This window comes from Streptomyces sp. NPDC001204 (genome assembly GCF_053598035.1).
The window spans coordinates 336,373-392,041 of the sequence record NZ_JBSFJL010000003.1; the positions used below are offsets into that span (position 1 = coordinate 336,373).

Annotated in this window: 53 protein-coding genes, 1 pseudogene and 1 riboswitch (1 of these 55 cut by a window edge); of the genes and pseudogenes, 37 read left to right on the forward strand and 17 right to left on the reverse strand. The window is 72.7% G+C overall.

Annotated elements, in window-relative coordinates:
* The first annotated feature begins 333 nt into the window (after window positions 1-333).
* The 8 genes from fmt (at window position 334) to ACWC91_RS07035 (ending at window position 7,589) form a co-directional block, all read left to right on the forward strand.
* Window positions 334-1,266 (forward strand): methionyl-tRNA formyltransferase, encoded by a 933-nt coding sequence (gene fmt, locus ACWC91_RS07000; protein WP_376503677.1) that lies wholly within the window; start codon window positions 334-336, stop codon window positions 1,264-1,266.
* Window positions 1,267-1,348: 82 nt separating this feature from the next.
* Window positions 1,349-2,764 (forward strand): RsmB/NOP family class I SAM-dependent RNA methyltransferase, encoded by a 1,416-nt coding sequence (locus tag ACWC91_RS07005; RefSeq protein WP_225076262.1) that lies wholly within the window; start codon window positions 1,349-1,351, stop codon window positions 2,762-2,764.
* Between the two features lie 191 nt (window positions 2,765-2,955).
* Window positions 2,956-3,642, forward strand: coding sequence for a ribulose-phosphate 3-epimerase (gene rpe, locus ACWC91_RS07010; protein WP_281156462.1), 687 nt, complete (start codon window positions 2,956-2,958; stop codon window positions 3,640-3,642).
* A gap of 79 nt (window positions 3,643-3,721) precedes the next feature.
* On the forward strand, window positions 3,722-4,765 hold the full coding sequence (locus tag ACWC91_RS07015) for a sugar-binding transcriptional regulator (protein ID WP_225076264.1): 1,044 nt from the start codon (window positions 3,722-3,724) through the stop codon (window positions 4,763-4,765).
* 37 nt (window positions 4,766-4,802) lie between these two features.
* A complete protein-coding gene (locus ACWC91_RS07020; protein ID WP_388476598.1) occupies window positions 4,803-5,204 on the forward strand; it encodes a ribonuclease domain-containing protein in 402 nt (133 codons plus the stop codon).
* Window positions 5,201-5,530, forward strand: coding sequence for a barstar family protein (locus tag ACWC91_RS07025; protein WP_225076266.1), 330 nt, complete (start codon window positions 5,201-5,203; stop codon window positions 5,528-5,530). Before ACWC91_RS07020 ends, ACWC91_RS07025 begins: the two co-directional genes overlap by 4 nt.
* A gap of 132 nt (window positions 5,531-5,662) precedes the next feature.
* Entirely contained in the window at window positions 5,663-7,105 is a 1,443-nt protein-coding gene (locus tag ACWC91_RS07030; RefSeq protein WP_225076267.1) for a GuaB1 family IMP dehydrogenase-related protein, read from the forward strand.
* Between the two features lie 31 nt (window positions 7,106-7,136).
* Window positions 7,137-7,589, forward strand: coding sequence for an Lrp/AsnC family transcriptional regulator (locus ACWC91_RS07035; protein WP_141362818.1), 453 nt, complete (start codon window positions 7,137-7,139; stop codon window positions 7,587-7,589).
* A gap of 7 nt (window positions 7,590-7,596) precedes the next feature.
* Here ACWC91_RS07035 and ACWC91_RS07040 read toward each other — a convergent pair whose 3' ends face one another.
* On the reverse strand, window positions 7,597-8,055 hold the full coding sequence (locus tag ACWC91_RS07040; protein ID WP_225076268.1) for a hypothetical protein: 459 nt from the start codon (window positions 8,053-8,055) through the stop codon (window positions 7,597-7,599).
* Window positions 8,056-8,066: 11 nt separating this feature from the next.
* The gene (locus ACWC91_RS07045; RefSeq protein ID WP_281156464.1) at window positions 8,067-8,807 is read right to left on the reverse strand and encodes a GntR family transcriptional regulator; all 741 of its coding nucleotides are present in this window, start codon (window positions 8,805-8,807) and stop codon (window positions 8,067-8,069) included.
* Between the two features lie 211 nt (window positions 8,808-9,018).
* Here ACWC91_RS07045 and ACWC91_RS07050 point away from each other — a divergent pair, with 211 nt between their 5' ends.
* The 7 genes from ACWC91_RS07050 to ACWC91_RS07080 all read left to right on the forward strand — a co-directional run bounded on the left by ACWC91_RS07050 (window position 9,019) and on the right by ACWC91_RS07080 (window position 17,297).
* Entirely contained in the window at window positions 9,019-10,176 is a 1,158-nt protein-coding gene (locus ACWC91_RS07050) for an ABC transporter substrate-binding protein (RefSeq protein WP_225076270.1), read from the forward strand.
* Window positions 10,173-11,069, forward strand: coding sequence for an ABC transporter permease (locus ACWC91_RS07055; RefSeq protein ID WP_225076271.1), 897 nt, complete (start codon window positions 10,173-10,175; stop codon window positions 11,067-11,069). The genes ACWC91_RS07050 and ACWC91_RS07055 overlap by 4 nt, the downstream gene beginning before the upstream one ends.
* Entirely contained in the window at window positions 11,057-11,872 is an 816-nt protein-coding gene (locus ACWC91_RS07060; protein ID WP_141362828.1) for an ABC transporter permease, read from the forward strand. Before ACWC91_RS07055 ends, ACWC91_RS07060 begins: the two co-directional genes overlap by 13 nt.
* Before the next feature lie 3 nt (window positions 11,873-11,875).
* Window positions 11,876-12,958, forward strand: a complete 1,083-nt coding sequence (locus ACWC91_RS07065; protein WP_450641955.1) for an ABC transporter ATP-binding protein — start codon at window positions 11,876-11,878, stop codon at window positions 12,956-12,958.
* A 112-nt stretch (window positions 12,959-13,070) separates the two neighbouring features.
* The gene (locus tag ACWC91_RS07070) at window positions 13,071-14,510 is read left to right on the forward strand and encodes an HAD-IA family hydrolase (protein ID WP_450641973.1); all 1,440 of its coding nucleotides are present in this window, start codon (window positions 13,071-13,073) and stop codon (window positions 14,508-14,510) included.
* 226 nt (window positions 14,511-14,736) lie between these two features.
* Complete coding sequence (locus ACWC91_RS07075) at window positions 14,737-15,525, forward strand: carbon-nitrogen hydrolase family protein (RefSeq protein WP_225076274.1); 789 nt, start codon at window positions 14,737-14,739, stop codon at window positions 15,523-15,525.
* 59 nt (window positions 15,526-15,584) lie between these two features.
* A complete protein-coding gene (locus tag ACWC91_RS07080; protein ID WP_450641957.1) occupies window positions 15,585-17,297 on the forward strand; it encodes a flavin monoamine oxidase family protein in 1,713 nt (570 codons plus the stop codon).
* 16 nt (window positions 17,298-17,313) lie between these two features.
* Here the strand turns inward: ACWC91_RS07080 and ACWC91_RS07085 are convergent, their stop codons facing one another.
* The 4 genes from ACWC91_RS07085 to ACWC91_RS07100 all read right to left on the reverse strand — a co-directional run bounded on the left by ACWC91_RS07085 (window position 17,314) and on the right by ACWC91_RS07100 (window position 21,872).
* The gene (locus ACWC91_RS07085) at window positions 17,314-18,243 is read right to left on the reverse strand and encodes an LLM class F420-dependent oxidoreductase (RefSeq protein ID WP_225076276.1); all 930 of its coding nucleotides are present in this window, start codon (window positions 18,241-18,243) and stop codon (window positions 17,314-17,316) included.
* Window positions 18,244-18,335: 92 nt separating this feature from the next.
* Window positions 18,336-19,001 (reverse strand): DUF5995 family protein, encoded by a 666-nt coding sequence (locus ACWC91_RS07090; protein WP_225076277.1) that lies wholly within the window; start codon window positions 18,999-19,001, stop codon window positions 18,336-18,338.
* Window positions 19,002-19,155: 154 nt separating this feature from the next.
* Window positions 19,156-20,553, reverse strand: a complete 1,398-nt coding sequence (locus tag ACWC91_RS07095) for a uracil-xanthine permease family protein (RefSeq protein WP_281156470.1) — start codon at window positions 20,551-20,553, stop codon at window positions 19,156-19,158.
* A 107-nt stretch (window positions 20,554-20,660) separates the two neighbouring features.
* Window positions 20,661-21,872 (reverse strand): MFS transporter, encoded by a 1,212-nt coding sequence (locus ACWC91_RS07100; protein WP_450641960.1) that lies wholly within the window; start codon window positions 21,870-21,872, stop codon window positions 20,661-20,663.
* Window positions 21,873-22,005: 133 nt separating this feature from the next.
* Between ACWC91_RS07100 and ACWC91_RS07105 the strand changes: the two genes are divergently transcribed.
* The 12 genes and pseudogenes from ACWC91_RS07105 to ACWC91_RS07160 all read left to right on the forward strand — a co-directional run bounded on the left by ACWC91_RS07105 (window position 22,006) and on the right by ACWC91_RS07160 (window position 32,625).
* Complete coding sequence (locus ACWC91_RS07105; RefSeq protein ID WP_281156472.1) at window positions 22,006-23,253, forward strand: ROK family transcriptional regulator; 1,248 nt, start codon at window positions 22,006-22,008, stop codon at window positions 23,251-23,253.
* A gap of 531 nt (window positions 23,254-23,784) precedes the next feature.
* Window positions 23,785-23,915: riboswitch (FMN riboswitch) on the forward strand.
* Window positions 23,916-24,067: 152 nt separating this feature from the next.
* Window positions 24,068-24,676: a riboflavin synthase gene (locus tag ACWC91_RS07110; RefSeq protein WP_225076281.1), complete on the forward strand. Its 609-nt coding sequence runs from the start codon at window positions 24,068-24,070 to the stop codon at window positions 24,674-24,676.
* Window positions 24,673-25,317, forward strand: a complete 645-nt coding sequence (locus ACWC91_RS07115; protein ID WP_141362851.1) for a nicotinamide mononucleotide transporter family protein — start codon at window positions 24,673-24,675, stop codon at window positions 25,315-25,317. Before ACWC91_RS07110 ends, ACWC91_RS07115 begins: the two co-directional genes overlap by 4 nt.
* Window positions 25,314-26,642, forward strand: a complete 1,329-nt coding sequence (locus tag ACWC91_RS07120; RefSeq protein WP_225076282.1) for a bifunctional 3,4-dihydroxy-2-butanone-4-phosphate synthase/GTP cyclohydrolase II — start codon at window positions 25,314-25,316, stop codon at window positions 26,640-26,642. The genes ACWC91_RS07115 and ACWC91_RS07120 overlap by 4 nt, the downstream gene beginning before the upstream one ends.
* Window positions 26,643-26,664: 22 nt before the next feature.
* On the forward strand, window positions 26,665-27,150 hold the full coding sequence (ribH, locus tag ACWC91_RS07125) for a 6,7-dimethyl-8-ribityllumazine synthase (RefSeq protein ID WP_225076283.1): 486 nt from the start codon (window positions 26,665-26,667) through the stop codon (window positions 27,148-27,150).
* Window positions 27,151-27,184: 34 nt separating this feature from the next.
* Window positions 27,185-27,457, forward strand: coding sequence for a phosphoribosyl-ATP diphosphatase (locus ACWC91_RS07130; protein ID WP_031486114.1), 273 nt, complete (start codon window positions 27,185-27,187; stop codon window positions 27,455-27,457).
* Window positions 27,458-27,519: 62 nt separating this feature from the next.
* Window positions 27,520-28,368, forward strand: coding sequence for an ATP phosphoribosyltransferase (gene hisG / locus ACWC91_RS07135; RefSeq protein WP_225076284.1), 849 nt, complete (start codon window positions 27,520-27,522; stop codon window positions 28,366-28,368).
* Between the two features lie 21 nt (window positions 28,369-28,389).
* Entirely contained in the window at window positions 28,390-28,857 is a 468-nt protein-coding gene (locus ACWC91_RS07140) for a PH domain-containing protein (RefSeq protein WP_225076285.1), read from the forward strand.
* A 225-nt stretch (window positions 28,858-29,082) separates the two neighbouring features.
* The gene (locus ACWC91_RS07145) at window positions 29,083-30,429 is read left to right on the forward strand and encodes a hemolysin family protein (RefSeq protein WP_450641964.1); all 1,347 of its coding nucleotides are present in this window, start codon (window positions 29,083-29,085) and stop codon (window positions 30,427-30,429) included.
* Window positions 30,426-31,499: a hemolysin family protein gene (locus tag ACWC91_RS07150; RefSeq protein WP_225076287.1), complete on the forward strand. Its 1,074-nt coding sequence runs from the start codon at window positions 30,426-30,428 to the stop codon at window positions 31,497-31,499. The genes ACWC91_RS07145 and ACWC91_RS07150 overlap by 4 nt, the downstream gene beginning before the upstream one ends.
* 463 nt (window positions 31,500-31,962) lie before the next feature.
* Window positions 31,963-32,214 (forward strand): annotated as a pseudogene (locus tag ACWC91_RS07155) (WD40 domain-containing protein); the annotation flags it as partial.
* The gene (locus tag ACWC91_RS07160; protein ID WP_450641975.1) at window positions 32,215-32,625 is read left to right on the forward strand and encodes a hypothetical protein; all 411 of its coding nucleotides are present in this window, start codon (window positions 32,215-32,217) and stop codon (window positions 32,623-32,625) included.
* A 26-nt stretch (window positions 32,626-32,651) separates the two neighbouring features.
* Here the strand turns inward: ACWC91_RS07160 and ACWC91_RS07165 are convergent, their stop codons facing one another.
* Together ACWC91_RS07165 and ACWC91_RS07170 are read right to left on the reverse strand one after the other, a co-directional pair.
* Window positions 32,652-34,517, reverse strand: coding sequence for an AAA family ATPase (locus ACWC91_RS07165; protein ID WP_225076288.1), 1,866 nt, complete (start codon window positions 34,515-34,517; stop codon window positions 32,652-32,654).
* A 431-nt stretch (window positions 34,518-34,948) separates the two neighbouring features.
* Entirely contained in the window at window positions 34,949-35,569 is a 621-nt protein-coding gene (locus ACWC91_RS07170; protein ID WP_450641977.1) for a uridine kinase family protein, read from the reverse strand.
* 272 nt (window positions 35,570-35,841) lie between these two features.
* Between ACWC91_RS07170 and ACWC91_RS07175 the strand changes: the two genes are divergently transcribed.
* Window positions 35,842-37,227: a peptidase C39 family protein gene (locus tag ACWC91_RS07175; protein WP_450641967.1), complete on the forward strand. Its 1,386-nt coding sequence runs from the start codon at window positions 35,842-35,844 to the stop codon at window positions 37,225-37,227.
* 197 nt (window positions 37,228-37,424) lie between these two features.
* The gene (locus tag ACWC91_RS07180; RefSeq protein WP_281156785.1) at window positions 37,425-38,045 is read left to right on the forward strand and encodes a TetR/AcrR family transcriptional regulator; all 621 of its coding nucleotides are present in this window, start codon (window positions 37,425-37,427) and stop codon (window positions 38,043-38,045) included.
* A 67-nt stretch (window positions 38,046-38,112) separates the two neighbouring features.
* On the opposite strand, the gene ACWC91_RS07185 is transcribed toward ACWC91_RS07180, so the two are convergent.
* Window positions 38,113-39,345, reverse strand: a complete 1,233-nt coding sequence (locus ACWC91_RS07185) for a glycoside hydrolase family 18 protein (protein ID WP_450641969.1) — start codon at window positions 39,343-39,345, stop codon at window positions 38,113-38,115.
* A gap of 322 nt (window positions 39,346-39,667) precedes the next feature.
* Between ACWC91_RS07185 and ACWC91_RS07190 the strand changes: the two genes are divergently transcribed.
* A complete protein-coding gene (locus ACWC91_RS07190; protein ID WP_225075985.1) occupies window positions 39,668-40,840 on the forward strand; it encodes an acyl-CoA dehydrogenase family protein in 1,173 nt (390 codons plus the stop codon).
* Here ACWC91_RS07190 and ACWC91_RS07195 read toward each other — a convergent pair.
* On the reverse strand, window positions 40,803-41,054 hold the full coding sequence (locus ACWC91_RS07195) for a hypothetical protein (protein WP_225075986.1): 252 nt from the start codon (window positions 41,052-41,054) through the stop codon (window positions 40,803-40,805). The genes ACWC91_RS07190 and ACWC91_RS07195 overlap by 38 nt on opposite strands.
* 179 nt (window positions 41,055-41,233) lie before the next feature.
* Complete coding sequence (locus ACWC91_RS07200; protein WP_225075987.1) at window positions 41,234-41,680, reverse strand: uroporphyrinogen-III synthase; 447 nt, start codon at window positions 41,678-41,680, stop codon at window positions 41,234-41,236.
* A gap of 234 nt (window positions 41,681-41,914) precedes the next feature.
* On the opposite strand from ACWC91_RS07200, the gene ACWC91_RS07205 reads away from it, so the two are divergent.
* The 4 genes from ACWC91_RS07205 to fxsA all read left to right on the forward strand — a co-directional run bounded on the left by ACWC91_RS07205 (window position 41,915) and on the right by fxsA (window position 46,058).
* The gene (locus ACWC91_RS07205; protein WP_141362887.1) at window positions 41,915-42,355 is read left to right on the forward strand and encodes an Lrp/AsnC family transcriptional regulator; all 441 of its coding nucleotides are present in this window, start codon (window positions 41,915-41,917) and stop codon (window positions 42,353-42,355) included.
* Window positions 42,356-42,483: 128 nt separating this feature from the next.
* Window positions 42,484-44,088 carry an amidohydrolase gene (locus ACWC91_RS07210; protein ID WP_225075988.1) on the forward strand — a complete coding sequence of 535 codons (1,605 nt, stop codon included), beginning with the start codon at window positions 42,484-42,486 and terminating at the stop codon, window positions 44,086-44,088.
* A 546-nt stretch (window positions 44,089-44,634) separates the two neighbouring features.
* Complete coding sequence (locus ACWC91_RS07215; protein ID WP_225075989.1) at window positions 44,635-45,441, forward strand: polyprenol monophosphomannose synthase; 807 nt, start codon at window positions 44,635-44,637, stop codon at window positions 45,439-45,441.
* Window positions 45,442-45,482: 41 nt separating this feature from the next.
* Window positions 45,483-46,058 carry an FxsA family membrane protein gene (gene fxsA, locus ACWC91_RS07220; RefSeq protein WP_281156782.1) on the forward strand — a complete coding sequence of 192 codons (576 nt, stop codon included), beginning with the start codon at window positions 45,483-45,485 and terminating at the stop codon, window positions 46,056-46,058.
* Between the two features lie 130 nt (window positions 46,059-46,188).
* Here fxsA and ACWC91_RS07225 read toward each other — a convergent pair whose 3' ends face one another.
* From ACWC91_RS07225 to yczE, 4 genes are all read right to left on the reverse strand, one after another.
* A complete protein-coding gene (locus ACWC91_RS07225; RefSeq protein ID WP_003977404.1) occupies window positions 46,189-46,563 on the reverse strand; it encodes an RNA polymerase-binding protein RbpA in 375 nt (124 codons plus the stop codon).
* Between the two features lie 279 nt (window positions 46,564-46,842).
* A complete protein-coding gene (locus tag ACWC91_RS07230; protein WP_450643759.1) occupies window positions 46,843-48,192 on the reverse strand; it encodes an MFS transporter in 1,350 nt (449 codons plus the stop codon).
* Window positions 48,193-48,265: 73 nt separating this feature from the next.
* Window positions 48,266-49,033, reverse strand: a complete 768-nt coding sequence (locus ACWC91_RS07235) for a glycerophosphodiester phosphodiesterase (protein WP_281156780.1) — start codon at window positions 49,031-49,033, stop codon at window positions 48,266-48,268.
* Window positions 49,030-49,680, reverse strand: a complete 651-nt coding sequence (yczE, locus tag ACWC91_RS07240) for a membrane protein YczE (protein ID WP_281156779.1) — start codon at window positions 49,678-49,680, stop codon at window positions 49,030-49,032. Before yczE ends, ACWC91_RS07235 begins: the two co-directional genes overlap by 4 nt.
* 100 nt (window positions 49,681-49,780) lie before the next feature.
* Between yczE and ACWC91_RS07245 the strand changes: the two genes are divergently transcribed.
* Entirely contained in the window at window positions 49,781-51,280 is a 1,500-nt protein-coding gene (locus tag ACWC91_RS07245; RefSeq protein WP_225075994.1) for an SCO1417 family MocR-like transcription factor, read from the forward strand.
* Between the two features lie 426 nt (window positions 51,281-51,706).
* On the opposite strand, the gene ACWC91_RS07250 is transcribed toward ACWC91_RS07245, so the two are convergent.
* Entirely contained in the window at window positions 51,707-53,317 is a 1,611-nt protein-coding gene (locus tag ACWC91_RS07250) for a P-loop NTPase family protein (RefSeq protein ID WP_281156778.1), read from the reverse strand.
* Between the two features lie 36 nt (window positions 53,318-53,353).
* Window positions 53,354-53,548, reverse strand: coding sequence for a hypothetical protein (locus ACWC91_RS07255; protein ID WP_141362905.1), 195 nt, complete (start codon window positions 53,546-53,548; stop codon window positions 53,354-53,356).
* Window positions 53,549-53,856: 308 nt separating this feature from the next.
* Between ACWC91_RS07255 and ACWC91_RS07260 the strand changes: the two genes are divergently transcribed.
* Together ACWC91_RS07260 and ACWC91_RS07265 are read left to right on the forward strand one after the other, a co-directional pair.
* Entirely contained in the window at window positions 53,857-54,249 is a 393-nt protein-coding gene (locus tag ACWC91_RS07260; RefSeq protein ID WP_225075996.1) for an ankyrin repeat domain-containing protein, read from the forward strand.
* A 323-nt stretch (window positions 54,250-54,572) separates the two neighbouring features.
* Window positions 54,573-55,669: the 5' portion of a HEAT repeat domain-containing protein gene (locus ACWC91_RS07265; RefSeq protein ID WP_450643758.1), read on the forward strand. It continues 322 nt past the right edge of the window; 1,097 of the gene's 1,419 nt are visible here — the first part of the coding sequence; the start codon lies at window positions 54,573-54,575; its stop codon lies off the right edge, out of view.

Consider the following 55,669-nt stretch of genomic DNA (forward strand, 5'->3'; position numbering starts at 1 on the left):
CGTGGCCTGCTGCCTGCTGCCTGCTGCCTGCTGCCTGCTGCCTGCCGCGTGCCGCGTGCCGCCCCCGCTCCGTGGCCTGCTGCCTGCCGCCTGCTGCCTGCCGCCTCCGGCTCCATGGCTCGCTGCCCGGCGTGCCGCTCGTCGCCCTCTCCGTCACTTGCTGCCCAGTCACCAGTCACTTGGCCCTGTCACCTGTGTTGCCCGGCCCCGTCATCTGCCGCCCGGCCCGACGCCCGCGGCCTCGTCGCGCCCGTCAGCCACGGCTTTTCGCCCGTGGTCATAGACTGGTGCGCTGCCCGCCGTCCAACCCGCCCGAGAGGCCCAAGCCACCCCATGAAGCTCGTCTTCGCCGGTACCCCCGAGGTCGCCGTTCCCGCTCTGGACGCCCTGCTCGCCTCCGGGCGGCACGAGGTGGCCGCCGTCGTCACCCGGCCCGACGCGCCGGCCGGGCGCGGGCGCAGGCTGGTCGCGAGCCCGGTCGCCGAGCGGGCGGAGGAGGCCGGGATCGAGGTGCTCAAGCCCCTCAAGCCGCGCGACCCGGAGTTCCTGGAGCGGCTGAAGGAGATCGCCCCGGACTGCTGCCCGGTCGTCGCCTACGGTGCCCTGCTGCCCAGGGCGGCCCTCGACATCCCCGCCCGCGGCTGGGTCAACCTGCACTTCTCCCTGCTGCCCGCCTGGCGCGGCGCCGCCCCCGCGCAGCACTCCCTCATGGCCGGGGACGAGATCACCGGCGCGTCCACCTTCCTCATCGAGGAAGGGCTCGACTCCGGCCCGGTCTACGGCACCGTCACCGAGCGGATCCGGCCCACCGACACCAGCGGCGACCTGCTCACCCGGCTCGCCCTCGCCGGGGCCGGACTGCTCGCCGCGACCATGGACGGCATCGAGGACGGCACCCTGGCGGCCGTGCCGCAGCCGGCCGAGGGCGTCACCCTCGCCCCCAAGATCACCGTCGAGGACGCCCGGGTCGACTGGACGGCGCCCGCCCTGCGCGTGGACCGCGTGGTACGCGGCTGCACCCCGGCGCCCGGCGCCTGGACCACGTTCCGCGGTGAGCGGCTCAAGCTGATCCAGGCCGCCCCGGCGCCGCAGCGCACCGACCTCGCGCCGGGCGCGCTCGCCGTCGGCAAGAACGACGTCCACGTCGGCACCGGTTCGTACGCCGTCGAGCTGCTGTGGGTGCAGGCGCAGGGCAAGAAGCCGATGCGGGCGGCGGACTGGGCGCGCGGAGCGCGCATCGCCGAGGGCGAGACGCTCGGCGGCTGACCGGGCGGCCCGGACCTGGACGTAGGCTGGGTGCACCGCGCGTACGAGCGCGGCGCACCCAGACAACCGGAGCACCTTTTTCGTGAGCGACACCCGTCGGCCCCGCAAGCCCGCCAAGCCCTACCGCCGACCCCAGAAGGACCCCGTCCGCATCCTCGCCTTCGAGGCGCTGCGCGCCGTGGACGAGCGGGACGCCTACGCCAACCTGGTCCTGCCCCCGCTGCTGCGCAAGGCACGCGAGAAGGGCGACTTCGACGGCCGGGACGCGGCGCTCGCCACCGAGCTGGTGTACGGAACGCTGCGCCGCCAGGGAACGTACGACGCGATCCTCGCGGACTGTGTCGACCGCCCGCTGCGGGAGGTCGACCCGGCCGTCCTGGACGTGCTGACCCTCGGCGCCCACCAGCTGCTCGGGACGCGCATCCCCAGCCACGCCGCCGTGTCCGCCACCGTCGAGCTCGCCCGGGTCGTCCTCGGCGACGGGCGGGCCAAGTTCGTCAACGCCGTGCTGCGCAAGGTCGCGCAGAACGACCTCGACGGATGGCTGGAGAAGGTCGCCCCGCCCTACGACGAGGACCCCGAGGACCACCTCGCCGTCGTCCACTCCCACCCCCGCTGGGTCGTCTCCGCCCTGTGGGACTCCCTCGGCGGCGGGCGCGCCGGGATCGAGGACCTGCTGGAGGCCGACAACGAGCGGCCGGAGGTGACCCTGGTCGCCCGGCCCGGACGGGCCGGCACCGAGGAGCTGCTGCGCGAGGAGGCCGCGGTGCCGGGCCGCTGGTCGCCGTACGCCGTACGGCTGACCGAGGGCGGCGAACCGGGCGCCGTGGACGCCGTACGGGAGGGCCGGGCCGGCGTCCAGGACGAGGGCAGCCAGCTCGTCGCGCTCGCCCTGGCGAACGCGCCCCTCGACGGCCCCGACCGGAAGTGGCTCGACGGATGCGCGGGCCCCGGCGGCAAGGCGGCCCTGCTGGCCGCGCTCGCCGCCGAGCGCGGAGCCGTCCTGCTCGCCTCCGAGAAGCAGCCCCACCGCGCCGGGCTGGTGGCGAAGGCGCTGGCCGGCAACCCCGGTCCGTACCAGGTGATCGCCGCCGACGGCACGCGTCCCCCCTGGCGGCCGGGCAGCTTCGACCGTGTCCTCGTCGACGTCCCCTGCACCGGGCTCGGCGCCCTGCGCAGGCGCCCCGAGGCCCGGTGGCGGCGCCGTCCGGAGGACCTGGACGGCTTCGCCCCGCTCCAGCGCGGCCTGCTGCGCACGGCCCTGGAGTCGGTGCGCGTCGGCGGCGTGGTCGGCTACGCGACCTGCTCCCCCCACCTCGCCGAGACCCGCGCCGTGGTCTCCGACGTGCTCAAGCAGTTCCCCGAGGCCGAACTGATCGACGCCCGCCCGCTGCTGCCTGGCGTCGGGATCCTCGGCGACGGCCCCGACGTACAGCTGTGGCCGCATCTGCACGGGACCGACGCGATGTACCTGGCCCTGATCCGCCGCACCGGCTGACCGGCCCCTTCCCGGGTCCGGCCCGCGCCGTCCCGCGAAGCGTCCGTGGAGCGGGCCGGCGGGTGCGGCCCCGCCCGCACCCGCACACGGCGGCCCCGCCCGCGCGCCATGACCGCCGGCTTCCCCCGGTACCAGGCCTCCAGCCGGGTGCCGGGGGGAGCCGGCGGGCCCGGGCATGGCACGCTTGGGTCATGGCCGTGCAGATCAACCCCAGCATCCTGTCCGCCGACTTCGCGCGTCTCGCCGAGGAGGCGAAGGCGGTCGAAGGGGCCGACTGGCTCCACGTCGACGTCATGGACAACCACTTCGTCCCGAACCTCACGCTCGGCGTGCCCGTCGTGGAGTCCCTGGCCCGGGCGACGGACACCCCGCTGGACTGCCACCTGATGATCGAGCAGCCCGACCGCTGGGCGCCGCAGTACGTCGAGGCGGGTGCCTCCTCCGTGACCTTCCACGTCGAGGCGGCCGCCGCCCCCGTCCGGCTGGCCCGCGAGATCCGCGCCAAGGGCGCCCGGGCCTCGATGGCCCTCAAGCCCGCCACCCCCATCGAGCCGTACGAGGACCTGCTCCCCGAGCTCGACATGCTCCTGATCATGACGGTGGAGCCGGGCTTCGGCGGCCAGGCCTTCCTCGACATCATGCTGCCCAAGATCCGCCGCACCCGGGAGCTGATCGGCAAGCACGGCCTCCAGCTGTGGCTCCAGGTCGACGGAGGGGTGTCCGCCTCGACGATCGAGCGGTGCGCGGAGGCGGGCGCGGACGTGTTCGTCGCCGGCTCGGCGGTCTACGGCGCGCAGGACCCCGCCGAAGCGGTGCGAGCCCTGCGCGGTCAGGCGGAAACGGCCACCACCAAGGCGTCCTGGGCGTGCGGCCACTGAACAACGGCTAAGTGAACGGCTCCCCAGCAGGGCTGATCAAGCGCGCCGGATCTGCAAGGATGAACGGTGAATCCAGAATGTGAACAGCAGTGAGGAGATCGCCGTGTCGGGTATGTCGGCGGGCCGGTCAGCCATGCGGATGGGACCCGCTGAGCTGGTGCAGGCGGCGGCCATGGCCCGCCGTTTCTACCTCGAGGGCAAATCGAAGATCCAGATCGCCGAGGAGTTCGGCGTCAGCCGCTTCAAGGTGGCCCGGGTCCTGGAGACCGCTCTCGAACGGGATCTCGTGCGCATCGAGATCCGCGTGCCGGCCGAGCTGGACGCCGAGCGCTCCGACGCGCTCCGCGCCCGCTACGGCCTCAGGCACGCCGTCGTGGTCGAGTCCCCGGCCGAGGCAGAGGAGACGCCCGACCCCGAGAACCTCGGCGAAGTAGCCGCCGATCTGCTCGGCGAGCTCGTCGACGAGGGAGACGTGCTGGGTCTGGCCTGGGGTCGCTCCACCATCCACATGGCGGCGGCCCTGAACCGGCTGCCACCCTGCACGGTGGTGCAGCTGACGGGGGTGTACGACGCCGGGACCTCCGAGCGCGGCTCGGTGGAGGCCGTGCGCCGCGCCGCCCAGGTCTCGGGGGGCGACGCCCACCCCATCTACGCGCCGATGCTGCTGCCGGACGCGGCCACCGCTGCGGCGCTGCGGCACCAGACCGGGATCGCGCGCGCCTTCGAGTACTTCGACAAGGTCACGGTCGCCTGCGTGTCCATCGGTTCCTGGGAACCGGGCATCTCGACGGTGCACGACATGCTCAGCGACGAGGAGCGGGCCCACTACGCCTCGCTCGGCGTCGCCGCCGAGATGGCCGCGCACCTGTTCGACGCCGAGGGCCGCCGGATCGGACGGGACCTGGGGGAGCGGTGCATCACGGTCAAGGCCGACCAGCTGCGCCGCATCCCCGAGGTCGTCGCGATCGCGGGCGGGCAGCGCAAGGCGGCGGCGATCGACGCGGTGCTGCGGTCCGGCCTGGTCACCAGCCTGGTCACGGACACCTCGGCCGCGGACTACCTGATGACGGCGGGGCCCGCCCCCAGGCCGGCTCTCAACAGGGCGGACCCGGACGGCCCCTGACGAGTCCGCGCGGGACGGCCGTGGGAGCATCGACGCCATGCTGCTGCGGTTCGTCCCCCGTGTGCTCGCGGGGCTCCTCGTCACGCTCGCCGTCCTTCTGACGGGCTGCTCGCCCTCCGGGCCGGGCGGTTCCGACCCCTCAGCCCCGTCGTGGGCCCACGGGATGGCCACGATCAGCCAGTCCCGGCTGCCGGCCGAGGCCCGGCAGACCCTGGCCCTCGTCGACAAGGGCGGCCCCTACCCCTACCGGCAGGACAACACCGTGTTCGGCAATTTCGAGGGACGGCTGCCCAAGGAGCCGCGCGGCTACTACCACGAGTACACGGTGCGGACCCCGGGGTCGCGCGACCGCGGGGCCAGGCGCATCGTCGCCGGCCGGGGCGGGGAGTTCTACTACACGGATGATCACTACAACACGTTCCGGGCGGTGCTGAGATGAGCGGAGACCTGGCGGGCCGGGTCGTGGTCACGCTGGACCTCGACGGTGTCACGGACAAGGCGGGGCTGATGGACCGCGCCGCCCGTGCCCTCGAACTGCCCGGCTGGTTCGGACGGAACTGGGACGCGCTGGCCGACAGCCTCGGCGACGAGACCCTCTGGCCGGCGGAGGCCGTGGAGCGCGGGATGCTGATCGTGGTACGGGGCTGGCAGGCGTACGCGCAGGCCAGGCCGGAGGAGTGGGAGATCGCCGAGGAGGTCTTCGCCGCCTCGGTGGCCGGCCGGCCGGCCCTGGACGTCGCCCTCGCGCTTGGAGGTTCCTCCTAGGGGGCGGGCGGTCGGTCTGGACGTTCCGTCCGGGCATGGCACGGCCCGCGCCATGGGAGAATGAAGTACGTGCTCTTTCCCCCTGACGGACCTGTCCGGGGGTCACCTCTGATCGACTGGGATGTGCGGCACGTGCGTTTCCTCAATGACATCCAGCCCGCGTACGACCTGACGTACGACGACGTCTTCATGGTGCCGAGCCGCAGCGCGGTCGGTTCGCGTCAGGGCGTGGACCTCGGCTCCCCGGACGGCACGGGCACCACCATCCCGCTCGTCGTCGCCAACATGACCGCCATCGCCGGGCGCCGCATGGCCGAGACCGTGGCCCGCCGCGGCGGACTGGTGGTCATTCCGCAGGACATCCCGAACGACGTCGTCACCGACGTGATCTCCTGGGTCAAGAGCCGCCATCTGGTCCTGGACACCCCGATCGTGCTCGCCCCGCACCAGACCGTCGCCGACGCCCTGGCCCTGCTGCCCAAGCGCGCGCACAACGCCGGCGTGGTCGTCGACGAGCAGCACCGGCCGGTCGGCGTGGTCACCGACCGGGACCTGACCGGTGTCGACCGCTTCACCCAGCTCGAAGTGGTCATGAGCAAGGATCTGCTCCTGCTGGACGCGGACATCGACCCGCGCGAGGCCTTCAACACCCTGGACGCGGCCAACCGCCGCTACGCGCCCGCCGTGGACAAGGACGGCAGGCTCGCCGGCATCCTCACCCGCAAGGGCGCCCTGCGCGCCACGCTGTACACCCCGGCCACCGACGCCCGGGGCAAGCTGCGCATCGCCGCCGCCGTGGGCATCAACGGCGACGTGGCCGGCAAGGCCGAGCAGCTGCTCGACGCGGGCGTCGACACCCTCGTCATCGACACCGCGCACGGCCACCAGGAGTCGATGATCAACGCCGTCAAGCTGGTGCGGGACCTCGACCCGCGGGTGCCGGTCGTCGCCGGCAACATCGTCTCCGCCGAGGGCGTCAAGGACCTCATCGAGGCGGGCGCCGACATCGTCAAGGTCGGTGTGGGACCGGGCGCCATGTGCACCACCCGCATGATGACCGGCGTGGGCCGCCCGCAGTTCTCCGCGGTCCTGGAGTGCGCGGCCGAGGCGAAGAAGTACGGCAAGCACGTGTGGGCCGACGGCGGTGTCCGCCACCCGCGCGACGTGGCGATGGCACTCGCGGCCGGCGCGTCCAACGTGATGATCGGCTCCTGGTTCGCGGGCACCTACGAGTCGCCCGGCGACCTCCAGCACGACGCCAACGGCCGCCCCTACAAGGAGTCGTTCGGCATGGCCTCCGCGCGCGCGGTGCGCAACCGCACCTCCGAGGAGTCCGCGTACGACCGCGCCCGCAAGGCGCTGTTCGAGGAGGGCATCTCGACCTCCCGGATGTTCCTCGACCCGGCCATGCCGGGCGTCGAGGACCTGATCGACTCGATCATCGCGGGCGTCCGCTCCTCGTGCACCTACGCCGGGGCCGGCTCACTGGAGGAGTTCGCCGACAAGGCCGTCGTCGGCATTCAGAGCGCGGCAGGCTACGCCGAGGGCAAGCCGCTGCACGCCAGCTGGAACTGAGCCGCCGAGTCCGAGAAGTGATCCACCGACAGTGCTGAACGATCTCGACGAACGCATCGTGCACGCCCTCGCCGAGGACGCCCGCCGCTCCTACGCGGACATCGGGCAGCTGGTCGGCCTGTCCGCGCCCGCCGTGAAGCGGCGCGTGGACCGGCTGCGCGCCACCGGGGCCATCACCGGTTTCACCGTCCGGGTCGACCCGGCGGCACTCGGCTGGGAGACCGAGGGGTTCGTCGAGATCTACTGCCGGCGCCACACCTCGCCGGAGACGATCCAGCGCGGCCTCGAGCGCTACCAGGAGGTCGTGTCCGCCTCCACCGTCACCGGTGAGGCGGACGCGATCGTCCAGGTCTTCGCCGCCGACATGCGGCACTTCGAGCGGGTCCTGGAGCGGATCGCCGGCGAGCCGTTCGTGGAACGGACGAAGTCCGTGCTGGTGCTCTCGCCCCTGCTGCGCCGCTTCTCCTCCGGCGCGCCGGGCTGATCCGCCGTCAGGCGGACCGGCGGCCGACCGCCGACAGCAGGCGCCGCATGCCCGTCGCATGCCCGCCCGTGGCGATCACCAGCCGCCGGTAGAGGCGGCCGGCCGGTCCGGGGAAGGCGGCCCGGGTCTCGGCGCGCAGCCGCGAACGCCCGGGACCGGCCGGTTCGAGGCGGAACGTCAGCGCGTACGACGAGAAGCGATGGCGTCCGGTGAGCACCAGCTCCCGGCCCGTCTCGGCGGCGACCACCCGGAACCCGGGGAGAGCCGAGCCCTCCGCGAGGGGACGCGGTCCGGACGCCGCACGGTCGGCGCATCCGACCAGCCGGGCGTAACGGGCCGCGCCGGGACCGCAGAACGCTTCCTCCAGCGCGGCGCCGAGCCCGCGCCACACGGCGCCGGTGTCCGCCGCGACGACGGTCGTGTGCTCGTCGACGTACGGCAGCGCGGTGATTCCGGCGACATCCATGAAGGCCCCCTTCAGCCGGCCGTCTTGCGTGCCAGGGCGTTGTTCCCTATCGAATTGTGCACGCTGAAGCTCACCGCGTCCGGACGGTAGCGGTCGTCCGACCACTCCACGGGGCGCCCCTCGCGGGTCGTCGTCACCCGGCGGACCCGCAGCAGCGGGCTCGTGCGGCGGATGCCGAGCAGTTCGGCGTCCTGGGCGCCCGCCGCGACCGCGTCGATGAGGTGTTCGCCATAGGCGAAGACCAGGCCGGTGTCCTCGTAGAGCCGCTGGGTGACGGACGCGCAGCCGGGCTCGATCGCCTCGACGGCGGGGGCGACCCAGTCGGCGTACACGGTCCGCTCCACCAGGACCGGCTCGCCGTCCAGTCCGCGTACCCGCAGAACGTGCAACACCGCTGTGCCCTCGTCCAGTTGCAGCCGGACGGCGTCCTCCTGGGTCGCCGGGCGGTACTCCTGGGCCACCACGCGCCCCGTCGCGTCCCGCCCCATGGCGCGTGCCCACTGGGCGAAGCTGCGCAGTTCGGCGAAGCTCTGGCTGCGGCGGCTGGCCAGCACGACCCGGCGGGCGCCCTGCCGGGAGCCGATCAGCCCCTCGGCGGTGAGGGACGCGACGGCCTGGCGGACCGTACCGCGTGCGACGCCGTACTGGGCGGCCAGGGCCGTCTCGGTCGGCAGCCGGCTGCCGACCGTGTACTCCTCGCGGTCGATGGCACGCCGCAGGGCGTCGGCGATCTCCTCGTGTCGTGCCGTCATGCTTCCCCTCTGAGTCGACAGCTGTGCACAGCGTTGGCAGCCTAATCGAGTTTCAGCGTCGATCCGGCCGGACGGAACTGTGCAGGCGAAGGGCCTTGAAGGTTTCGCCAGCGTTCACGTTCAGGACATCATCGACGGGCGTACTGAGGTCAACTTGTTCAGACAAGTTCTCCGCTCTGCCTCACCCCTCGTGCGCACCCCTGGAGAGACCGTGACCGTGTCCTTGCCGAGAACAGCCCTCCTGGGCGGCTCCCTCGCAGTCGTCGCCGCGCTCGCCCTGAGCGCCTGCGGCGCCGCCCCCGACAAGGCGTCGGCCACCGCCGACGGCAAGAGCGCCGCCACCGCCACCTCCGCCGCCGACTTCGGCGGGATGGACGCGCTGGTCGCGGCGGCCAAGAAGGAGGGCAAGCTGCACGCCATCGCGCTGCCCCGCGACTGGGCCAACTACGGCGCCCTGATCGACGGCTTCGAGAAGAAGTACGGCATCAAGATCGAGGTCGAGAACCCGGACGGCTCCAGCCAGGACGAGATCAACGCCGTCACCTCCCGCAAGGGCCAGGACCGGGCCCCGGACGTACTGGACCTCGGCAGCTCCTTCGCACTCAGCGCCGCCGAGCAGGGCCTGCTCGCCGGGTACGAGGTGGCCGCGTTCGACGACATCCCCGCCGGCCAGAAGGACCCGCAGGCCCGCTGGTACAACGACTACGGCGGCTACGTCTCCATCGGCTGCGACGCCAAGCGGGTCAAGGAGTGCCCGACCACCTTCAAGGACCTGCTCAAGCCGGAGTACAAGGGGCAGGTCGCCCTCAACGGCAACCCGACCAAGGCCGGCGCGGCCTTCGGCGGCGTCTACGCGGCCGCCCTCGCCGCCGGCGGCTCCTTCGACGACATCCAGCCCGGCATCGACTTCTTCGCCAAGCTGAAGAAGAACGGCAACTTCACCCCCGTCGAGTCCACCCCCGCCACCGTCGAGCAGGGCGAGACGCCGATCAGCATCGACTGGGACTACCTCAACGCCGGGTACGCCGACGAGTTCAAGTCCAAGGGCGTGGACTGGAAGGTGGCCGTCCCCGCCGACGGCCGGTACGCCCAGTACTACTCCCAGGCCATCAACAAGGACGCCCCGCACCCGGCCGCCGCGCGGCTGTGGCAGGAGTACCTCTACAGCGCCGAGGGCCAGAACCTGTGGCTCAAGGGCTACGCCCGCCCGGCCCTGATGCCCGCCATGGAGAAGGCCGGCACCCTCGACCAGGACGCCGCCGCCAGGCTGCCGGAGGTCGACGGCACACCCGCCTTCCCGTCCGAGGCCCAGCAGAGCAAGGCCAAGGACGTCCTCGCGCAGGGCTGGGGGAAGGCCGTCTCCGGATGACCACCGCCCTCACGCGGGCGGACGTGGCGCCCGCCGCTTCGGTGAAGCGGCGGCGCCGCGCCCCGGGATGGCTCGCCGTCGTCCCCCTGCTCGCCTTCACCGCACTCGCCTTCGGGCTGCCCGCCCTGGCGATGCTGAACGGCGCGTTCACCGTCCAGGACCCGGCGACGGGCGCCGAGTCCCACACCACGGACAACCTGACGACCTCCCTGCACGGCGCCTACCTGACCGCCCTGCTCGGCAGCGTCAAGCTGTCCGCCGTCGCCGCCGGGCTCGCGGCCCTGCTCGGACTGCCGCTCGCGCAGGCGGTCGTGACCTCCCGCTCCCGGGTGCTGCGCGAGGCCGTGCTCACCGCCTCCGGAGTGCTCGCCAACTTCGGCGGCGTCCCGCTGGCGTTCGCCTTCGTCGCCACCCTCGGCAACGCCGGTGTGCTGACCCGGCACCTGGGCCTGACCGAGAAGGGCTGGGACCTGTACAGCTTCTGGGGCCTGGTGATCGTCTACCTGTACTTCCTGATCCCGCTGATGGTGCTCACCATCACCCCCGCGCTGGACGGCCTGCGCTCCCAGTGGCGGGAGGCGGCGCGGAACAACGGCGCCACGGCCGTGCAGTACTGGCGGCACGTCGCCCTGCCCGTCCTCGCGCCGTCCCTGCTCGGCGGGCTGGTCCTGCTCTTCGGCAGCGCCTTCGCCGCCTACGCCACCGCCGCCGCCATGGTCGGCAGCTCGGTGCCGCTGGTCACCCTGCAGATCGCCGACGCCCTCTCCGGCAACGTGCTGGTCGGCCAGGAGCACGTGGCCCTCGCCCTCAGCCTCGACATGGTCCTGGTGGCGGGCCTGGTCATGGCCGTGTACCTGCCCCTGCAACGCCGGAGCGCCCGATGGCTCGCCTGAACCCATGGCGGTGGGCCGTCCTCGGTCTCGCCGCGCTGTACTTTCTGATCCCGCTGGCCGCGTCCGTGGTGTTCACGGTCGACGTGCCGGGCCGTGGCGTCACCTTCGACGCCTACACGCGGATCGTCTCCACCGAGGGCTTCGTCCCCAGCCTGCTGCTGTCGCTGCAACTGGCCGCCGCGACCATCGCCGTCGTGCTGCTGCTGATGGTCCCCGCCATGGTCGCGCTCCGGCTCGGCGCGCCCCGGCTGCGGCCCGTCGTCGAAGTGGTGTGCCTGCTGCCGCTGGTCGTGCCGCCGATCGCGTACGTCGCGGGGATCGCGACCGTGCTGAAGTGGGGACCCGAGCACCTGTCCCGCACCCCGCTGTTCCAGACGTTCGTGGCCCTGCAGGATCCGGACTTCCCCGTCGTGCTCGTCCTCGCCTACGTCGTGCTGGCGCTGCCCTTCGTGTACCGGGCCCTGGACTCCGGGCTCCGCGCGATCGACGTGCGGACCCTCGTCGAGGCCGCCCGCAGCTGTGGCGCCTCCTGGCCGCAGGCACTGATCCGGTCCGTGCTGCCCAATCTGCGCGGGGCGCTGCTGAACGCCGCCTTCCTCACCCTGGCGCTGGTCCTCGGCGAGTTCACCGTGGCCCAGCTGCTGGGCTTCCGGCCCTTCGCCGTGTGGATCTTCAGCATCGGCGGCTCGCAGGCTCAGATGTCCGTCGCCGTCTCCGTGCTCAGTCTCCTCGTGACCTGGGCACTGCTTCTCGCGCTCGCCGGTGCCGGCGGACGCACCCGAACCGCTTCGTCCCGGGGATGAACCATGACCGCCACCACCCTTGAGAAGGCCGCCACGACGCAGGCCGCCACCATCGAATTCCGTGGGCTGCGCCGGGAGTTCGGCGCCACGGTCGCCCTCGGCGGACTCGACCTGACCGTGCGGCCGGGGGAGTTCCTGGCGCTGCTCGGGCCCTCCGGCTGCGGCAAGACCACCGCGCTGCGCATGCTCGCCGGCTTCGAACACCCCGACTCCGGTGAGGTGCTGGTGGACGGCGCCGACGTCACCCGGGTCCCGGCCCATCGCCGCGACGCCGGGATGGTCTTCCAGTCGTACAGTCTCTTCCCGCACCTGAGCGCCCGCGACAACGTCGCCTTCGGACTGCGGATGCGCAAGGTGCGGACGGCCGAACGCCGGTCCCGTGCAGCCGAGTTGCTGGAGCTGGTCGGCCTCGCCGACAAGGGCGACCGATTCCCGCACCAGCTCTCCGGCGGTCAGCAGCAGCGGATCGCGCTGGCCCGCGCGCTCGCCCTGCGACCCCGGGTCCTGCTCCTCGACGAGCCGCTGTCGGCCCTCGACGCCAAGGTCCGGCTGACCCTGCGCGAGGAGATCCGCAGGCTCCAGCAGGAGCTCGGCATCACCACCCTGTTCGTGACGCACGACCAGGAGGAGGCCCTGTCGATCGCCGACCGGGTCGCCGTGATGCGCGTCGGGCGGCTCGAACAGTGCGCGCCTCCGGCCGAGTTGTACGGCCGCCCCGCGACCGCCTTCGTCGCCGAGTTCGTCGGCACGATGAGCCGGATCCCGGGCCGGCTGTCCGACGGCGGCGTCGAGGTGCTCGGACAGCGGCTGCCGGCCGACGGCCCGGTGCCCGCCGCGAGCGAGGTGGACGTGCTCGTGCGGCCCGAGGCCGTCCAGGTGCGGGCGACCGAGGACGGCGGCGCGCGGGTGGTCGCCACCGCCTTCCTCGGCGCGACCGTCCGGATCACCGTCCGGCTGGCGGACGCCACCGAGGTGAAGGCCGACCTGCCCGCGCACGAAGCCGCCGGGCTCGCGGCAGGCACCGCCGTGAGCGTGTCGCTGCCCGAGCGGCCCGTCCTCGTGGCAGAACGCCCGAAGAGGTCGTGAGGCGCCGGCCGTGAGCCGCCAGTCCTGAAGAACCGGTCCCGAAGAACCCGCTGTGAAAGAGAATCACGTGACCCCCCACCCCCGGCTCCCCCTCCAGGCCGTCCTCTTCGACATGGACGGCACGCTCGTCGACACCGAGCGGCTGTGGTGGGAGGCGGTGGAACACGTCGCCGGCAGACCCCTGACCGAGGCGGACCAGCCCGAGGTGCTCGGCCGCCCCGTCGAGCACACGGCGGGCTGGCTGGCCGCGACCTCCGGCGCACCGGCCGCGGACGTGGCCCGGGAACTGCACCGGGAGTTCACCGGCCGTGTCCGTACCGGCACCGTGCCCCGCCCCGGCGCCCTCGACCTGCTCGACGCCCTCGCCCGGGAGGGCGTACCCACCGCCCTGGTGACCGCGTCGCCCCGCGCCGTCGCCGACATCGTGCTCGACGTCCTCGGCCCCGGGCGCCTGACGGTCTCCGTCACCGCCGACGACACCGACCGCACCAAGCCCGCCCCCGACCCCTACCTCGCCGCCTGCCGCGCCCTGGGTGTCGACCCCGCCGCCTGCGTGGCCGTCGAGGACACGCAGACCGGCGTCAGCTCCGCCGAGGCGGCCGGGTGCGCGGTGCTCGCCGTGCCGTCGCTCGCCCCCATCGACGCGGCACCCGGACGCAGGCTGCGCGAGAGCCTGACCGGGGTCACCTCCGGGGAACTGTCCGCCATGGTGAGCGGCGAACTGCGGGTGATGAGCTGGAACCTCTGGCTCGGCGGGAGCAAGGTCGACGACCACCGGGCCAAGCAGGTCGAGGCGATCCTGGAGTGCGGTGCGGACGTCGTGGGCCTGCAGGAGACCGGGGGCACCGCGGCTCAGGAGCTCGCCGGGGAACTCGGCTGGTACCACCACCGGGCGGGCGAGAACCTCGGCGTCATCAGCCGCCACCCGATCACCGCGCGCCTCGGCGACCCGGACGTCGGCTTCTACGGCGCCGCCGGGGTCCGTATCGGGCTCGCGCCGGGCCGCGAGGTCGACGTCTGGACGGCCCACCTGCACTACACGCCCTACGGCCCGTACGAGTCGGCCTACGACGGGCTCGCGGCGGACCTGCTGATCACCCACGAGGAGGTGCGGCTTGCGCAGATGCGGGAAGCCCTGCGCCGGATCGACGAGGAGGGCGACCCCTCCGTACCGGTCGTCCTGGTCGGCGACTTCAACTGTCCCTCCCACCTGGACCGGCGAGACGTCGCCTGGCCGGTGACGATGGCGGCCGAGGAGGCGGGCCTGCGCGACTCCTACCGCGAGGCGCGTCCGGACCCGGCCGCCGACCCCGGGCACACCTGGTCACCGATCCACCCGGTGCACGAGGACGGCAGCGGGCGGCCCGAGCCGCAGGACCGCATCGACTACGTGCTGCACCGGGGGCTGCGGGTCCTCGACTCCTGGACGTACGTCAGGGGCACCCCGCGTCCCTGGCCGGAGGTCGCCGGCAACGACTGGCCCTCGGACCACGCGGCGGTGGTGACCGCCTTCCGCGTGCCAGGGGGCCACCGGGGCCGGCCCGGCGCGTAGCGAGCGCCCGGGCGGTCGGCCCGCAGCCGCCGCGGAGCCCGCGGGGCGGCTGCGGACCTGTGCTGAGACCCCGTCTCCCGCGGCGGCGCAACGAATCGCCGCCCATCCCCGGTTGTACGCAACGATTCGCTCACCGGCGCGCAACGGCTCCGGCTTGTCCGCCCGAGACGGCCGAACGTACGGTCTAACCGACCCCCGAACCCCCCCGTACCGGTGAGGAACACCCATGCGCACCGCCCTGCTCCAGAGCTCCGGCCATCCCGGCTCCGTCGTCGAGAACCTCAAGGTCCTCGACGACGCCGCCGGCCGGGCCGCCGCCGCGGGAGCCGGGCTGCTGGCGACGTCGGAGCTGTTCCTGACCGGGTACGCGATCGGCGACGACATCGGCCGCCTGGCCGAGCCCGCCGACGGCGACCGGGCGGACGCGGTCGCGGAGCTGGCCCGCCGGCACGGGCTGGCCGTCGCCTACGGCTACCCGGAGCGGGACGGCGAGACGGTCTACAACTCCGTGCAGCTGATCTCCGCAGACGGCACCCGCCTCGCCAACTACCGCAAGACCCATCTGTTCGGCGACTTCGAGCACGACCAGTTCACGCCGGGCGAGCAGCCGGTCGTCCAGGCGGAGCTGAACGGACTGACCGTCGGTCTGATCATCTGCTACGACGTGGAGTTCCCGGAGAACGTGCGCGCCCACGCGCTGGCCGGCACCGACCTCCTCGTCGTCCCGACGGCGCTCATGCACCCGTTCCAGTTCGTCGCCGAGTCCCTGGTCCCGGTGCGCGCCTTCGAGAACCAGATGTACGTCGCCTACGTCAACCGGGTCGGTGCGGAAGGCGAGTTCGAGTTCGTCGGGCTCTCCACCCTGGCCGGCCCCGACGGGGTGGCCCGCACCCGCGCCGGCCGGTCCGAGGAACTGGTCCTCGCGGACGCCGACCCCGCCGCCCTCGCCGCCTCCCGCGAGGCCAACCCGTATCTGGAAGGCCGCCGCCCCGGCCTCTACGGGTCCCTCGTCTGACCCCCGGACCTTCCCTCTCTCCCCACCCCCGGTTCTTTCGCGCAAGGAGTCCGCACCCCATGACGTCCACGGTGCCCAACGCCGTCGAGCACGCCGACGAGCAGCAGCCGCCGATCACCATGTTCGGCCCGGACTTCCCGTACGCGTACGACGACTTCCTTGCCCACCCGGCGGGCCTCGGCCAGGTCCCCGCGACCGAGCACGGCACCGAGGTCGCGATCATCGGCGGCGGACTGTCCGGCATCATCGCCGCCTACGAGCTGATGAAGATGGGCCTCAAGCCCGTCGTCTACGAGGCCGACCGGATCGGCGGCCGGCTGCGCACCGTCGGCTTCGAGGGCTGCGACGAGTCGCTGACCGCCGAGATGGGCGCCATGCGCTTCCCGCCGTCCTCCACCGCCCTCCAGCACTACATCGACCTGGTGGGCCTCGAGACCCGTCCGTTCCCCAACCCCCTGGCCGAGGCGACCCCGTCGACCGTCGTCGACCTCAAGGGCGAGTCGCACTACGCCGAGACCATCGACGACCTGCCACAGGTCTACCGGGACGTGGCGGAGGCCTGGAACAGGTGCCTGGAGGAGGGCGCCGACTTCTCCGACATGAACCGCGCCCTGCGCGAGCGCGACGTGCCGCGCATCCGCGAGATCTGGTCCCGGCTGGTCGAGAAGCTCGACAACCAGACCTTCTACGGCTTCCTGTGCGAGTCCGAGGCCTTCAAGTCCTTCCGGCACCGCGAGATCTTCGGCCAGGTCGGCTTCGGCACCGGAGGCTGGGACACCGACTTCCCCAACTCCATCCTGGAGATCCTGCGCGTCGTCTACACCGAGGCCGACGACCACCACCGCGGCATCGTGGGCGGCTCGCAGCAACTGCCGCTCAGGCTCTGGGAGCGCGAGCCGGAGAAGATCCTGCACTGGCCCTACGGCACGTCGCTGAAGTCCCTGCACATGGACGGCGAACCGCGCCCCGCCGTGACCCGGCTGCACCGCACCGCGAACAACCGGATCACGGTGACGGACGCGAACGGCGACATCCGCACCTACAAGGCGGCCGTCTTCACCGCCCAGTCCTGGATGCTGCTGTCCAAGGTCCGGTGCGACGACGCGCTCTTCCCGATCGACCACTGGACCGCGATCGAGCGCACCCACTACATGGAGTCCAGCAAGCTCTTCGTGCCCGTCGACCGGCCGTTCTGGCGGGACAGGGCCGTCGACGACAAGGGCGAGCCGACCGGCCGGGACGTGATGTCGATGACGCTCACCGACCGCATGACCCGCGGCACCTACCTGCTCGACGACGGCCCGGACAGGCCCGCCGTCATCTGCCTCTCGTACACCTGGTGCGACGACAGCCTGAAGTGGCTGCCGCTGTCCGCGAACGAGCGGATGGAGGTCATGCTGAAGTCGCTGTCGGAGATCTATCCGAACGTCGACATCCGCAAGCACATCATCGGCAGCCCGGCGACCGTCTCCTGGGAGAACGAGCCCTACTTCATGGGCGCGTTCAAGGCCAACCTGCCCGGCCACTACCGCTACCAGCGGCGCCTGTTCACCCACTTCATGCAGGACCGGCTGCCCGAGGACAAGCGGGGCGTCTTCCTCGCCGGCGACGACATCTCCTGGACGGCCGGGTGGGCCGAGGGCGCCGTGCAGACCGCGCTGAACGCGGTCTGGGGCGTCATGCACCACCTAGGCGGCGGCACCGACCCGGCCAACCCCGGCCCCGGCGACGTCTACGACGAGATCGCTCCGGTCGAACTCCCGGAGGACTGACCGGAGCCCAGGGCGGTCACACCCCGGCCGCCCGCGCCTTCTCGAACACCTCCGCGGCGACGTCCTTGAGTTCCTCGGCGTCCCGCAGCCGGCCCTGCACGTCGATCAGGATCTCCTCCAGGCCGATCGCCGCGTACGCGAGGAGGTCCTCGACGATCTGGCCGGCGTCGCCCTGGAAGGGCCGGCGGCCGGCGCCCTCGTACGCCTTGGCCGAGTACGCCGCGTTCACCCGCAGCACCGTCCGGATCGGCTGCTGCCGGCCACGCTCGGCGGCCAGGTCCCGCACCGCGTCCCACTGGCTCGCGACCTGCTCGGCGCCCATGGCCACCGGCAGCCAGCCGTCGGCGTGCTCGACGAGCCGCTCCCGGGCCTTGCGGGTGCTCGCGGCCAGCAGGATCGGGATCGGCCGGGCCGGCTTGGGGCCCACCACGGCCGACTCGATCTTCGTGATACGGCCGTCGTAGCGCACCGGGTCGGGCCCCCACACGGCCCGGCAGACGTCGATCACCTCGTCCAGCACCCGGCCGCGCTCCTTGATCGGCCGGATGCCCGCCGCCGCGTACTCGTCCAGGGACCAGCCCGTGCCGAAGCCGGCGAGCACCCGGCCGCCGCTGGCCGCGTCCAGGGAGGCGAGGGACCTGGCGAGCTGGAACGGCACGTGCAGCGGCGCGACCAGCACGCTGCTGCCCAGCTGGACCCGCTCGGTGGCCGCCGCGGCCAGGGTGAGCGTGACCAGCGGGTCGGCCACGTGCCGGTACGAGTCGGGCCAGGGCATGCCCTCGATGCCGTACAGGCCCTGCGTGGCGGGCTCCGGGAACAGGGCCCGCTCGTACACCCAGACGCTGTCGTAGCCGATGCGCTCCACGGCGCGTGCCACGTCGGGCACGTCCCTGCCGTGGTCGTACTGCCGGTTCTGCGGAAGACCGATTCCCAGACGGGTCGCCATGACGGTGCGCTCCTTCGTGATCGTCCGTGTTCCACGGCCAACGTACAGTGATCACGGGGGAGTTCCGGGAAGGTGCGGGGCGGATGTCCGGATCAGTCCGGCAGCGGCGTGAGCATCATGCGGCAGTCGAAGCCGACCGCGGCGTCCAGCCGCCGGCCGAACTCCTCGGCCACGTCGGGCAGTCGGCGCAGTGCCCACAGCGTCCGCGCGGCCGACCAGCTCGCCTCCCGGGCCCGCTCCAGGTCCCACGAGCCGAGCAGGTGGGTGAGCGGATCGGTGATGTGGAGCAGTTCGGGACCGGGCACCAGGTCCTCGCGGACACGCTCCTCCAACGACAGGAGGAAGTCGCCCAGGCGGTCGAACTCGCCCTCCAGCTCGGCCGGTTCGCACCGCGCAGCCCGGCAGGCATCCACCACGGCGAGGGCCAGGTCGTGACCGATGTGCGCGTGGACGCCCGCCAGCGCGAACTGCGCCGGCCGCACCCCGGGGTGCCGCCGGAACTGGAACAGAGGCCGCCAGCAGGCGGGCGGCCGCCGTCCTTCGGCGGCAGCGTCCACGGCGGCGAGGTACCGCCCGGCGAACGGCGCGTCCAGCGTGGTCGCGGGCCATCGTCCGGCCGCCTCGGCGGCGGCGAGGTACACACGCTGGAAGACCGCGACCCCGTCGCGCTCGGGCAGCCCGGCGGCCAGGTGGCGCATCCTGCCGGCCAGCGCGTCCACTGTGTCCGGGCCATGGGTGAGTTGTGCCGATTGCCCCATGGGGGCAGCGTCCCAGGCCCGGGACGCCCCGGGCGCCGACGGGCCCGGCGCTTCCCCGGAACGGGGGAACGCGCCCGCCGGCGAACGGGGCGGAGGGGGCCTGTGGGGCAGGCGGGGCGGAGGGGCCTGTGGGGCAGGCCGGGCGGAGGGGGACCTACGAGGCGGGCCCGGTGCCCTGAGCCTCCCCGCCGTACGACGACGTGCCCTCGTCCAGCAGCGGCTCCTGCTTCTTGAGGTGGGCGGGCGCGAACGCGCGCAGCGCGTGGTAGCCGGTGATGACGACCAGGGTGCCGAGCGCGATGCCGCTGAGGGAGAAGGTGTCGCTGAACTTCAGGCTGACGTTGCCGACGCCGATGATGATGCCCGCCGCGGCCGGCACCAGGTTCAGCGGGTTGCGCAGGTCGACCTTGGCGTTGATCCAGATCTGCGCGCCGAGCAGGCCGATCATGCCGTACAGGATGACGGTGATGCCGCCGAGGACACCGCCCGGGATCGCGGCCACGATGGCGCCGAACTTGGGGCAGAGGCCGAACAGCAGCGCGAAGCCCGCGGCGGCCCAGTACGCGGCCGTCGAGTAGACGCGGGTCGCGGCCATCACGCCGATGTTCTCGGAGTAGGTGGTGTTCGGCGGGCCGCCCACCGCGGTCGACAGCATGGAGGCCACACCGTCGGCCGAGATCGCGGTGCCGAGCTTGTCGTCCAGCGGGTCGCCGGTCATCTCGCCGACCGCCTTCACATGCCCCGCGTTCTCCGCGACCAGCGCGATGACGACGGGCAGCGCCACCAGGATCGCCGACCACTGGAAGCTGGGCCCGTGGAAGGACGGCAGCCCGATCCAGTCGGCCTTGCCCACGCCCGAGAGGTCCAGGCGCCAGTGGTCGGCGAGCTTGCCGCTCGCGTCCACGGAGTGGATCCTGCCGAAGACCTGGTCGAAGACCCAGGAGACGGCGTAGCCGAAGACCAGGCCGAGGAAGATCGCGATCCGGGACCAGAAACCGCGCAGGCACACGACGGCCAGCCCGGTGAACAGCATCACGAGCAGGGCCGTCCACTGGTCCTGCGGCCAGTAGGTGGAGGCGGTCACCGGAGCGAGGTTGAAGCCGATCAGCATGACGACCGCGCCGGTGACGATCGGCGGCATCGCGGCGTGGATGATCCGCGCCCCGAAGCGCTGCACGGCGAGGCCGACCAGGAACAGCGCGACACCGACGACGAAGACCGCGCCGGTCACGGTGGCGCTGGTGCCGCCCTGCGCCCGGATGACCGCGGCGACGCCCACGAAGGAGAGCGAGCAGCCCAGGTAGCTGGGCACCCGGCCGCGGGTGGCGAGCAGGAAGATCACGGTCGCGACGCCCGACATCATGATCGCGAGGTTGGGGTCGAGACCCATGAGCACGGGGGCTACGAAGGAGGCGCCGAACATGGCCACGACGTGCTGGGCGCCGAGTCCTGCCGTGCGGGGCCACGAGAGCCGTTCGTCGGGCCGGACCACTGCTCCGGGTGCGGGCGTGCGCCCGTCACCGTGCAGCTTCCAGCGCACGCCGAGGTCCATGGTGGGATTTCGCTTTCTCTGTACGTGGAGCCTGTCCGCACCATTGTCGGGGGTGCCCGGAGGTCCCGTGCCCACCCACCCCTGCTCAGGGGCCGATCAGGCGCCGCTCAGGGCCGCGGGTCGGGAACCGCGGTGCTCGCGGGACCGACCTTCGTCCGGTCCCGGTCACCCGCCCTGAGCACCCCCGCGAAGACGACCAGACCGCACGCCAGCAGGGTCACCAGGCCGAAGGACACCACCAGGCTGGTCGCCTGGGCCAGCCCGCCGATCGCGCTCGGGGCGACCAGTCCGGAGGTGTATGTGATGGTCGCGACACCGGCGATGGCCTGGCTGGGGTTCGGGCCGCTGCGGCCGGCCGCGGCGAAGCACAGCGGTACGACGACCGCGATACCGAGGCCCGTCAGCGCGAACCCGGTCATCGCCACCGCCGGATGGCCCCCGGCGACGACGAGCAGGCCGCCCAGGACCGCCAGCACGCCGCTCGCCCGCACCGTGCGCACGGCGCCGAACCGGTCCACCACCCGGTCGCCCGCGATCCGCGCGATCGCCATGGTGAGGGTGAAGCCGGTGGTGCAGGCCGCCGCGAGGCCGGCCGAGGTCTCCAGCTGGTGCCGCAGGTAGACCGCCGACCAGTCCAGGCTCGCGCCCTCCGCGAACACCGCGCAGAACCCGATCGCGCCGATCAGCAGCGCCGACTTCGGCGGCAGCGCGAACCGCGGCGGCGGCTCCTCGTCCTGGGCGGGCTGGAGGTCCAGCACCCAGGTGCAGGCGGCCACGCCCAGCACGGTGAGCACGGCGGCGGCCAGCAGGTGGTGCAGCCGCGCGTCCGAGCCGAGGTGCGCGGCGACCGTGCCGGCCGCCGAGCCGACCAGGGCTCCCGCGCTCCACATGCCGTGCAGGCCGGACATGATCGAACGGTCGAGCCGGTTCTCGACCTCCACCCCGAGGGCGTTCATGGCGACGTCCGCCATGCCCGCCGTGGCGCCGTAGACGAAGAGGCTGAGGCAGAGGGTCAGGAGGTTCGGCGCGAGGGAGGGCAGGACGAGGGCGAGCGTCCACAGGGCGATCAGGCCGCGCAGCGCGTTGCGGGCGCCGAAGCGGTGGCTGATGCCGCCCGCGAGCGGCATCGCGAGGGACGCGCCGAGGGCCGGGAAGGCCAGCGCGAGCCCCAGCTGCCCGGGGCTGACCCCGGCGTGGTCCTGGATCCACGGCACGCGGGTCGCGAACGAGCCGGTGACGGCGCCGTGTACGGCGAAGACGGCCGCCACGGCGTACCGGGCGCGCCGCACCTCGCGCTGTTCGTAGACCACTGCACTCATTGTCCGGCCCCTCCCGGGCTGACCGCCGTTGCCCCTCGCGCCGTCGCGCCGACGTAAACTATCAGGGAACCTGCCTGATAGATAGCGCATATCGCGGACGGCAGCAGCCCGCAGATCTGGGAGGATTCCCGGCATGCCCGCATCCCCGAGCACCGCCCGGGCCATCAACGACCGGCTCGCCCTGCGGCTGCTTCAGCAGCAAGGACCACTGACGGCAGGGAAGTTGAAGCAGCTCACCGGTCTGTCCCGGCCCACCGTCGCCGACCTCGTCGAGCGGCTGACGGCCTCCGGCCTGATCACCGTGGTCGGTGAGTCCGGCGAGCAGCGGCGCGGGCCGAACGCGCGGCTGTACGGCATCGTCGCCGACCGCGCCCACCTGGCCGCCCTCGACGTCCGCACCGAGAGCGTGTCCGTGATCGTCGCCGATCTGCTGGGCCGGGAACTGGCCGCGGAGTCCGTGCCGATCGGCGGGGACACGGGCACCGGGCCCGCGCTGGAGCAGGCGGTCGGTCTGGTGGAGCGGGTGGTCAAGGAGGCGGGAGCGGAGCGGCTGCACACGGTCGGCATCGGCGCGCCGGGGCTGATCGACCCGGTCACCGGCGAACTCCGCGACTCCACGGGACTGCCCGAATGGCATCGCAGGCTGGTGGCGGCGTTGCAGGAGCGGCTGCCGCGGGCCCGGGTCACCGTCGAGAACGAGACCAACCTCGCGGCGCTGGCCGAGCAGCGCGACGGGGCCGCCCGGGGCCGGGACACGTTCGTCCTGCTGTGGCTCGGCCACGGCACGGGCGCGGCCGTCGTCCTGGACGGAACCCTGCGCCGCGGTGCCTCCGGAGGCACCGGCGAGATCGGCTTCCTGCCCGTTCCGGGCACCGACGGCCTCCCTTCGGCGACGGACTGCGCGGACGGCTTCCACTCACTGGCCGGCGCGACGGCGGTGACGGAACTGGCCGCGCGGTACGGGCTGTCGGCGGAGCGGACCGGGTCGGAGGGAGCCGGGCCGGAGGGGACGGGTTCGGAGCCGGTCGCCGCGGAACTGGTACGGGCGGCGGTACGGGCAACCGCGGGGGCGGCTGTCTCCGCCGCCGAGGACTCCGCCGCGGCCTCGCGCTTCCTCGATGCCCTGGCCGACCGCGTCGCCCTCGGGGTCGCCTCGGTGGTGGCCGTCCTCGATCCCGGGTGCGTGGTCCTCGCGGGCGAGATCGGACAGGCGGGCGGTGAGGTGCTCGCCGCGCGTGTGGCGGAGCGCGTGGCGCGGATGTCCCCGCTGCGCACCGAGGTGAGGGCGGGCACGCTCGGCGGCCGGGCGGTGCTGCGCGGCGCGCTCGCGACCGCCCGCGACCGCGCCCAGGACGACTTGTTCGCCCCGCCGGAGCGCTGACACCGCAGGGAGTCCGTCCGGCGGTGCACGGGAGTCGGTCGGGTGCCGCAGGGAGTGCGGTCCGGCGGTGCAGGGGAGTCGGTCGGGTGCCGCAGGGAGTGCGGTCCGGCGGTGCAGGGGAGTCGGTCGGGTGCCGCAGGGAGTGCGGTCCGGCGGTGCACGGGAGTCGGCCCGGCGCCGCAAGGAGTCCCGCTCGGCGCGCACGGGAGTCGGCCCGGCGCCGTTCGGAATTCGGAGCGGCGCGTACGGAATTCGGTGCAGTGCTGTACGAACTCCACGGCTCGCGCCGTACGTTCGGCCCGGCGCGGCGGAACTTGCATGTCCCACGCACCTGTTGACCTGCATGGTCTAGTCCTCTTAGTGTCTGACTTCCGTGCAGACCGGTCCGGCGGCGGTGACGACGGCCCTTGCCCGCCGCCGGACCTCCACGCCCGCGCACGGCACGGCGGGCGGTACGTTCTGTGAGCCACCCCACACGCTTCGTCGGTAGTCGCGCCGATCGGGCGTGGCACACTGGCTCTGTACCAGTAGCAGCGCACTCCGGGGTCGGTGAAAGTCCGAACCGGCGGTTATAGTCCGCGACCCGGTCGCTTCCAGCGGCCGGTTGACCAGGTGGAATTCCTGGACCGACGGTTAAAGTCCGGATGGGAGGCAGTGCGCGGCGAGCGAGCACCCGTGTGCGCCGCCGTCTCTGGGCTCGCCCTCCACGGGCGGGTCCCGTCCGGCGTCGTCCTCCGAGTGTCCTCGTTCGTGCAGTCTGTCGACGTCGGCAGCCCCCGGAGTCCGTGCCCGAAGAGGCAGGAGGACCCGGGAAGTGTTCACCGGAATCGTCGAAGAGCTGGGCGAAGTCACCGCCGTGGAGGACCTCGGCGACGCCGCCCGCTTCCGGCTCCGCGGCCCCGTCGTGACCGAGGGCGCACGGCACGGCGACTCCATCGCCGTGAACGGGGTCTGTCTCACCGTCGTCGAGCACGAGGGCGACGAGTTCACCGCGGACGTCATGGCGGAGACCCTCAAGCGCTCCAGCCTCGGCGTCCTCACCACCGGCTCGCGCGTCAACCTCGAACGCCCCACCGCCGTGGGCGCCCGCCTCGGCGGCCACATCGTGCAGGGGCACGTCGACGGCACCGGCACGATCCTGGACCGTACCCCCTCCGAGCACTGGGAGATCGTGAAGATCTCGCTGCCGCCGGACCTCGCGCGTTACGTCGTCGAGAAGGGCTCCATCACCGTCGACGGCATCAGCCTCACCGTGGTCGAGGCCGGCGACGAACACCTCACCGTCAGCCTCATCCCCACCACCCTGGCGCTGACGACCCTCGGCCTGAAGCAGCCCGGCGACCCGGTCAACCTCGAGGTGGACGTCGTCGCCAAGTACGTCGAGCGGCTGCTCGGCGACCGTGCGCGGGGAGCCGGACGGTGAACTGGCTCAACTCCGAGGCGTTCACCCTCCTCGGACAGCACATCAAGTGGTCCGACATGACGGGCAACATCATCGGCCTGCTCGGCCTCGCGTTCGGCTGGCGGCGCTCCATCTGGAGCTGGCCCGTCCAGTTCCTGTCCGGCCTGATCCTGTTCGCCGCGTTCGCCACCGCCCATCTCTCGGGCAGCGCCGGCAAGCAGATCGTCGTCATGGTGGTCGCCGTCTTCGGCTGGTGGCAGTGGAACCGCGGCAAGGGCCGGGCGGCGGACGGCCACATCGCCGTACGGTTCGCCACCTGGCGCGAGCGTGCCGTGCTGCTCGGCGCCGCCGCGGTCGGCACGGTCGCCGTCGCCGGACTGTTCCATGCCTACCCGTCGCTGTCCTGGGACCCCTGGCCCGACGCCTACATCTTCGTCGGCACCGTCGTCGCCATGTACGCGCAGGCGCGCGGCATGGTCGAGTTCTGGTTCGCCTGGCTGCTCGTCGACGTCGTCGGCGTACCGCTCAACTTCGCCAACGGCTTCGCCTTCTCCGGCTTCGTCTACATCGTCTACGGCGCACTGGTCCTGTGGGGCATGCGCGACTGGTGGCTGCGCACCCGCACGGACGCGCGGCCCGTCCTGGAAGGAGCGCCCGCATGACCGCGGCAACCGTCCTCTACGGCACCGACAACGTCGAGGACTTCACACTCGACCCGGTCGAGCGGGCCGTCGCGGACATCGCGGCCGGCCGCCCGGTCGTGGTCGTCGACGACGAGGACCGCGAGAACGAGGGCGACCTCGTGATCGCCGCCGAGAAGGCGACCCCCGAGATCGTCGCCTTCATGATGAGCGAGTGCCGCGGCCTGATCTGCGCGCCCATGGAGGGCGAGGAGCTGGACCGGCTGAAGCTGCCGCAGATGGTCGAGGAGAACACCGAGTCGATGAAGACCGCCTTCACGGTCTCCGTCGACGCCGGTGCCGCCCACGGCGTCACCACCGGCATCTCCGCCTCCGACCGCGCCACCACCCTCCAGCTGCTGGCGAGCGGCACCGCGGAGCCCACCGACCTCGTCCGGCCCGGCCACGTCTTCCCGCTGCGCGCCCGTCCCGGCGGGGTACTCGTCCGCCCCGGCCACACCGAGGCGGCCGTCGACCTCGCCCGGCTCGCGGGGCTGCGCCCGGCCGGCGCGATCGTCGAGATCGCCGGTGAGGACGGCCGGATGCTCCGGCTGCCCGAACTGATCGTCTTCGCCCGCAAGCACGGCCTGACGATCATCTCCATCGAGGACCTGGTCGCGCACCGGCGCCCGTCCGAGCTCCCGGCCCAGCCCGAGCAGGGGGAACGGCCGTCCCAGCCCGCGGTCCTCCGCGAGGCCGAAGTCCGCCTGCCCACCGCGCACGGCGTCTTCACCGCGTACGGCTACCGCTCCACCGCCGACGGCGTCGAGCACGTGGCCCTGGTGCACGGCGAGATCGGCGGCGGCGAGGACGTGCTGGTCCGCGTCCACTCCGAGTGCCTCACCGGAGACGTCTTCGGTTCCCAGCGCTGCGACTGCGGCCCCCAGCTGGACACCTCCCTGGAGCGCATCCAGAAGGAGGGCCGGGGAGTGGTGGTCTACCTGCGCGGCCACGAGGGGCGCGGCATCGGCCTGATGTCCAAGCTGCGCGCCTACGAGCTCCAGGAGCGCGGCCGGGACACCCTCGACGCCAACCTCGAACTCGGACTGCCCGCCGACGCCCGTGACTACGGCGCCGGCGCGCGGATCCTTCAGGACCTCGGGGTCAGCAGCGTGCGTCTGCTGACCAACAACCCCGACAAGACCGACGCCCTGCTCCGCCACGGCCTGAGGGTCACCGGACGGGAGCCGATGCCCGTCCAGGCCGGCGAGCACAACCTCCGCTACCTGCGCACCAAGCGGGACCGGATGGGGCACGACCTGCCCTGGCTGGACACCACCGCCGTGTCCACCTGCGGCAACCAGTAAGCGAAAAGACTCGAGGAGACACGTGAGCGGCAAGGGTGCACCGGAACTGTCCGTCCGGAACGTCGGGGACCTCAGGGTCGCCGTCGTCGCGGCGCAGTGGCACGAGAAGGTGATGGACGGACTGGTGGACGGGGCCCTGCGCGCCCTGCACGAGCTGGGGATCGACGAGCCGACCCTGCTCCGGGTGCCGGGCAGCTTCGAGCTTCCGGTGGTGGCGAAGGTCCTGGCCGGGCGCGGTTACGACGCGGTCGTCGCCCTCGGCGTCGTCATCCGGGGCGGCACCCCACACTTCGACTATGTGTGCCAGGGCGTCGCCAACGGCCTGACCCAGGTGTCGGTCGAGACCGGCGTTCCCGTCGGCTTCGGCGTGCTCACCTGCGACACCGAGGAGCAGGCCTTGGACCGGGCCGGCCTGGAGGGATCCAGCGAGGACAAGGGCCACGAGGCGGTCACCGCGGCGGTCGCGACCGCCGCCACGCTCCGCTCGGTATCCGAACCCTGGCGGTGAGCAGCCGCCCGGAGCGCGTAGGGTTGGCAACACCATGTCCAAGAAGACGTTCGAGGAGCTCTTCACCGAGCTCCAGCACAAGGCCGCCAACGGCGACCCCGCCACCTCCCGCACCGCCGAGCTGGTCGGCAAGGGTGTCCATGCCATCGGCAAGAAGGTCGTCGAGGAGGCCGCCGAGGTCTGGATGGCCGCCGAGTACGAGGGCAAGGAGGCGGCCGCCGAGGAGATCTCGCAGCTGCTGTACCACGTCCAGGTGATGATGGTCGCCCGCGGCATCTCCCTGGACGACGTCTACGCCCACCTCTGAGCACTCCGAGTATCAGCAACCGCACACACTGTCGTACAAGACGAACGAAGGAAGCCGACCTCATGCTGCGCATCGCCGTCCCCAACAAGGGTTCACTCTCCGGCCCTGCGGCGGACATGCTGCATGAGGCCGGCTACCGGCAGCGGCGGGAGTCCAAGGAGCTGCGGATCGTCGACCCGGTCAACGAGGTCGAGTTCTTCTACCTCCGCCCCCGCGACATCGCGATCTACGTCTCCACCGGCCGCCTGGACATCGGCATCACCGGCCGCGACCTGCTCATCGACTCCGGCGCGGGCGCCGAGGAGATCCTGCCGCTGGGCTTCGCCCGCTCCACCTTCCACTACGCGGCCAAGCCCGGCACGATCGGCGGTGTCGAGGACCTGAACGGCAAGACGGTCGCCACGTCCTACGAGGGCATCGTCAGCAAGCACCTGGCCGACAGCGGCATCGACGCCTCCGTCGTCCACCTGGACGGCGCCGTCGAGACCGCCATCGAACTCGGTGTGGCCGAGGCCATCGCCGACGTCGTCGAGACCGGCACCTCCCTGCGCAACGCCGGACTGGAGATCGTCGGCGAGTCGATCATGAAGTCCGAGGCGATCGTCGTCCGCCGCACCGGCGCCGACGTCGAGGAGCCCAAGGTGCAGCAGTTCCTGCGCCGCCTCCAGGGCGTCCTCGTGGCCCGGACGTACGTGATGATGGACTACGACTGCCGGGTCGAGCAGCTGGAGAAGGCCGTCGCGCTCACCCCGGGCCTGGAGTCCCCGACCGTCTCCCCGCTGCACAACGAGGGCTGGGTCGCCGTGCGCGCCATGGTCCCCGCCAAGGATGCGCAGCGGATCATGGACGATCTGTACCAGCTCGGCGCCCGGGCCATCCTCACCACGGCCATCCACGCCTGCCGTCTCTGAGGGACGAGGAGGCACACAGAGATGTCCGACCTACCCGCACTTCCCGTCACCTTCCGGCCGGGCCGCACCCGGGCCGTCCTGCTCACCGCCGGAGCGGCCATATTCGTGGTGATCACGACCGTGGGGCTGCTGCTGGAGCAGCTCAGCCCCGGCGAACGGGTGAGTTTCGCCTTCACCGGCGCGCTCCTGGCCGGGGTTCTGGTCCTGCTCGCCCGCCCGAAGGTGGTCGCCGACGACTCGGGTGTCACCGTCGTCAACATCGCCGGCCGGCGCCGTCTGGAGTGGGCCGAGATAGTACAGGTCAATCTGCGCCCGGGTGATCCGTGGGTGTTTCTGAACCTCAGCGACGGCACCAGCCTGGCCGCGCTGGGCATCCAGCCGGGCATTGCGAAACAGCAGGCCATCGCCGATGCGCGCGCCCTGCGCGCGCTCGTCGAAGCCCGTTCCGTCCCGGGCTCCGAGCGGTCCCCGGACGAACCTCGGGACTGACTCGGTGCCGTCCGCCCTGCCGCATCTGCCGGTGTCTTGATTAATCTGGTTACGGACGCGTTTTCGCTGCGCCTCCGCCCCTGGGTTCCACGACCGGTGCCAGGGGCTCCTGCTACCCGAGGAGTGACTCCCTCCGGCGATGGACGGATCGTCCTGCAGTACCTGCGCCGCCCCCTGCCGACATAGCGCGGACCTGTTCCGCGTATATGCCGAGGCGGCGGCATCATGACCATCCCCCTGCTGCTCCTCGGAGCGGCGCTTCTGCTCATTCTCGCCAACGGCTTCTTCGTCGCGGCCGAGTTCGGCCTGGTCACGGTCGAGCGCCCGGACGCCGAGAGGGCCGCCGAGGAGGGCGACAGACGGGCCCTCAGGGTCGTCGAGTCCCTCAAGGAGCTGTCCTTCCAGCTCTCCGGCACCCAGCTCGGCATCACCATCACCTCCCTGGTCGTCGGCATGCTCGCCGAACCGGCGCTGGCCGGGCTGCTTCGCGGCCCGTTCGCGGCGGCCGGTGTCCCCGGCGGAGCCGTCTCCGGGGTCGCCGTCGTCGTCGGCATGTTGCTGGCCTCGGCGGTCCAGATGGTGATCGGCGAACTCGTACCCAAGAACTGGGCGGTCTCCCGGCCCCTTCAGGTGGCGCGTTTCGTGGCCGGCCCGCAGCATCTCTTCTCGCGCTTGTTCCACCCGGTGATCGCGGCGCTCAACACGGTCGCCAACCGGCTGGTGCGCGCTCTGGGCGTCGAACCCACGGAGGAGCTGGCCTCCGCCCGCACCCCCGGCGAGCTGGTCTCGCTGGCCCGCCACTCGGCCCGGGCCGGCGCCCTCGAACAGGACACCGCGGACCTCTTCGTGCGCACCCTGTCCCTGGGCGACCTGACCGCACAGCACGTCATGACGCCGCGGGTGAAGGTCAGCGCGCTGCAGTCCACGGCGACCGCCGAGGACGTGGTGAACCTCACCCGTGCCACCGGCCTGTCCCGCTTCCCCGTGTACCACGAGAAGATCGACGAGGTCGTCGGCATGGTCCACCTCAAGGACGCCCTCGCGGTGCCGTCCGACGAGTGGCTGCGCACGCCGGTGGGCCGCATCGCCCGCCCGGCGCTGCTGGTCCCCGAGACCCTGCCGGTGCAGCCGCTGCTCGCCCAGCTGCGCAACGAGCAGCCGATCGCGGTCGTCGTCGACGAGTACGGCGGCACCGCGGGCGTCGTCACCCTGGAGGACATCGTCGAGGAACTCGTCGGCGAGGTCCGCGACGAGCACGACGCCACAAACGTGCCGGAACTCGCGCCGGCCCCGCCCGAGGACGGGAGTCCCGCCTGGGACGTCGACGGCGGCTGCCGGGTCGACCTGCTCCGGCGGATCGGCCTGGACGCGCCCGAGGGCCCGTACGAGACCGTCGCCGGTCTGGTCGCCGACCTGCTCGGCCGTATCCCGGCCCCCGGCGACAGCGCCGAGCTGCCCGGCTGGCGGCTGGCCGTGCGCCAGGTCGGGCACTACCGCGCGGAGCGGGTGCGGCTGGTCCGCACCGCCACTGCGGCGGACCCGGTCCCGGCCGTGGCGGAGGCCGCCCGATGAGCGTGATCCAACTGCTTTTCGCCGCGCTGCTGGTCCTCGCCAACGGCTTCTTCGTCGGCGCCGAGTTCGCCCTCGTCTCCGTCCGCCGCAGCCAGATCGAACCGCTCGGCACGGCCCGGGCCCGCCAGGTGCTGCACGGCCTGGAGCGGCTGCCGCAGATGATGGCCGCCGCCCAGTTCGGCATCACCGTCTGCTCGCTGACCCTGGGCGCCGTCGCCGAGCCGACGGTGGCCCGGCTGCTGGAGCCGGTGTTCGCATGGCTCCACATGCCCAGCGGCATGGTCCACCCGCTCGGCTACGTCATCGCGCTGGCGGCCGTGGTCTTCTTCCACCTCGTCATCGGCGAGATGGTGCCGAAGAACCTCGCGATGGCCGCGCCGGAGAAGGCCGCGCTGTGGCTCGGCCCCGGTCTGGTCGCCTTCGCCCGGCTGTGCCGGCCGATCACGGTGGCGCTCGGCGCCTGCGCCAAGGGTGTCCTGCGGCTCTTCCGCGTCGAGCCCAAGGACGAGGTCGAGGCCGCCTTCACCAGCGTGCAGCTGGGCCGGCTGGTGGAGGACTCCCGTCAGGCGGGGCTGCTGGACCCCGAGGAGCAGGAGCGTCTGGAGGACGCCCTGGAGCTGGGCTCCCGCCCGGTGACCGACGTCCTGCTCCCGCCCGAGGGGCTGGTCACGGTCGGCCCCTCTGTCACCTCGGCCGAGATCGTCGCGCTCACCGCCCGGACGGGCTACTCGCGCTTCCCGGTCGCCGCGGGCAACGGTGCCTTCCTGGGGTATCTGCACGTCAAGGACGTGCTCGACGACCTGGAGGACCTCGACGGGGCGGTGCCGCAGCGGGCCTGGCGGCCGATGACCACGCTGCGGGCCGATCTGCCGCTCGACGACGCCCTGACGGTGATGCGCCGGGCCGCCACCCACCTGGCCCAGGTGGCCGACACCACCGGCCGGGTGCTGGGCCTGGTCGCCCTGGAGGACGTACTGGAGCTCCTGGTCGGTGAGGTCACAGACCCGGCCCACCGCACCCCGACCCTCACGTCCCCCCGCCACAGCCCCCGGCAGGCCCTCACGGCCTGACCCACCACGGCCACCGGCCCACCCGCTTCATCGGGTGGGCCGGTGGCCGTTTCACCGAGCGTCGTCGCCCCGGCCGGGACGGGTTTCCGGCTTCGGAGGAGCCCCTCGCCGGGTTGCGCCGGGGGCGCCCCGCAGGCCGACCTCCGGTGCCCACCGGGGGCCGCCGCCGCGGTGCCACGGCGCGGACCGGTGCGCCGAGCGTCACGCACAGGCCGGAGCAGCTCGTCAGCCGGTGGCCGGACCGGGCGCCGGGGCCGGGCCGGGTCCCGTACCGGGGTCGGGTTCAAGGGCCCTGATGTCCCACGGCCGCAATGTGGTGGCGGCCGCCCTCGACGGCGGCGTGTATCTGGCGGACCGGGAGAACGGGCGGGCCTTCCTGGAGATCGCCCACCACGGCGCCCCCACCACCTGAGCCGTCGCGGTCGGGGACACCCGGCCAGCCTCGGGCGGCACCGACGGTTCCGTACGGCTGTGGACCCTCGACGGCGACGAGGTGTGGCAGACGCGGGTCTCCTCCGGCCATGTGCGCTCCCTCGCCCTGGACCCGGACGCCGGCCTGATGTCCGCCGGCTCCTCCGCCGGAACCGTGGCCGCCCTGGACGCCGTCACCGGCCGGCCCGTCGGGCAGTGGGCCGCGCACCCGGACGCCGGGGTGTACGGCCTGTGCGCCCTGCCGGGCACGGGCCTGGTGGCCAGCGGCAGCGACGACCGCAGGATGCGGCTCTTCGTCCAGGACGACGGCAGCCATGCCGCCGGCCTCGCCGTACTGGGGGACACGGTGCTCGGCCTGGTGTACGACGCGGGCACCGGGGTGCTCTACTGCGGCTGCCGGGACGGCACGCTCAGCTCCCGGGACCTGAGGCACCGGGAGCGCAACTGGTCGGTGGGCGGGGGACACGCCGTGCTCTCCGTGGCGCTGCACGCCAAGTCCGGGGTGGTGGCGACGGCCGGCGCGGACGGCTGGGTACGGCTGTTCGACAGCGGTTCAGGGGAGCCCCTGGGCGAGCCGCTGGTCGGCCGCCGCTCCGAACCGGACTGGCACGGCGTGGACCTGCGGGGCACCACGGGCCGGCACCGGGAGTGGCTGCGCTTCATGGGCGAACGCGGCGCGATCCTCGACGACTGACCGCCCGCCGGTGGCGGGGACCGTGCTCACACCCCCGACGGATCCTGGGGCCCCCGTCCCGACAGCACCTCCCCGTACGCCTGCATCAGGTCCGGCAGCCGCAGGGTCGACAAGTCGTCCCGGGTCGGCGTTCCCGGGTACGTCGACAACCTCAGGTCCCGGTAGGCGCAGCTCTTCTCGTAGAGGGTCCGCAGGAACCGGCCGTTGCCGAGTTCGTCGATCCAGCCCTGGTCGACCACGTGCCCGGCGATCGAGTGCAGCTCGTCCCGGGCCTCGTCGTCCCACAGGTCACCGTTCTCCGTGGCGAGCACCTTGCCGATCTCGGTGAGTTCCGTCGGCCGGTACGACGGGAAGTCCACGCGCGTGGTGAAGCGCGACGACAGCCCGGGGTTCGCGGCGAGCAGCCGGTCCATGCCCTCGGGGTAGCCGGCGAGGATCACCACCAGGTGGTCGCGGTTGTCCTCGGCCCGCTTGAGCAGCACCTGGAGGGCCTCGTCGCCGTACGCGTCGCCCTTGCCGTAACCCGAGTTCGACAGGGAGTAGGCCTCGTCGACGAAGAGCACACCGCCGATCGCGGAGTCGATGAGCTCGTTGGCCTTGACGGCGGTCTGCCCCAGATATTCGCCGACCAGATCGGCCCGCTGCGCCTCCACCAGATGGTCGCCGCCGAGCAGGCCGAGCGCGTAGAAGACACGGCCGAGGATGCGGGCGACGGTGGTCTTGCCGGTGCCCGAGGGGCCGGAGAAGACGAAGTGGCGTTTGGGCGGCTGCACGGGCAGCCCCTGACCGGCCCGCAGCCGCGCCATGTTCAACTGCGCAGACAGGGCCTTGACCTGCCGTTTCACCGGTTCGAGCCCCACCATGCGCTCGAGTTCGGAGAGTGCTTCCTCCAGCAGCGCCGGGTCGGTGGGCCCGGTGGGCAGCGGCGCGTCGGCGGCCGGGGTGCGCCGGCGCACCGCCGGATCGGTCACCGAGGGCAGCGGACCGGTCACCGACAGGTCGGTCCCGGACAGCTTCAGGTCCCGGCCCTCGGCGCCGAACAACGGGTCCAGCAGATCCGGGCCGTCCATGAGGTCCTGCCCGAGGCCGGTGAGGGTGATCGCGGCGAGGCCGGCCGTGTCCTCGTACCCGTCGCCCTCGGCGATCGCCGTGAGCCGCGCAGAGGTGTCCATGAAGGCCGGGTCGACCCGGTGCACCGCCCGGTACAGGGGGAGCGCCGCCGCGCTGCGGCCGGTGCCCTCGTGCGCCCGCGCCAGCCAGTACCTGAGTTCCTTGCGCTGCGGCTGCTCGCTGCGGCAGCGCATCAGCGCGGCCGACAGCAGCGGCTCGGCCTGCCCGTACATCTCCAGGCGCACCCGGGCCATGCCGCCGAACAGTCCGGCCTCGATGCCGAGCAGCGGATCGTCGAGCAGCGGGTCGGTGTGCCGGACGAGCTGTTCCCAGTCCTTGACGAGGTAGGCGCGGCAGGCGTGCAGAAAGCGGACCTGGGGGTCGGCGTCCACCGGCGGCAGCCCGGCCAGCGCGCGGTCCAGCTCGGGGACATGGCGGCCGTCCAGCCAGTGCGAGACGTGCGCGAGCAGCAGGTCGCGCGGGCTCTCCAGTACGGGCTGCACCCACCAGCCCAGCCAGTACCAGGAGTTGAGGGTGCGGCGATGCCGGGCGCGCTGTTCGCCGAAGCGGTCGCGGTGCCGGAACATCCTGAGCAGCGCGGTCGTCGTGTCGACGCGCAGCGCGTGCAGACCGAGCCAGCCGTCGGCCATCCCCGGGTCGAGCCGCACCGCGGCCCGGAACTCCTCCTCCGCCTGCGGATAGGCGCCCATGGTGTAGGCGTCCACGCCTCGCAGCCACGCGAGGTCGGCCGGGGCCTTCGGGCCCTGCGTGCCGAAGTCCATCACGTCCCCCACAAACCGTGCCCCCGAAGGTTCGCCGCCAGGCATCCACCTGACGGCTTCCTGTGGTCGAACCGCTCTACCGCGGACCGGAGTTGCAGGTGCGCGAAGCAGTCGTTCAAAGGTCGCACCGAGGGCATCGTACCTGCGGGGCCGCCGCCCGCCGAAGGGTGCCGCACAGGCTGTTCGGTGGGGTGGCGGCGTACGGGACGCAGCCGGTGTGGTGACCGAGGGTGAGCGAATGACGTCGCGCAGCGTCCGGAAAACGCGAAGAGGGCAGAACGAAGCCCCCGATCACGGGGGAACAACCGGGGGCTTCGTGACTGCGGGCGGTACGCGATGACCGCTCATTGAGAACGTAAGACCTGTACGGCCCCCCGGTCAAGCGGAGTTGGGGGACTCGGGAAAGTTGCTTGGCAAGGGCCTTCACAAGTTCAGCACATTGCCGATGGCCCGTCACCGTGGGTGACAAACTGGTCGGGTCCAACGGCCCCGGCAGGCCCTGGCAGCACCGCGTATCCCTCTGGCAACTGCCGCACCAGAAGATCGGCGAAGGGCCGCGAGGGGTCCTCGGCGAAGTGCCGCCGCTCCGCCTCGACCCACCCGGCCCAGAACTCCCGCTGTTCCTCGCCGTCGCGCGACCGGCCCCGCGCCCAGGCCTCCTCGCGTGGCAGATCCATCCACAGCACGTGCGCTAGATGCGGACGCAGCGCCCGCCGTCCGGCGCCCACGCCCTCCACAAGGATCACGGGCGCGTGCGGCAGCGTCCGCGCGGCCCCGAACCGCCGCGCCCGCCAGTCGTAGGGGGCGTAGCGCGCCGCCGCTCCCCGCCCGAGGGGCTCGACGACCTCACTCAGCAGCCGGCCTTCCCACGCGAACAGTTCCTCGTGGCTGGCGACGTCGTCCAGGTGCAGCACGGGCGCGCCCCCCAGCGCCGCGGCCAACTTCCCGGTGAACGTGGACTTCCCGGATCCCGCGTGCCCGTCGACGCCGACCAGCCGCACGGTCCCGCAGGACGGCGGCGCATCACGAAGGAAGGCGGCGAGGGCGCGGATGGCGATTCCCGGAGTGCGTGGAGGGGAGGGGACGGTGTGTTCTCCGCGGTCATTCTAGTGACCGCTCCCCGCGCCGCCGGTGGTCGCGGGGGGCCGCGCGGGCGGCCGCCTGACCGGCGACGCGGGGACTAGGCGCAGGTCATGCCAGTGGTGGAGACCAATATTGGTGGGCGTGGCGTATGTCGAAGTGCTGGCAGGAGGCGGGTGTCACGGCCATAGTGGGCGCAGCCACGGACCCGCCCCGACTTCGGACACCTGGGGGTCATCCACCCATGAGCAGAGCCGAACAGCCGTCCCGCAGATCAGTCCTGGCCGTCGCGGTCGCCGCGGCGGCGATGGCGGGTGGCGCGGCCCCGTTGGCCGCCGCGGCCACGGCCGCCCCCGCCGCCCCCGCCGCCGGCGCCAAGGGCGCCGGAGCCGCCCCGGCCCGCCCGGTCGACTACCGCGCCTGGATCACCTACACCGACTGGCGCGCGGGCACGGCCCGCGGCACCCGCGCCGTCGCGGGCACCCGGCCCGGCCTGGAGATCGCGCAGCCCGCGGGCACCACCGACTACACCGACCCGCACACCGGCACGACCAGGACCTGGGAGTACGCCACCTGGACCAGCCCGGCGCACCGCCTGTCCGTCCCGGCCACGGAGGCGGTCGCCTCCTGGAACGCGCACACCCCGGCCGGCACCTGGCTCCAGGTCGAACTGCGCGGCACGTACTCCGACGGCACGGACACCCCCTGGTACGTGATGGGCCGCTGGGCGGCCGGCGACCAGGACGTCAAACGGACCTCCGTCGACGGCCAGAGCGACGGCCGCAGCACCATCTGGACGGACACCTTCTCCCTGGACGATCCGGCCTCCGGGCTGCGGCTCACCTCCTACCGGCTGCGGCTCACCCTCCACCGCAGGCCCGGCACCCAACTCACGCCCACCGTCTGGCGGATCGGCGCCATGGGCTCCGACGTCCCCGACCGCTTCACCGTCCCGGCCTCCACCCCCGGCGTGGCCAAGGAGCTGGCCGTCCCGCGCTACTCGCAGTCGATCCATTCCGGCCAGTACCCCGAGTACGACAACGGCGGCGAGGCCTGGTGCAGCCCCACCTCCTCCCAGATGATCATCGAGTACTGGGGCGGACGGCTCACCCCCGAGCAGCTGTCCTGGGTCGACCCGTCCTACGCCGACCCGCAGGTCTGCAACGCGGCCCGGTACACGTACGACCACCAGTACGAAGGCTGCGGCAACTGGCCGTTCAACGCCGCCTACGCGGCCACCTTCAAGGACCTCCAGGGAGTGGTGACCCGGCTCGGCTCGCTCACCGATCTGGAGACGCTGATCGCGGCCGGGATCCCGGCCATAACGTCCCAGTCCTTCCTCAACACCGAGCTGACCGGCGCCGGTTACGGCACCAACGGCCACCTCATGACCGTCATCGGCTTCACCGCGGACGGCGACGTGATCGCCAACGACCCGGCCTCGCCGAACGACGCGGCGGTACGGCGTGTGTACCGGCGCCGGGAGTTCGAGAACATCTGGCTCAGGACCAAGCGCTACAACGCCTCCGGCAAGGTCGCCTCCGGCTCCGGCGGCATCTGCTACCTGTACTTCCCGGCCCACCTCACGGGCCACCAGCGCAAGGCGCTCGCCGCCGTGGGCGTGAGCTGACCGGAACTCCGCGCGGGTACGAAGGCCCCGGGCGACCGGGGCCTTCCAGGCGACCCGCCTCCGGGCCGGGCCGGCCTGCCATACTGCGGTTGTCCGACCGCCAGTTGGAGGCCAGGGTCGAATTGAACATCCAACCGCGTGAGACCGCCCGCCCCCAAGCTCCGAACTCCGTTCGAGCAGGGGGGACCCCCAGCCGGGTGCGCGGCACCGAGCGCTCCGAGGGTCGTCGAGCCGAACTCCTCGCCATCGGACGGAGACTGTTCGCCGACACGTCCTACGACGCCCTCTCGATGGACGACATCGCCCGGCAGGCCCATGTGGCCAAGGGACTGATCTACTACTACTTCCGGTCCAAGCGCGGCTACTACCTGGCGATCATCGAGGACTCCGTCGCCGACCTGGTCACCTCCGCGGCGCGCGGCCTGGAGATGCCGGCCGTGGACCGGGTGCAGCGCACCATCGACGGCTACCTGCGCTACGCGGAGCACAACCAGGCCTCCTACCGCACCATCGTCTGCGGCGGCGTCGGCTTCGACACCGAGGTGCACGCCATCCGGGACGGCGTGCGCGAGGCCATCGTCGCGACCATCGCGGAGGGCGCCTACGGCCGTACCGCCATCGCCCCGGTGGCCCGCATGGGGCTGCTCGCCTGGGTGTGCAGCGTCGAGGGCGCCACCCTGGACTGGATCGGCCGGCCCGGACTCTCCCGGGAGACCATGCGCGAGTTGCTGGTGAAGACCCTCGGCGGCGCGCTGCGCGCCATCGAGGAGATCGACCCGACCCACCCGGCCCCCGCACCCGCCCGCCGCGACGACTGAGGGACAAGGGCCCGGGGCGAGGAGGCGGGAGGGGAGTCGCCCTCCGCCCGCCTCCTCGGTCCCGGCGCTACCTGATCGCCTTGATCAGCTCCCCGCTCGCGGTGTCCCCGCTCAGCTCCCAGAAGAACGTCCCGCCCAGGCCCTGGTCGTTCTTGTACGTCATCTTGGTCGCGATGGTCGCCGGAGTGTCGTAACTCCACCATTCGCTGCCGCACTTGGCGTACGCGGTGCCGCCCACCGTGCCGGTCGCCGGGCACTTGGTCCTGAGCACCTTGTAGTCGTCGATGCCCTGTTCGTACGTGCCCGCCGCCGGTCCGGTCGCCGTGCCGCCGGGCGCGGACTGGGTGACGCCGGTCCAGCCGCGGCCGTAGAAGCCGATGCCGAGCAGCAGCTTCGAGGCGGGGATCCCGAGGCCCTTGAGCTTGGCGATGGTCGCCGAGGTGGTGTACTCCGTCTTCGGAATACCGGAGTAGGAGGTCAGCGGCGAGTGCGGAGCCGTCGGCCCGGCCGCGTCCCAGGCGCCGAAGTAGTCGTAGGTCATGGGGTTGTACCAGTCGACATGCGCCGCGGCGCCCGCGTAGTCGGCCGCGTCGATCTTGCCGCCGCTGCCGGCGTCCGCCGGGATCGCCGCGGTGACCAGCGCACCGCCGCCGAGCTTGGCCCGCAGCGCCGCCATCAGGTTCTTGTAGGCCGCGCGGCCGCTGGTGTCGCAGGTGTTGCCGCAGGCGTTGGGGTACTCCCAGTCGATGTCGATGCCGTCGAAGACGCCCGCCCACTTGGAGTTTTTGACCAGGTCGTAGCAGGACTGGGCGAAGGCGGCCGGGTTCTTCGCGGCCTCGCCGAAGCCGCCCGACCAGGTCCAGCCGCCGAACGACCACAGCACCTTCAGCCCCGGGTGCTTCTTCTTCAGCTTCAGCAGCTGGTTGAAGTTGCCGCGCAGCGGCTGGTCCCAGGTGTCGGCGAGCCCGTCCACCGACTCGTCGGCGGTGTAGGCGCGGTCGGTCGCCGCGTACGAGTCGCCCATGGCGCACTTGCCGCCGGTGACGTTGCCGAAGGCATAGTTGATGTGGGTGAGTTTCGCGGCTGAGCCGGAGGTCTCGATGTTCTTCACGTGGTACTTGCGGTCGTAGACGCCCCATTCGGTGAAGTAGCCGACCACCTTGGAGCCCGCGGCTGCCGTCTGGGCGGCGGACCGGGTGGGGGTGGCGGTGGCCGTGCCCGCGCCGGCGAGCAGTCCGGCGCCGAGCGCGACGGTACAGGCGGCGGACAGCAGCGCCCGGAGGCGGTGCGGAGTGTGCATCGGTGTCTCCTCGTGGGGGAGAGGGGATCGTGCCGATTGGCATGAACGCGGTAAGCGTTGGTTTCGGGCACCCTAGGAGGACTAGACCAGTGCGGTCAATGGTTCGGACCAATTTCGGCCCACCGGGATTTCTTGAAGTAAGCGGTCGTTAACCGGTGACGAGATGCCTCGGATCGGGCATACTCACAGCGCACAGCCGCTGGTCAGCAGCTTCCGTGACCCGGGATCGCCGACATCGGCTGGCCCGAGAAAGACCCCGGCGGAGCCGCCCCACCCAAGGCGCACATCCGCCGATGTGCCCGAAAGGGAGGAGAGCGTCGCCATGCCCGACCGCGCCCCGCAGCCGGTGGACCGGCAACTGCCCACGGAGGAGGCCCGGGACCTGATCTCGCTCGTCCGCGACATCGCGCAGCACGAGATCGCCCCGAAGGCGGCCGAGGAGGAGGACGCGGGACGCTTCCCGCGCGAGGTCTTCACCCTGCTCTCCCGCTCCGGCCTGCTCGGCCTGCCCTACGACTCCGAGTACGGCGGCGGCGACCAGCCCTACGAGGTCTACCTCCAGGTCCTGGAGGAGCTGGCCGCGGCCCGTCTCACCGTCGGCCTGGGCCTGAGCGTGCACACCCTCGCCTCCTACGGGCTCGCCGCCTACGGCACCAAGAAGCAGCAGGTCGAGCATCTGCCCGCGATGCTGGGCGGCGGCCTGCTCGGCGCGTACGCCCTCTCCGAGCCGGCCTCCGGCTCCGACGCCGCCTCGCTCAGCACCAAGGCGGTCCGGGACGGTGACGGCTGGGTGCTCACCGGGACCAAGTCCTGGATCACCCACGGCGGGGTCGCCGACTTCTACACGGTGATGGCCCGCACCGGTGAGCGGGGCCCGCGCGGCATCACCGCCTTCCTGGTGCCGGCCGGCGCCGAGGGCCTGAGCGCCGCCGCCCCGGAGAAGAAGATGGGCCTCAAGGGCTCGCCCACCGCGCAGATCCATCTCGACGGTGTGCGGGTCGGCGACGACCGGCGTCTGGGGGAGGAGGGGCAGGGCTTCGCCATCGCCCTGTCCGCGCTCGACTCCGGGCGGCTCGGCATCGCGGCCTGCGCCATCGGCCTCGCCCAGGCCGCGCTGGACGAGGCGGTCGGTTACGCCGCCGGACGGCAGCAGTTCGGACGGCCGATCTCCGACTTCCAGGGGCTGCGCTTCATGCTCGCCGACATGGCGACGCAGATCGAGGCCGGCCGCGCGCTGTACCTGTCGGCGGCGCGGCTGCGCGACGCGGGCCTGCCGTTCGCGCGGCAGGCGGCCATGGCCAAGCTGTTCTGCACGGACGCGGCCATGAAGGTGACCACGGACGCCGTCCAGGTGCTCGGCGGATACGGCTACACCGCGGACTTCCCGGCCGAGCGCTACATGCGCGAGGCCAAGGTCCTGCAGATCGTCGAGGGCACCAACCAGATCCAGCGGATGGTCATCGCCCGTCACGTCGCGGGTCCCGAGACCCGCTGAGCTGCGCGAGACCGGCCGGCGGCGCCGCCAGCCGGACCCACTCCGGGTCGTGACGCCCCGGCAGGGTGCGGCCCCGGTCGGCCCAGACGCGCATCAGGTCGCGGTAGATCGGCGGGTCCGTGGGCTGCGAAGGCACAGACGGAACCGATTCTGCGGGCGGCGGCGGCACGAAGACGCGCCGCCGTCGTCCGGCTGCCGGATGCGTGGTGGTCATACCCGGGCAACGCGGAGTACGGCGGGCAGGTCACCGCCCGGTGGAATCGCGCGTGAGTTCACCGGCGTCCGGGCCGGCGGTCTCCGGGGAGCCGGGGTCGCTGTTCGGGCACCACGGCGGCCTGTGGGCCGTGGCCGTGGTGCGCGGACGGACGCGGGTGCCCGGCGGTGCGGCGTCGCTCAGGCGGCGAACCGGCGCAGCTGCGGCACGCGCATCGGGCGGGAGCCCGGGCCGCCGACGTGCGAGAAGGGCTGCATGCGCCAGTCGAGGCTCTGCGGGAGCGTCAACAGCAGCGCGGTGTCCTGTTCCTGGGGGCCGACGGACTCGTCCGCGGGCCGGGCCTCGGACGCCCAGCGTCCCGTACCGGCGCAGACCGTGAGTCCGAACGGGTTCCACGGCGAGACGCACAGCGCGTGCTCCGGCAGAACCTCCTCGTCCGCCAGCAGGGCGATGGGCTGCGCGCACTCCGGGCAGATCACCCGGTACATCTCGAAGGTGTCGTAGGCGTCGGTTTCCGCGCCGTCCACGTCGTCGTCGACGTCGGGTTCCAGGCTCTCCGGCTGGAACTCGATGACCGACTGCCGTCGCCCGGGCACAGAACGACCAGGGCGCTTGAGACTCTGCATGGGATTCTCCCCCTAAGGCTGGGCCGTGAAGGCGCTGCGGCCTCGACCACAGCAAGCACTTCCCGTCCGCTCTCGCCGGTAATCACGAGAACATCACGGAGAGGCTTCGGGGTGTGTGGCGTTGGTCACATGCTGCTCGCAGGTGCCCGCCGTGGTGGTTTTGTCCGCCGGCGGGACACGACCCGGGTCGTTCGGCTGTCCCGGGAGATCGGCCGCACTGTAGGTTCTTGCGCCATGGAGGAGCTGGACCGACAGATCGTGCAGCTGCTCGTCAAGGACGGGCGGATGAGCTACACCGACCTGGGCAAGGCCACCGGTCTGTCCACGTCGGCCGTGCACCAGCGGGTGCGGCGGCTGGAGCAGCGCGGTGTCATCCGCGGCTACGCCGCCGTCGTCGACGCCGAGGCCGTGGGGCTGCCCATGACCGCCTTCATCTCGGTCAAGCCCTTCGATCCCAGCGCCCCCGACGACATCGCCGACCGGCTGGCCGGCGTCCCCGAGATCGAGGCCTGCCACAGCGTCGCCGGCGACGAGAACTACATCCTCAAGGTCCGCGTCTCCACCCCGCACGAGCTGGAGGAACTGCTGGCCCGCGTACGCACGTTGGCGGGCGTCTCGACCCGCACGACGGTGGTCCTCTCCACCCCGTACGAATCCCGCCCGCCCCGTATCTGACCCGATCCGGCGCAGCGGGCACGTCCCGGGACGCCGGGCGGGCTCGTCGGGGCGCCCGCGGTGGGGTTCCGGAGCGTGTCGGGTGACCTGCGTGCCGGGGGGTTCGGGGCAGGCGGGAGACTGGGGGCATGAGTGAGCGTGCTGCCGAGGTCCGGACCGTCCTTCTGCGCAGGGGCGAGATCCACAGTCCCGCCGACCCGTTCGCGACCGCCATGGTCGTGGAGGCGGGCCAAGTGGCCTGGGTCGGCTCGGAGGGGGCGGCCGACGCCTTCGCCGACGGTGTCGACGAGGTGGTCGACCTGGACGGCGCCCTCGTCACCCCGGCGTTCACCGACGCCCATGTGCACACCACCGCCACCGGCCTCGCGCTCACCGGTCTCGACCTGTCCGACGCGCCCTCCCTGGAGGCGGCGCTCGCCCGGGTACGGGACTTCGCCGCCGCCCGCCCGGACGACCGCGTCCTGCTCGGCCACGGCTGGGACGCGGCCCGCTGGCCCGGCGGACGTCCCCCGACGCGCGCCGAACTCGACGAGGCCACCGGCGGCCGGCCCCTCTACCTCAGCCGTATCGACGTGCACTCCGCGGTCGTCACCACGGCACTGCTCGACCTCGTACCGGAGATCCACGGGCCCGTGGACGGCCCGCTGACCGCCGACGCCCACCACGCCGTACGGGCCGCCGCGTTCGCCGCCGTCACCCCCGCCCAGCGCGCGGGGGCGCAGCGCGCGGCGCTCGCCCGTGCCGCCTCCCTGGGCATCGGATCGGTGCACGAGTGCGGCGGCCCGCGCATCTCCTCCGAGGACGACTTCACGGGCCTGCTGCGGCTCGCCGCCGAGGAACCCGGCCCCCGGGTCGTCGGCTACTGGGCCGAGCAGGACGTCGACAAGGCGCGCCGGCTGGGCGCCGCCGGCGCCGCCGGCGACCTCTTCGTCGACGGCTCCATCGGCTCGCACACCGCCTGCCTGCACGCGCCCTACACCGACGCCGCCCACACCGGCACCGCCTACCTGGACGCGGCCGCCGTCGCCGCCCACGTCGCCGCCTGCACCGAGGCGGGCCTCCAGGCCGGCTTCCACGCCATCGGCGACGCCGCCGTCACCGCGGTCGTCGACGGGGTGCGCGCCGCCGCGGAGAAGGTCGGCCTGGCCCGCGTCCGCGCCGCCAGGCACCGCGTCGAGCACGCCGAGATGCTCACGCCGGAGACCGTCGCGGCCTTCGCCGAACTCGGTCTCACCGCGTCCGTGCAGCCCGCCTTCGACGCCCTGTGGGGCGGCGAGGAGGGCATGTACGCCCAGCGCCTGGGCGCCGAGCGGGCCCGGACGCTGAACCCCTTCGCGGCCCTGCTGCGCGCCGGCGTCCCCCTCGCCTTCGGCTCCGACAGTCCCGTCACCCCGCTGGACCCGTGGGGCACGGTCCGGGCGGCGGCCTTCCACCGCACCCCCGAGCACCGCGTCTCCGTCCGCGCCGCGTTCACCGCGCACACCCGCGGCGGCTGGCGGGCGGTCGGACGGGACGACGCGGGCGTCCTGGTGCCCGGCGCCCCCGCGGACTACGCCGTCTGGCGCACCGGCGAGCTCGTCGTCCAGGCCCCCGACGACCGGGTCGCGCGCTGGTCGACCGACCCGCGTTCGGGAACCCCCGGGCTGCCCGACCTCACCCCGGGCGGTGACCTGCCCGTCTGCCTGCGGACCGTGGTGGGCGGACGGACGGTGTTCGTACGGCCGGGCGAGTGATCTCCCGGGGAGGCGCCGCGCCGCCCCGCGTCCGCCGCGGGGTCGCGCGACCTGCGCATCCTCCGCCCCGACCCGGCGATCGTGGCCGTTTGTACAGGTCAAGGCACTGGTTGACAGGCGACGGCAGCGGGCCGGTAGGTTCTGCCGGGTCCACCACCGGACGCCCGGCCGGGGAACTTCCGTACCCGCGTCGCGGCGCCGCTGCGTCAGGGACGGTGTACCGCACCGGGTCACCGTCGCTGGGAGCCAGGCTCAGCGCCCGCGTCCGCGGGGGAACGTTCCGGACGGTCGGCAAGGTGTGACCCGGGTGGGGCCCGGGCGCTCAGTAGACAACGGCTTTCGGTAGACCCGCAGCCAGCGGGTCCCAGGTCGGCCCGAAGGGCGCCGGGCCCCCATCCGCCGGACGGGCGGATCCATGACACGATCGAGGCGAGCGCTCTTACCCCGCTCTTGCCGAATCGACACCCCCGTACGCCTGCGATGTCACGTCCTCGCAGGCCGGGGCCACTAGGGTGGTCCTCTGCGTACGGACATGAAGGGGCAGTAGTGAACGACGGCGACGGCACCCCCGCGGCCGGCTCCCGGGCCCGGGACAGGCGACTCGGCCCGCTCGGCACGGCCTTGGTGATCATTCCGACCTACAACGAGGCGGAGAACATCAAGACGATCGTGAGCCGGGTGCGCACGTCCGTCCCCGAGGCGCACGTCCTCGTGGCCGACGACAACAGCCCCGACGGCACGGGCAAGCTCGCCGACGAACTGGCGGCCGAGGACGGCCAGGTGCACGTGCTGCACCGCAAGGGCAAGGAGGGCCTCGGCGCCGCCTACCTCGCGGGCTTCCGCTGGGGCCTGGAGCGCGACTACGGCGTCCTGATCGAGATGGACGCCGACGGCTCCCACCAGCCCGAGGAACTGCCCCGGCTGCTGACCGCCCTCAAGGGCGCCGACCTGGTGCTCGGCTCCCGCTGGGTGCCGGGCGGACGCGTGGTGAACTGGCCGAAGTCCCGCGAGTTCCTCTCGCGCGGCGGCAGCACCTACTCCCGCATCGCCCTGGACCTTCCCCTGCGGGACATCACCGGCGGCTACCGCGCCTTCCGCCGGGAGACGCTGGAGGGCCTGGGCCTGGACGAGGTCGCCTCGCAGGGCTACTGCTTCCAGGTCGACCTGGCCCGCCGCGCCGTGAGGGCGGGCTACCACGTCGTCGAGGTCCCCATCACCTTCGTCGAGCGCGAGCACGGCGACTCCAAGATGAGCCGCGACATCCTCGTCGAGGCGCTGTGGCGGGTCACCGCGTGGGGCGTGGGGGAGCGGGTGACCAAGATCACCAGCCGGGGCGGCAAGCCCCGGGCGTAGCACTTATCCGGGATTGAGCAGCCGCCAGGCACACTGGGAGCATGACGACTGGCGCTCCGACCTCTTCGTACTCCGCCCGGCCCCGGCGTTCCCGGCCCCGCCGGTATCTGCCGCTGAGCCTCGCGGTGTGGATCGTGCTGGAGATCTGGCTGCTGACGGTGGTCGCGGGAGCGGCGGGCGGGTTCACGGTCTTCCTGCTGCTGGTCGCCGGCCTCGTCCTCGGCGCGGTGGTGATCAAGCGGGCGGGCCGCCGTGCCTTCCAGAACCTCAACGAGGCGCTCCAGCAGGGCGGTGCCCCCTCCTCGCGCCGCGGTGGCAACGGCCTGATGATGCTGGGCGGCCTGCTGCTGATGATCCCCGGCCTGATCTCGGACGCGGTGGGCCTGCTCCTGCTGCTTCCGCCGGTCCAGCAGGCCGTGAGCCGCTACACGGGGCGGACCGTCGACCGCAGGCTGCGCGAGGCCACCCCCGGCACGTTCGGCGACGCCTTCCAGCAGGCCCGCATCCACCGCCCCGACGGCAAGGTGGTCCAGGGCGAGGTGATCAGGGACGAGCCGGCGGACGCGTCAGGGCCGGCCGATCCGTCTGGGGAGCAGCGCCCGCCGCTGACCCGGTGACACCGGCGCATCGCGCCACTCGTCCCACCGGGAACGGACATGGCAGCGGGCGCCGTACGTGAACGTACGGCGCCCGCTGCCATTGGCGTACGTGGCGTGCGCTGCGAACCGGCCCGGCCCCCGGCGGGGACTACGCGCTCTTGCGGCTGTCCCGGGGATGGACGGCGATGTTCATCGCACCGGACCGCAGCACGGCGAGACGCTCCTCGAGGACCTCTTCGAGCTCCTCGCGGGTACGCCGCTCCATCAGCATGTCCCAGTGCGTACGCGCCGGCTTCGCCTTCTTCTCCTCCGGCCCGTCGCCATCCACCAGGAGTGCCTGGGCCCCGCAGACCTTGCACTCCCACTCCGGCGGGATCTCCGCCTCGACCGAGAAGGGCATCTCGAAACGGTGCCCCTTCTCGCATGCGTACTCCACGGCCTGGCGCGGGGCCAGGTCGATACCGCGGTCGGTCTCGTAGCTGGTCACCACGAGGCGCGTGCCGCGAAGAGCTCGCTCACTCATGAATCGTGCCTCCCGGGCTTGTCGCCCACAGGACAGGTGTCGCTGTCGTCGTCATCCGGTCAACGTCCGGTCGGCGGTAAAGATTCCCGTTCCGATCTCCCGTTCCGGGTCATGCGTCGCCGTCGTAGCCGCAGCCTTGTCAACCAGTGCAGTACCCACCGGCGCCCGGTTTGTCACATCTGTTAGGAGATGTCACCCAGCGTTTCGGCATCTTTGACACGCAGTAACGGTACGCCTGGCAGGCCAAACGCGTACACTACCGCCCTTTCGCCTTGAGTGCTAAATCCGATCCGGAACGGGATTGCCCGCGTCGCCGATCGCACGGCGCACCGGAACCCTGGCGAGCAGCACGAACCCGATCGCGAAGAACGCCACCAGCGAGATGATCGCGTCCCGGTAGCTGCCGGTCAGCTGGTAGGTGAGCCCGAACAGGAGCGGGCCGAGCCAGCTCATGCCCCGGTCGCTCATCTCGTACGCCGAGAAGTACTCGGCCTCCTTGCCCGGCGGGACCATGTGCGAGAACAGAGACCGGGACAGCGCCTGGCTCCCGCCGAGGACCAGCCCGATCCCGGCCGCCAGCACGAAGAACCACATCGGCGCCCCGGCCGGCAGGAAGTACCCGGCCGCAAGGATCACCGCCCACGCGGCCAGCGATCCGAGGATCGTGCGCTTGGCCCCGTACCGGCGGGCCAGCCGGCCCATGCCGAGCGCCCCCGCCACCGCCAGCACCTGCACCATGAGCACCGCCGTGATGAGCGTCGACTGGCTCAGGTTCAGCTCCCGGGAGCCGTACACCGAGGCCTGCGAGATCACCGTCTGGATGCCGTCGTTGTAGACGAGGTAGGCCAGCAGGAAGGACAGGGTGAGCGGTTTGCCCCGCATGTCCCGGATCGTGGAGGCGAGTTGGCGCCAGCCGTGGACCGGCGCCGCGGCGGGGGCGGTGCGGCGGTCGCGCAGCCGCTTCAGCGGAACGAGCGTGAAGAGGCCCCACCACAGACCGGCCGAGGCCAGGCAGATGCGCACGGCTGTCGACTCGGAGACGCCGAAGGAGTCGTGGGCGGTGAACAGGACGAGGTTCGCCACCAGCACCAGTGAGCCGGCCGCGTAGCCGAAGGCCCAGCCGCGCGAGGAGACCGCGTCGCGCTCCTCGGGCGCGGCGATCTGCGGCAGATAGGAGTTGTAGAGGACCATCGAGACGGCCACCGACGCGTTGGCGACGATCAGCAGCAGACCGCCGAGCAGATAGCGGTGGCCGTCCAGGAAGAACAAGCCCGTGGTGGCGCCGGCGCCCACGTAGGCGGCGGCCGCCAGGAGCGGCTTCTTGCGGCCGGTGCGGTCGGCCGCCGCGCCGGCGACCGGCATCAGCACGATCGCCACGATCACGGACGCCGAGACGCAGTACGCGAAGAACGACCCGGTCCGCACCGGGATGCCCAGCGGGTGCACGAACCCGTCCGCGTCCGCCGCCGACTCGGCGACCGCCGTGAGGTAGGGGCCGAGGAACACGGTGAGCACGCTCGTGGAGTAGACGGAGCACGCCCAGTCGTAGAAGTACCAGCCGCGCTGCTCGCGGCGCCGGTCGGCGGCCTCGTCGCCGGCCTGTCCTGCCCGCACGGTGTCACTGCCCACCCCGTGCCCTCGCTTCCCCGCTGGTTCCCCTGTTGCCGACGGTCCGCGAAGGTGAACGGGGGTGTGCCGGGTCTCAGGCCCAGACACCCCGGTCCTCCATGACCTTGCGCAACGTGTCGATGTGATCGGTCATGATGCCATCGACACCGAGGTCCAGGAGGCGGTGCATCAGCGAGGGTTCGTTGATCGTCCACACGTGCACGTGCAGCCCGCGCGCGTGGGCGGCGCGCACGAACCGCCCGTCGACCACCGGGACGCCGTACTGGGACACGGGCACCTGCGCGGCAACCGCGGACCGGCGCGGCACCGCCGGCAGACCCCAGGACCGCAGCCGCAGAGCCAGTACCCCGCGGGTGCCGTACGAGGTCGCGAGGCGCGGCCCGGCCAGGTGCCGCGCCCGGACCACGCGTGCCTCGGAGAACGAGCCGACGCAGACGCGGTCCCAGGCGTTCGTCCGCTCGATCAGGTCCAGCAGGGGGCGCAGGGCGGGTTCCGCCTTGACGTCGACGTTCCAGCGGACCCCGGGGAAGGTCTCCAGCAGCTCCGCGAAGAGCGGCACCGGTTCCCGGCCCGCCACGCGCGCCTGGCGCACGTCCTCCCACGGCAGGTCCGCGATCCGGCCCGCGCCGTCGGTCACCCGGTCCAGGGTCGCGTCGTGGAAGGCGACGAGCCGGCCGTCCGCCGTGGCGTGCACGTCGGTCTCCATGTAGCGGTAGCCGAGGCCGGCCGCCTGCCGGAACTGCGCCACCGTGTTCTCCAGCCCGTGGGCCGCCCCGCCGCGGTGCGCGAACGGGATGGGGCCCGGATGGTCGAGGTACGGGTGGCGTGCGGGCGTGGTCACGGACGCAGTATGGCTCGTTCGGGTGTCCCGGCGGCAACGGGCTTGTCTCCGGCCGACGCCGGAACGGCGAACACACGCAGGAAGAGCTGGGCCAGCGGGCCGATGGACACCGCGTACAGCACCGTGCCGACGCCGATCGTGCCGCCGAGGGCGAAGCCGGTGACCACGACCGCCACCTCCACGGCCGTCCGCATCAGACGGATCGAGCGGCCGGTGCGCTGGTGCAACCCCGTCATCAGTCCGTCGCGGGGGCCGGGCCCGAAGCGGGCGGCGATGTAGAGGCCGGTGGCGACTCCGTTGAGCACGATGCCCGCCAGGAGCAGCGGAACTCGGACGGTCAGTGTGCGGGCGTCGGGCACCAGGGCGAGGGTGCCGTCCAGGGCGAGGCCCACGATGAAGACGTTGGAGACCGTGCCCAGCCCGGGGCGCTGGCGCAGCGGGACCCACAGGAGCAGAACCACCGCTCCGACGATGATCGACACCACGCCGATCGTCAGGCCCGTCAGTTCGGACAGGCCCTGGTGCAGCACGTTCCATGGCTCCAGGCCCAGGCCCGCCCGGACGAGGAGCGCGGAACTCGCGCCGTACAGCGTGAGGCCGGCGTAGAGCTGGATCAGTCGTCGCCCGAGGCGGGCCGGTGTGGACAAAACGTCCCCCCTGGTGGTGGAAGTGGCCTGGTGGATGACACTCTGTGGCGTGGGGAGATTATCCATCCATGGCCAATTCGAGAAAGGTGGACTGGTCATCATGGCGCAGTGGACCTCTGCGGTGGGCGCCGCGCAGCTCGCTCGGCTGCTCAAGTCCCAGCAGGACCGCCCGGCGGGCCCGGGCTCACGCCGCCCGCCCGCCTATCGCGCGCTCGCCGACGGCATCCGGCTGCTGGTGCTCGAAGGCCGTGTCCCGGTGGCCGCCCGGCTGCCCGCCGAGCGTGAACTCGCCGTGTCCCTCTCCGTCAGCCGCACCACGGTCGCCGCCGCCTACGAGGCCCTGCGCACCGAGGGCTTCCTGGAGTCCCGGCGCGGCGCGGGCAGCTGGACCGCGGTGCCGGCGGGTAATCCGCTGCCCGCGCGCGGACTGGAACCCCTGCCGCCGGAGGCACTGGGCTCGATGATCGACCTCGGCACCGCGGCCCTGCCGGCCCCGGAGCCGTGGCTCACCCGCGCCGTTCAGGGCGCGCTGGAGGAACTGCCGCCCTACGCCCACACCCACGGCGACTATCCCGCCGGGCTGCCCGCGCTTCGCTCGATGATCGCCGAGCGGTACACCACGCGTGGGATCCCCACCATGCCCGAGCAGATCATGGTGACGACCGGCGCCATGGGCGCCATCGACGCCATCTGCCACCTCTTCGGGGGCCGCGGCGAGCGCATCGCCGTCGAGTCGCCGTCCTACGCGAACATCCTCCAGCTGATGCGGGAGGCGGGCGCCCGGCTCGTGCCCGTGGCCATGGCCGAGGGACTGACCGGGTGGGACCTGGACCGCTGGCGCCAGGTGCTGCGCGAGGCCGCGCCCCGGATCGCCTACGTCGTCGCCGACTTCCACAACCCGACCGGCGCGCTCGCCGACGAGGAGCAGCGGCGGAGGCTGGTGGAGGCGGCCCGCTCGGCGGGGACGGTGCTCGTCGTCGACGAGACGATGAGCGAGCTGTACCTGGAGCCGGGGCTGGAGATGCCGCGGCGGGTGTGTGCCTTCGACCCGGCCGGGTCCACGGTGATCACCGTCGGCTCGGCCAGCAAGGCGTTCTGGGCCGGGATGCGCATCGGCTGGGTGCGGGCCGCCCCCGACGTGATCCGCAGCCTGGTCGCCGCGCGGGCCTACGCCGACCTGGGCACCCCCGTACTGGAGCAGTTGGCCGTGAACTGGCTGTTCAGCACCGGGGGGTGGGAGGAGGCCGTGGCGGTCCGGCGGGACCAGGCCCGCGACAACCGGGACGCCCTGGTCGCGGCGGTCCGGCGCGAGCTGCCCGGCTGGGAGTTCGAGGTCCCCGCCGGCGGCCTCACGCTGTGGGTGCGCACCGGCGGCCTGTCGGGCTCCCGTATCGCCGAGGCGGGCGAGCGCGTGGGCGTCCGTGTCCCCTCCGGTCCGCGCTTCGGCGTCGACGGCGCCTTCGAGGGATACGTCCGCCTGCCGTTCACGGTCGCGGGAGCGGTGGCGGAGGAGGCGGCGACGCGACTGGCGGCGGCGGCCCGGCTGGTGGAGGCGGGGGCCTCCAACGGGGGCGAGTCCCCTCGCACCTTCGTCGCCTGAGCGCTGCCCGCGGCCCGGTGGGTCGGCTCGGGGCGGCGCGTCTCGCGTCCGTCTGCGGCTTGGCGGGCTCACGACGGCTGTGCGGCAGGGGTTCACGACGGCTGTGCCGAGGGCGCGCGCGGGGGCTTCGGCGAGGGTGTTCACGAGGGCTCTGCGACCGCTTCGGTCACCGCCTCCGTGGGCTCCGGCACCGGAGGAGGCGGCGACGCGGCTGGCGGCGGCGGCCCGGCTGGTGGAGGCGGGGGCCTCCAACGGGGGCGAGTCCCCTCGCACCTTCGTCGCCTGAGCGCTGCCCGCGGCCCGGTGGGTCGGCTCGGGGCGGCGCGTCTCGCGTCCGTCTGCGGCTTGGCGGGCTCACGACGGCTGTGCGGCAGGGGTTCACGACGGCTGTGCCGAGGGCGCGCGCGGGGGCTTCGGCGAGGGTGTTCACGAGGGCTCCGCGACTGCTTCGGTCACCGCCTCCGTGGGCTCCGCGACCGCCTCCGTCACCGCCTCCATGGGCTCCGGCACCCGCTCCCCGTCGGCCGGCGTGGTCTTCGGCGGCAGAAGGTCGAGCACGGCCTGCCGGTGCGCCTCGCTCGTCGCGTCGTCGTAGGGGTCCGGCGTGACCGGCACCTGGAGCCGGTGGACCGGCTTCGTCCCCAGCCGGGCGTACCCGCGTCCGGCCGGGACGACGGGCAGCGGCGTCGTGTGCGGCGGCGCCCCCAGCACCGCCTTGAGCTGCTCCGCCGTCGCCGGTCCGAGCACGACACGCGCGCGTGTGTGCTGCCGTACCGCGTCGCTCAGCGCCTCCGCGCTGTCGAACTGCTCGGCCACGACGACCGCCACGCCGACCGCGCGTCCGTGCCGCAGCGGCACCTGGAGCAGCGCCTGCGGATCCTTGCGGCCGTCCGCGGCGGCCAGGTGCGTGAACGCGGTCGGCCGGTCGAGCAGCAGCCACAGCGGCCGCTTGGTGTCCTCCGGCGGCGGATGACCCGCCTGCCGCGCGCGGTTGACGGCGATCAGCCTGCGCTCCGTCTCGGTGGCCGCCCACTCCAGGCTCGCCAGCACCCCGGCCAGCCCGCACTCGACCGCGAGCACCCCGTCCCGGCCGGTCAGGCAGGCGAATTCGCCGGTCCCGCCGCCGTCGACGATCAGCACGTCGCCGTGCTGGAGGGCCTGGAGCGCGATGGAGCGCAGCAACGTCGAGGTGCCGCTGCCGGCCTGGCCCAGGGCCAGCAGGTGCGGCTCGGTGGAGCGCAGGCCCGTGCGCCAGAGGACCGGCGGCACGTCGCGCTGCTCCTCGCCGTAGCCGAGGGGGAGCGTGCGCTGGACCTCGCCGGGGTCGGTGAAGCCGAGCACGGTCTCTCCCGGCGCCGTGACGAAGCGCTGCGCGGCGATGTCCGTGGGCAGCGGGGCGAGCGCGGTGACGGTGAGCTGGTTGCCCTCCTCGTCCCAGGAGAAGAGGTATTCGCGGCCGCGGCCGGCCTTGACGGTGAGCAGGTGCTCGATCCGCGCGCGGGACTCGGTCTCGCCGTCGGTGAAGTACGCGGGGTAGCGGATCAGCAGGTGGCACACGCGTCCCGAGTCGTCGAACTCGAAGGTGGGGAACGCCTTCTCCCACGCGCCGCCGTGCGCGTACAGCGGTGCCGGATCCTCGGCCGCCGAGAAGTAGGGGACCAGGGCCTCGTACAGGGAGACCAGGCGCTGGACGCGCGACTCGTCGGGGCCCTCGGGCTTGGGCGGGGTACGGTCGCGGCCCTGCCAGCCCGCCGCCGCCATGAGGACGATGCCGAAGAGCAGCGGCCCGTACGGCACCAGGGCCACGACCAGGATCACCGATACGACCAGGAAGAGGAGCGGTCCCCGCCGGTCCTTCGGTGTCTCCGCCCACTTGCGCCGCCCGGCCCCGGCCAGTCGGCGCAGACCGCGCGAGATCGTGATCAGCGGGTGGAGGACGTCGGTGGCGCCGCCCGCCGCCGTCCGGGCCAGCTCCCGGCCGCGGGCGATCTGTGCGCTGCCGTTGCTCAGAATGCGAGGGAGAGGGCGCCGGTCCACTTCATGCTCCAGGGGTGCGTACGGACGGGGGCGGAATCAGAAATTGAGCCCGCCCAAGAGGCTCGCGAGGCTTGCGCCCCCGGCCTTGATGCTCGGGGCCACGCCGGTGCTCGACAGGTAGAAGCCGAAGAGCCCGCAGACCGTCGCGTGCGAGCTCTTCAGCCCGTGGTTGCGGCAGAACAGGAAGACGACGGTGCCGAGCAGCACAACGCCCGAGATGTTGAGGATCATTGCTCTCTCCTGGTTCACGGGGGACAGTCACCATGAGTTCTTCCAGGCTCACAGAATGTATCCATATGACAAAAGGTGCAACTAGGTGAATTTCGTTTGATTTCCATCGGTTGGCGGAGTCCCGTGGGGTGCCTGAGCCGCCCTGTTGCATCCGACCGCGTCAGTGGTGATCTTTACCTCGGGCGCATCCGGCCATGTGGCGCACGAGCCAGTACGCTGGCGATTCACTCGTACGGCCGACCAGCGCGGACCGCCGTACGCTTGCTCCCCGCAGTACCGAACGTTCGCAGTGAGAGGCGGTCCGGCCGATGAGTGAAGCCCCCGACCCCGAGGTCGTGGAGCTGGCGACCAAGATCTTCGATCTGGCCCGGCAGGGGCGGACCGAGGCACTCGTGGCATACGTCGACGCGGGCGTCCCGGCCGACCTCACCAACGACCGCGGCGACTCCCTGGTGATGCTCGCCGCATACCACGGCCACGCAGCCGCCGTCCGCGCGCTGCTGGCCCGAGGCGCCGACGCCGACCGCGTCAACGACCGGGGCCAGACCCCCCTCGCAGGAGCGGTCTTCAAGGGTGAGCAGGAAGTGATCAAAGCCCTCCTGGAGGGCGGCGCGGACCCGTCCGCCGGCACCCCCTCGGCCGTCGACACGGCCCGGATGTTCGGCAGGACGGAGCTGCTGGAGATGTTCGGCGAGAGCTGATCCCCGGGCCGGAAGCAGCCGCTTCGGCCCTTCTGACCAGGAACGACACAAACAACGGGGGAGGCGGTACAGGGCCGCCGGAAATTTCGGTCGCGGCAGCGCGGACGCCGGGTCATCATGACGTCGTGATTCACGGACGCGATGGCTGGGCAGGTGTTGCCGCACCGCGCGGGCCGTGATCCGGCCCGCATGGGCCACCGACGAGAGGCAGAGGAAGATGGTCTACAGCAAGCAGCGGACGGCGGGCGCCCCGACGTGTTGTCGCGCGGCCAGGTAGTACGAGATCCCCGGTTGCGTCGACGCTTGATGTGAGGCTGTTTCCCATGTTCGATCCGGTCATAGCGCCCAGCGGTACGCTGCTCGGCCTGCTCCAGCGGGGCCGCGGCGACGGCACGCTGCACGCGCTCACCGCCCCCCGCGCCGAGGCGCTGGCGGCACTGAACCACTGCGTGCTCGGCGACCCACGCCACGACTGGCAGGTGGAGAACCGCTCCCTCTACTACGCCCGCCTCTTCCTCGACCTCGACGGCGAACTGGACCGGATCGAGGAGCACCTCTTCGACCCCGAGGACGCCCTCGACACCGACGAGTCACGCACCGGACTCGCCCTCGCCGTGCTCGGGCACCTCGCCTCCTACGGCAGGCGGGACGCGCTCGCCCTGCTGCGCAGGTACGCCGCCACCGGTGCCAACTGGGCCTGGGCCCTGGACGAACTGGCGCTCAGGGACGACGACGCGGGCCTGCGCGCCCTCGCCGCGCCGGTCCTCGCGCGCTTCGCCACCGACGCCGAGGGCGAGGCCGAGCTGGCCGCCGCGGTGCGCGACGCCTTCGAGCCCCGGCCGTGGCGGCTGTGGGCCGACGACCCGCGTGAGTCGGTCGCCACCCGCGTGCGTGCCGCGCACGAGGCGGGCTGTTTCGACCTCTGGCAACGGCAGATGCGCCCCACCGGACCCCGGCCCGGGTGGAGCGTGCAGGCGGTGTTCGAGTGGGCCCAGCAGGGCGCCGAACGCGGCGCGCCCCGCCATGCCCCGGCCGCCCGCTGCCTCACCGCCGTCGCCGGACCCGAGGACCGGCCCGAGATCCTCCGCGCCGCCCGGGCGGGCACCGACGCGGCCCGCTGTACCGCCCTGCGCTACCTCGCCGACGGCGACGACCCCGACGCCCTGGACCTCATCGAGGCCGCGGTGTCCGACGGCTCCGCCACCGTGGTGGAGGCCGCCGTCGACGCCTTCGAACGCATGTGCGGAGCCCCCGCCGTCGACCGGGCACGCGGCTGGACCCACCGCCCCGACCCGCTCGGCGCCGCCGCCGGACGTGTGCTCGCCTGCCGCGGCGCGGTCCGGGACCGCGACCTCGTCCTCGCCGCCCTCCGGGAGGCGGTCCGGGGCGAAGGCCCCGACGCGCCCACCCTGTGGACCCT

Excerpts from the sequence above, each read along its gene's own strand:
- fmt (WP_376503677.1), top strand. The coding sequence starts at position 334 with ATGAAGCTCGTCTTCGCCGGTACCCCCGAGGTCGCCGTTCCCGCTCTG.
- rpe (WP_281156462.1), top strand. The coding sequence starts at position 2,956 with ATGGCCGTGCAGATCAACCCCAGCATCCTGTCCGCCGACTTCGCGCGT.
- ACWC91_RS07020 (WP_388476598.1), top strand. The coding sequence starts at position 4,803 with ATGCTGCTGCGGTTCGTCCCCCGTGTGCTCGCGGGGCTCCTCGTCACG.
- ACWC91_RS07025 (WP_225076266.1), top strand. The coding sequence starts at position 5,201 with ATGAGCGGAGACCTGGCGGGCCGGGTCGTGGTCACGCTGGACCTCGAC.
- ACWC91_RS07040 (WP_225076268.1), bottom strand. The coding sequence starts at position 8,055 with ATGGATGTCGCCGGAATCACCGCGCTGCCGTACGTCGACGAGCACACG.
- ACWC91_RS07045 (WP_281156464.1), bottom strand. The coding sequence starts at position 8,807 with ATGACGGCACGACACGAGGAGATCGCCGACGCCCTGCGGCGTGCCATC.
- ACWC91_RS07055 (WP_225076271.1), top strand. The coding sequence starts at position 10,173 with ATGACCACCGCCCTCACGCGGGCGGACGTGGCGCCCGCCGCTTCGGTG.
- ACWC91_RS07060 (WP_141362828.1), top strand. The coding sequence starts at position 11,057 with ATGGCTCGCCTGAACCCATGGCGGTGGGCCGTCCTCGGTCTCGCCGCG.
- ACWC91_RS07065 (WP_450641955.1), top strand. The coding sequence starts at position 11,876 with ATGACCGCCACCACCCTTGAGAAGGCCGCCACGACGCAGGCCGCCACC.
- ACWC91_RS07070 (WP_450641973.1), top strand. The coding sequence starts at position 13,071 with ATGGACGGCACGCTCGTCGACACCGAGCGGCTGTGGTGGGAGGCGGTG.
- ACWC91_RS07075 (WP_225076274.1), top strand. The coding sequence starts at position 14,737 with ATGCGCACCGCCCTGCTCCAGAGCTCCGGCCATCCCGGCTCCGTCGTC.
- ACWC91_RS07080 (WP_450641957.1), top strand. The coding sequence starts at position 15,585 with ATGACGTCCACGGTGCCCAACGCCGTCGAGCACGCCGACGAGCAGCAG.
- ACWC91_RS07085 (WP_225076276.1), bottom strand. The coding sequence starts at position 18,243 with ATGGCGACCCGTCTGGGAATCGGTCTTCCGCAGAACCGGCAGTACGAC.
- ACWC91_RS07090 (WP_225076277.1), bottom strand. The coding sequence starts at position 19,001 with ATGGGGCAATCGGCACAACTCACCCATGGCCCGGACACAGTGGACGCG.
- ACWC91_RS07095 (WP_281156470.1), bottom strand. The coding sequence starts at position 20,553 with ATGGACCTCGGCGTGCGCTGGAAGCTGCACGGTGACGGGCGCACGCCC.
- ACWC91_RS07100 (WP_450641960.1), bottom strand. The coding sequence starts at position 21,872 with ATGAGTGCAGTGGTCTACGAACAGCGCGAGGTGCGGCGCGCCCGGTAC.
- ACWC91_RS07105 (WP_281156472.1), top strand. The coding sequence starts at position 22,006 with ATGCCCGCATCCCCGAGCACCGCCCGGGCCATCAACGACCGGCTCGCC.
- ACWC91_RS07120 (WP_225076282.1), top strand. The coding sequence starts at position 25,314 with ATGACCGCGGCAACCGTCCTCTACGGCACCGACAACGTCGAGGACTTC.
- ACWC91_RS07130 (WP_031486114.1), top strand. The coding sequence starts at position 27,185 with ATGTCCAAGAAGACGTTCGAGGAGCTCTTCACCGAGCTCCAGCACAAG.
- hisG (WP_225076284.1), top strand. The coding sequence starts at position 27,520 with ATGCTGCGCATCGCCGTCCCCAACAAGGGTTCACTCTCCGGCCCTGCG.
- ACWC91_RS07140 (WP_225076285.1), top strand. The coding sequence starts at position 28,390 with ATGTCCGACCTACCCGCACTTCCCGTCACCTTCCGGCCGGGCCGCACC.
- ACWC91_RS07145 (WP_450641964.1), top strand. The coding sequence starts at position 29,083 with ATGACCATCCCCCTGCTGCTCCTCGGAGCGGCGCTTCTGCTCATTCTC.
- ACWC91_RS07150 (WP_225076287.1), top strand. The coding sequence starts at position 30,426 with ATGAGCGTGATCCAACTGCTTTTCGCCGCGCTGCTGGTCCTCGCCAAC.
- ACWC91_RS07160 (WP_450641975.1), top strand. The coding sequence starts at position 32,215 with ATGCGGCTCTTCGTCCAGGACGACGGCAGCCATGCCGCCGGCCTCGCC.
- ACWC91_RS07165 (WP_225076288.1), bottom strand. The coding sequence starts at position 34,517 with ATGGACTTCGGCACGCAGGGCCCGAAGGCCCCGGCCGACCTCGCGTGG.
- ACWC91_RS07175 (WP_450641967.1), top strand. The coding sequence starts at position 35,842 with ATGAGCAGAGCCGAACAGCCGTCCCGCAGATCAGTCCTGGCCGTCGCG.
- ACWC91_RS07185 (WP_450641969.1), bottom strand. The coding sequence starts at position 39,345 with ATGCACACTCCGCACCGCCTCCGGGCGCTGCTGTCCGCCGCCTGTACC.
- ACWC91_RS07190 (WP_225075985.1), top strand. The coding sequence starts at position 39,668 with ATGCCCGACCGCGCCCCGCAGCCGGTGGACCGGCAACTGCCCACGGAG.
- ACWC91_RS07195 (WP_225075986.1), bottom strand. The coding sequence starts at position 41,054 with ATGACCACCACGCATCCGGCAGCCGGACGACGGCGGCGCGTCTTCGTG.
- ACWC91_RS07200 (WP_225075987.1), bottom strand. The coding sequence starts at position 41,680 with ATGCAGAGTCTCAAGCGCCCTGGTCGTTCTGTGCCCGGGCGACGGCAG.
- ACWC91_RS07205 (WP_141362887.1), top strand. The coding sequence starts at position 41,915 with ATGGAGGAGCTGGACCGACAGATCGTGCAGCTGCTCGTCAAGGACGGG.
- ACWC91_RS07210 (WP_225075988.1), top strand. The coding sequence starts at position 42,484 with ATGAGTGAGCGTGCTGCCGAGGTCCGGACCGTCCTTCTGCGCAGGGGC.
- fxsA (WP_281156782.1), top strand. The coding sequence starts at position 45,483 with ATGACGACTGGCGCTCCGACCTCTTCGTACTCCGCCCGGCCCCGGCGT.
- ACWC91_RS07225 (WP_003977404.1), bottom strand. The coding sequence starts at position 46,563 with ATGAGTGAGCGAGCTCTTCGCGGCACGCGCCTCGTGGTGACCAGCTAC.
- ACWC91_RS07245 (WP_225075994.1), top strand. The coding sequence starts at position 49,781 with ATGGCGCAGTGGACCTCTGCGGTGGGCGCCGCGCAGCTCGCTCGGCTG.
- ACWC91_RS07255 (WP_141362905.1), bottom strand. The coding sequence starts at position 53,548 with ATGATCCTCAACATCTCGGGCGTTGTGCTGCTCGGCACCGTCGTCTTC.
- ACWC91_RS07260 (WP_225075996.1), top strand. The coding sequence starts at position 53,857 with ATGAGTGAAGCCCCCGACCCCGAGGTCGTGGAGCTGGCGACCAAGATC.